This window comes from Neisseria sp., from assembly GCF_030523955.1.
Taxonomy (GTDB): Bacteria; Pseudomonadota; Gammaproteobacteria; order Burkholderiales; family Neisseriaceae; genus Neisseria.
Genome location: NZ_JAUNHL010000005.1, coordinates 1 through 57,671, shown reverse-complemented (window position 1 = coordinate 57,671; position 57,671 = coordinate 1). Strand labels below are relative to the sequence as shown.

Below are 57,671 nucleotides of genomic sequence, written 5' to 3'. Positions count from 1 at the left end.
CGCAAAGGCTGGTGCTTGGGCAGGCGGGCGAAGGTGGTAACGGGTTTTCAGACAGGCATGATTGGTGAGGCCTTTGCAATATTTCTTTCGGCGCCTTCAAACTTCTGCGCTATGCCTGCGGACAAACCCGAATAGGATGTGGGTGTTTTGTAAGTTGATAGACCGAGACCTTTGCAAAATTCTTGTCGATACCTGAAAACACGTGCGTCATGCTCGGGCTTGACCCGAGCATCTGTTTGTTTGAGAAGAAAAAGCAGATACTCGGGTCAAGCCCGAGTATGACGAGATATCAATAAATTCAGGATTAAAAAGTTTTTTGCAAAGGTATCCAGACCATATCGCACGAACTTTTTCCGATGCTTATGCTTGGTAAATGCCTGTCTGAAACCTTTCAGACAGGCATTTACCAATTTTCTTAATGTTTGTTTTTTAAAGGCAGTTTGATATGCGGTTTCACGCTTGGCGCCGGCACAATCGGGATGATGCCGGCTTCGCGCATTTGCGCTTCGGTTAAGAGGTTGCTCCAGTCGCCGTTGCGGTACCATTCGTCGCCGTCCATTTCGCAGGGGTGTTGGATGCGCTCGCTGCCGTTGCCGCATAATAAGTCTTCGGCGCTGCAATATTTGTCGCAGCCCCAGCAAATGCGCTCGGGGTGTTTGGGGTGCAGGGGGAATTTTTTAGCCATGGCGGTGCTCCGTGATTGCCGATGTTGCCGGTATTTTGGAAACGGATCCAAGCCGTTGGCGGGTATCGGCTTTTATTTATTGTACGCCTGTTGTCGGATGTAAGGGATGATATGGCAGATTAACTTAACTTTCGCTACGGCGTTGCTGCGCCTTGCCGTACTACTTGTACTGTCTGCGGCTTGCTGCCTTGTATCGAAGTAATTAAATCTGCTATAAAAAACGCCGCCCGGATAAAAGATGGGGCGGCGTTTGGCAGGTAAACCTTGTTTTACCGGCTTTGGCGTTCGTGGAAATAGGCGATCAAGCCGTTGGTGGAGCTGTCGTGGGCAGGCTGTGCTTCGCCGGCCAGCTCGGGTTCGATGGTTTTGGCCAGCACTTTGCCGTATTCCACGCCCCATTGGTCGAAGGAGTTGATGTCCCACACCGCGCCTTGGGTAACCACTTTGTGTTCATACATCGCAATCAGCATGCCCAAAGTATAGGGGGTGATGTCGTCCACCAAAATGGTGTTGCTCGGGCGGTTGCCGTGGAACACGTTTTGGCGTGCCAATTCGGCGCGTTCGGCTTCAGGGGTGGCGCCAAGCGAGGCATAGGCTTCGTCAAAGGTTTTGCCGCGCATCAGCGCTTCGGCTTGGGCAAAGGCGTTGGCGACGAGGAAACGGTGCTGGCGGCCGATGCCGTAAGGAGTGGACATCGGTACGATAAAGTCCACCGGAATCAGGCGCGTGCCTTGGTGGATCAGTTGGAAAAAGGCGTGCTGGCAGTTAACGCCTTCTTCGCCCCAGATAATCGGGCCGGTTTGCCAATCGACTTCTTCTCCGGCGATCGCGGTAGTGTGTTTGCCGTTGCTTTCCATATCCAGTTGTTGCAAATGGGCGGCAAAACGGCGCAGCGGGTGGCTGTACGGAATCACCGCATGGCTCTCGGCGCCGTAAAAGTTGCTGTACCAAATGCCCAGGAGCGCCAGCAATACCGGGATGTTGTGGCGGAAGGGGGTGTTGAAGAAATGTTCGTCCATCGCGTGCGCGCCGGCGAGAAACTCGCGGAAACGCTCGGCGCCTACCGCCACCATCAGCGGAAAACCGATGGCCGACCACACGGAATAGCGGCCGCCTACCCAGTCGAACATGGCGAAAGTGCGCTCCGGTGCAATGCCGAAGGCTTGTACGGCTTGATGATTGGTGGAAATGGCGATGAAATGTTGGCGGATATCGGTCTCTTTCATGCCCTGCTGTAAAAACCAATTGCGTGCGGCATGGGCGTTGAGCAAGGTTTCCGGCGTACCGAAGGATTTGCTGGCGATGCTAAATAAGGTGGTTTCGGCTTTGACTTGCGCCAGCACATTGGCAATCGCCGCATCATCGGCGTTGGCGACAAAATGGACGCGCACGTTGCGCCAGAAACGTTGCAAGGCCAATGCCGCCATCTGCGGGCCGAGATCGGAACCGCCGATGCCGATGTGAACCAAATCGGTGATGCGCTCGCCGGTAGCGCCTTTGTGCTCGCCGCTCAATACCTGTTCTGCAAACGAGAGCGCTGCATCCAATGCCTGATGCAGCAGAGGCACCACGTTTTCTCCGCGCACATACACCGGTGCGGCATTGGCGGGTAGGCGCAAGGCGGTGTGCAGTGCGGCGCGCTGTTCGCTGTAATTCACCAACTCACCTTCGCGCATGGCTTGCAGCTTCTCTTTGATGCCGGTTTGTTCGGCCAGTTGGCACAATAAATCCAGTGTTTCTTCGGAAATGCGGTTTTTGCTGAAATCAACCAGCATGCCGGGTAGGCGTTCGTGCATGCGCTCGAAACGGTCGGGTTCGGCGGCGAACTGCTCGCGCATGTGAACGGATTCGGTAGCGGCCTGATGAGCGGCCAATTGTTGCCAAGCGGGGGTGAGGGTGGGGTTCATGGTTTCTTCTCTTAGGTGAACAGGGTTTTTTATCATCATACAGGTTTTCTGTAGGGCGGCTTTTCAGTTTTTAGTATTTTTTATGGAGGTTTGCAGGCCGGTAAAAACTTTAAATAACAAAACCGCCACCATTTTTCGCTCCGGCGGGCGGTTTATTGTAAATCGGCACGCCGGCAAGCTACCTGATGATGGTGCGAGCGGTGCCAATCGGGGCGAAGTCGGTTAAGCTTGCCATAAGTAATGATGCCTGTCTGAAACATTAACTTTGTTGGGCGGCGGGCAATTTTAAAAAATGTTCGCGGTAATAACGCATTTCCTCAATACTCTCCAGAATATCGTCCAACGCTTGATGCGAACCGCGTTTTACCACGCCTTTGGCTACCGCCGGATGCCAGCGGCGCGCCAATTCTTTCAGGGTGGAAACGTCCAGATTGCGGTAGTGGAAATATGCCTCGAGCTTGGGCATGTAGCGCACCATAAAGCGGCGGTCTTGATGAATGGTGTTGCCGCACATCGGCGAGGCTTTCTCGGGAATCCAGGCAGACATAAAATCCAGCAGTTTTTGCTCCGCTTCGGCTTCCGTTAAACGGGAATCGCGTACCCGTTGGGTAAGGCCGGTACGGCCGTGGGTGGCGGTATTCCATTCGTCCATGCCGTTTAAAACCTCATCACTTTGATGAATAACATATACTTCCGATTGCGCCAATACATTCAAATCGGCATCTGTGATGATCATTGCCACCTCGATAATCTTATTCTGCTCTGGGTTTAATCCGGTCATTTCCATATCGAGCCAGCATAAGTTGTTTGCATTTTGCATATATTGTTCTTTCAGACAGGCATATTAATTTGATATTAAACGCATGCCATTATAACGGATAAAATCCCGCCCGATTTGCCCGTATGACTTTTCATTTTAAACTTCTTCAGAAAAATGCTTGACGCAGCGAGAACAGGATAGTATAGTTTCATTTCTTCGGGTCGTTAGCTCAGTCGGTAGAGCAGCGGACTTTTAATCCGTTGGTCGAAGGTTCGAATCCTTCACGACCCACCAAATTACACAAGCCTAAACAATCATTGTTTAGGCTTGTTTGCTTTTCAGATTCCAAAACGCGGTGATTTGTGTTTAAAAAAAATTGCATGGTTATCGCTTGCTGCCACAAGTAAAGCCGCATATAGATGCACATGCTCGAATGACAAGTAAGCGTCCGCCGACCCTCTCTATCCTCTACCCGCCGTAAACCGCCACAAATCTCAGGCGCACGTAGTCGGCGATGGTTTGGCCGTTTTCGTGCGGCAGCAGGGTTTCGGCGGCGGCGGCGGCTTCGGCCAGCACGGCGGCGTGTTCGGCGTTGCTCATGGCGGGCAGCATCGGCTCGGCGAAGGTGTCCAGCCAGCCGGCGGCGCCGGTGGGCAGCGGCGTGGGGCGGGGGAACAGGGTGATATGGGGCACGCTGAAGCCGTGTTGTTCGAGCAGGGCGCGGTAGGTTTCGGCGGTGGGAAAATACCAGCATTCGCGCGCTTGCAGGCCGCGTGCGTGCAGGGCTTGCCGCAAGGCCGTCTGAAAGGCGGCGATGTTGCCGCTGCCGCCGAATTCGCCCACGAAGCGCCCGCCCGGTTTCAGGGCTTGCGCCACGCCGGCCACCACGGCTTCGGCGTCGGTCATCCAATGCAGGGCGGCGTTGGAGAATACGGCATCGAATTCGTGTTTGAACGCCAGTTTTTGGCCGTCGCCCTGCACGGCGTTGAGGCCGAGGGTGCGGGCGGCGGCCACCAGTTCGGCGCTGCCGTCGAGGCCGACGGTGTCGCAGCCGGTATCGGCGATTTTTTGGGTGAGCACGCCGTCGCCGCAGCCCAAATCCAAGATGCGTTCGTGCGGCTGCGGAGCAAGCAGGTCGATTAACGGTGTGCCGTAGTCGGCTACGAAACGGGCGTTGCGGGCATAGGCGTCGGCCTGCCAGTGTTGGCTGGGGGTGTTGTTTGGCATGGGTTTCCTAATATCGTGCTAATTTTCGGATGTTAGAGTGAATGCCGCAGCATAGGTGTTTTTTCAGACGGCCTTTAGCCCGATTGGCTCAATTTTGCAATTCGGAAGGCAGAAAACCGAAATGCTGTTTGAACGCGGCGGCGAAGCGGCCGGGGGAACGGTAGCCGCAGGCGGCGGCTGCGTTGCCGACGCTAATCGGTTGGCCCATCAGCAGAAACAGGGCGTTTTCCATGCGCAGTTGGCGCAGCAGCACGGCAAAGCTGGTGTGTTCGGCGTGCAGACGGCGTTTGAGGGTGCTGGTGCTCAGGCCGAGCGCGGCGGCGGCTTGGGTTTGCGTCCACGGCAGGTGCAGTTGGGCGGCGAGCAGGCGCTCGAGTTTTTCGGTGGCAGAGAGGGTTTCGCCTTGCGAAAACCGCCAGCCTTGCGCATCAAGCAGGGCGAGCAGGTGCAGCACGTCGGCGCGCTCGGGTTCGGCCGCCTGCGCCAGTTTCTGCCAAGCGGCGGCCATCGCGGCATCGGGGCGGGTGTGGAACGCGAAGGTGCGGGGCGCGGGGCTTTGCGCGGCGAAGGCGTCGATGTCGCTTTGGCCAATCAGCAGCAGTTCGGCCGCATAGGGCTTGCCCAGCGCGGCCTGCTGGATAATCTGCCATTCGCTGCGCCGCTCGAAACAGAATATTTCGCCCGCGGCGATGCGGATGTCGCGTTGGGGCTGCGGCAGGATTTTGCTGCCCGACACGATGCGCCCGGCCATGCTCTGCCGCATCATGATGCGGCGTATGGTTACGGTGTTGCGGGCGCTTACGCGGATAACGCGGCTTTTCATGTTCGGACGGCCTGTGAGTGAATCCGGATAACCATTGGGAGACCTTTGCAAAACCCCCATCTGCGGCGCATTTCTGCGTTGTGTGCTGCTCGCTCGCTTGCCTAACTCTATGTTATGTCTGCGCTCGCTGCGCTGCTACGCCTTGAACTGCATCCACATATGTGGGTTTTGCAAAGGTCTCATTGGATTTAGACTGCAAAACAGTTTGCGCGGCAAGGTTCCGAAAAACGGTTTATCCGGCAAACGGCGCAATCGCCACCTCTTCGCCGGACGCCGCGCTCAGTGCGGTGCTCAATACCGAGAAAAATTCGCTGCCGTCGCGGGTAGCGAGCCATTGCCCGCCTTGTTCGGCAAAATGATAGCCGCCGCTTTTGGCCGCTATCCACAATTCCTGATTCGGCGTATGCCGGTTAACGATAATCTGGCTACCGTCATCCGCTTCCAAGGTCAGCACGTTGCCGCTGAACTGGCAGTCGAAATCCCAGCCGCCTTCGTCGATTTGATCTTCAATATAAGCGAACAGCGCATCCGAGTGCTGCAAAAATTCACTTTCCGTCATCATGTTTGAATCCCAGCGTGTTTTTGTTTAAGATACCGAATCTTGCCATATAAAAGACCGCAACACCATGAAAAAACTCCTGCCGCTTGCCGCTGCGCTGCTGTTTACCCTTACCGCCTGCGGCTACAAAGGCGATCTCTACCTGCCGCGCGAAGACGACAAAGCCAAATTCGGCCCCTTACAAACCGGCCTGCCGCTGCCCGCCCCCGAACCCACCACCCAACCGGAACGCTAAAGCATGACCCTCTATTGCGAAGAACTCGCCCTGAGCGGGTTGGCCGAACAATTCGGCACGCCCCTCTATGTTTACAGCCAACAAGCCCTCACCGATGCCTACCGCGCTTATACCGACGCTTTCGGCAGCGACACCTTGCTGTGTTACGCCGTCAAAGCCAACGGCAACCTCAGCATCCTGCGCCATTTCGCCTCGCTCGGCAGCGGTTTCGACATCGTTTCCGGCGGCGAGCTTGAGCGTGTGCTGGCGGCCGGCGGGGATGCCGGTAAAACCATTTTTTCCGGCGTAGGCAAAAGCGAAGCCGAAATCGAATATGCGCTTGAGGCAGGCATCAAATGCTTCAACGTCGAATCCTTGCCCGAACTTGACCGCATCAACAGCATCGCCGCGCGGCTCGGCCGCCGCGCGCCGATTTCGTTGCGCATCAATCCCGATGTCGACGCGCAAACCCATCCTTATATCTCCACCGGTTTGAAAGCCAACAAATTCGGCATTGCGATGGACGATGCCGAACAGGCTTACCGGTACGCCGCCGGCCTGCCGCATCTGCACATCAGAGGCATCGACTGCCACATCGGCTCCCAGCTCACCCAGTCCGAGCCGCTGATCGAAGCTTGCGAGCGGCTGCTGGCGTTAATCGACCGCCTTTCCGAACAAGGCATTGCGCTCGAGCATCTCGATTTGGGCGGCGGCGTCGGCATTGTTTACCAAGACGAAACCACGCTGGATCTGGCCGCCTACGCCGATACGGTTAAACGGCTGCTCGGCGGCCGGGCGCTCAAATTGATTTTGGAACCGGGCCGCAGCTTGGTCGGCAACGCCGGCGTATTGCTCACCCGCGTCGAGTTTGTGAAAAGCAATGGCGACAAACAATTTGTTATCGTCGATGCAGCCATGAACGATTTGATGCGTCCCGCGCTTTATCAGGCTTATCATCACATCGAAAACGCCGAAGCCGTCGATACCGCCCCCTTTACCGCCGACATCGTCGGCCCGGTTTGCGAAACCGGCGACTTCTTCGCCCGCGACCGCGAAATCGCCGCCCAAGCGGGCGATCTGCTGGTGATCCGCAGCGCCGGCGCTTACGCCGCTAGCATGGGCAGCAACTATAACGCCCGCCTCAAACCCGCCGAAGTGCTGGTAAACGGCCGCGAAGCCAAACTGGTCCGCCGCCGCGAAACGCAGCAGCAATTGATGCAAAACGAGCTGGATTGTTTGTAATCCCGCTTTGATGTGCCGATTGAAACCGAATGCCTGTCTGAAAAAGTTTTTCAGACAGGCATTCCATTTTAGGCGGTATAACGGCGGCAATGGTATTTTCGTTTTCGAGTCGTGAGGCAGGCGCGGGAAAAAGCGGATGGGTTTTAATATAGCGGATTTAATTAACTTTCGATACAAGGCAGCAAGCCGCAGACAGTACAAGTAGTACGGCAAGGCGAGGCAACGCTGTAGCGAAAGTTAAGTTAATTCGCTATAAAGGGGGCAAATATCCGCTATAAACTGCGCGCAAGGTGTTCAACCTTGCTGTGCTTTTTGCCTTGCATCTGCGGATTTTTCCTCAAAAAACCGCTTCGCAAGCCTTCTGGCTACACTTCCTTGTATGTTGAAACCAATGTACCATAGCAGCCAAACAGCCTATCTGCCTCTGTACACTAAGGAAAAGCGGCGGAAGAATATGCCGCCCTTGGCAGAAAAGAATATAAAAAAGCAAACTATTTATTTGCTCTTAATGTTTTGTTAATGTTGCACTGTTTTAATACAGGTGAATATTATTTATCAGGATACAACCATGAATCATCTTTCCTTTTTTTCACCGCAGACACCTTTTAGCGTTGTGATCATCACCCTCAATGAAGAGAAAAATATAGGTAATTTACTCAATGATTTAGTGGCGCAGCGTTACCGCAATTTCGAAGTGGTGGTGGCCGACAGTTGCAGCGACGACGATACGGTGGCCATTGCCGAGAGCTATAAAGACAGGCTTGATTTGCGTACGGTGGTGATGGAGGGGCGCGGCGCCAGTTTGGGAAGAAATACGGGTGCGGAACAGGCCAAATACGAACGCATCGTGTTTTTGGATGCCGATGTGCGCATTTCGCCGGATTTCCTTGAAAAATCCCTCGCCCAGCTGAATAAAAAACGCTTATTGATATCGGCCGGCAGAATGACCTGTACCGAGCCGAAACTGTTGAACCGCATCGGCGTGAGGCTGTTCGACTGGGGCATGCTGGCAACGCAATACAGCTTCCCCACCTGCACGGGCGCCTGTATTTTCTCTACCAAAACCGTCCACCGCTTTATCGGCGGTTTCGATACCGACATTCACCTTTGCGAAGACTGCGACTATGTCAATCGTGCCGCCGGCAGCTTCAGATTCCGCATGCTGCCCGTTTTCTTTGAATTCAACACCCGCCGCTTGGACAAAGAAGGTATTTTCAAAATGGGCGGAGTTTATCTGAAAGCCAATATCCTCCGACTTTTCCGCGGTGAGTTGCGTAACAACGAAATCGAATATCCGTTCGGTCATTACGATAGATAAACCGCATGCCTAACTGGCTTACCCCTTTTATCCATTCCGCCTGGCTGCCTGCAATTCTGTTTGCAGGCGCATTTGGCGACGCATTCATCGGTACCAGCCTGTTTGTGTTGGGCGAAATTTTCTTTGTCGCAGGCGGCTACGCTTTCGCTGTTACCCACGACTGGACGGTTATTCCCCTAATCTGGCTGGGCGCCCTTTCCGGCGACCTGATCAGCTACGCCGTCGGCACCCGTTACGGCGAAACCATCATCCGCCGCTTTGTAGGCAAAGGCAGAAAACGCCGCCTCCACTACCACAAGGCCAGGCTGATTATGCTCAAAAAAGGCGGTGCCGCCATCCTGACTGCCCGGCTAACGGGGCCTGCCGCCAAACTCATGCCCCTGCTGGCTGGCTCGATGCGGGTGCCGTTCAACACGGTGTTGGTTGCCAGCACGCTTGGCGTGGTGTTCGGCACACTTCAGTTTCTGCTTATCGGCTATTTCCTTGCCCACGGAATAAATTACTGGGATGAAATTTGGCTGTTTCTCAAAGGGCTGTTGCCGTAACCTTAAAATTTACTCTGTAGCGGATAAATTTCCTTCGTTGCGGTTTGCTGCCTGGTATCGAAGTCATTAAATCCGCTATATGAATCAATTCAAAATTAAAACGGTCGAATGCGGCAGGATAATCGATCAATTTAAGAACAATGCCTGTCTGAAAACACTTTTATGTTTTCAGACAGGCATTGATACGGCAAGGTGCAGCAACTCCGCAGCGAAAATCAAGTTTATCCGCTCTCAAGCGGCAACAGAATCGGTTGCATACTCTTTGGTACTGTATGCGGTTTGCCGTTTTGTATAGCAGATTAACTTAACTTTCGCTACGGCGTTGCTGCGCCTTGCCGTACTACTTGTACTGTCTGCGGCTTGCTGCCTTGTATCGAAAATTAATTAAATCTGCTATATCGAAGTCATCGACTCGGCCGCTATAACCAGCTGCCCCCGTCGTCTTTTTCCGCTCCTCCTGTTATCAGTGCCAACACCTCTTGGCCGTAGCGTTCGGCTTTATCATTGTCTATGCCGTGGATATCACGCAAAGCTTCTTGCGATTGCGGCGCTTTGGCGGCAATGGCGCGCAAAGTGATTTTGCTGAAGATTTTGTGCTCCGGCTCACCTTCTGCTTGGGCGGTGGCGGCGCGCCAGTTCAGCAGCGTACGCATCCGTTCGCGCTGCTGTTTGGCCGCGTCGCTCAGGCTGTCGGCGAACGGGCGGCAAACGGTGAGGATGTCGTTGCCGTATTGACCGGCACGAACTTCGCCCAAGCCGTAAATGGCGGATAAATCGATGGGTTCGGCCGGCGTGAGGTGTACCAGATCCAGCAGGCTGTCGTTGGCGCAGATTTTATGCGGCGTCGTGTTTTCGCTGGCCGCCTGCTGTTGCCGCCAGTCGTACAAAGCTTGCCACAGGCGGCGGTCGCGTTCGTCGGCGAAGGGGTTCTCATCAGGTTCTTTTACGGTTTCGGTAAGGCTGGCCGGGCTGCCGGCCGTATCGTGGCGGGCGAAGCTTTGGCAGAGCGCTAGCAACTCTTCGCCGAATTTATCGATTTTGGCTTCGCCCAAGCCGTAAATATCGTGCAGGTCGGCTAGATTCTCGGGCAGTTTTTCCACCAGTTCGCGCAGGGTTTTATCTCCGAAAATCACATAAGCGGGCACTTCTTCGTCTTGCGCACGCGCCATCCGCCAGCTGCGCAGCGCCTGCCAGATACGCTCTTCGCGTTCGGTACGCAGCCATTGGCCGGTATTGCCGCCGGCGGCAGCGGTTTTCTCGCGCTTGAGCGGGCGCAACCATACTTGCCGGCCGCCGGTGAGCACGCTTTTGGCGGCGGCGGTAAGCCGTAATGCATGGTGGTTGGCAGCATCGGCTTCGATCAGACCCAACCCCAGGCATTGGCGGGTAACGGCGCGCCAGTCTTTGTCAGATTGTTCGGCGCCGATGCCGAAGGTGGAGAGTTGGTGGTGGCCGTTTTGCCGTATCCAGTCTTCGTTTTTGCCGCGCAATACGTTAATCACATAGCCGGCGGCAAAACGCTGGCCGACACGATAGATGCAGCTCAATAATTTTTGCACGAGTACGGTGCCGTCGAAACGTACCGGCGGATTGAGGCAGTTATCGCAGTTGCCGCAGGGAGCGCTCTCTTCGCCGAAGTGGCGCAACAGCAATACGCGGCGGCATTCGGCGGTTTCGCAAACGGCGAACATCGCGTTGAGTTTGGCCAGTTCGATCTGCTTTTGAAAGTCGTCGCTGCCGCCTTCCATGATACGTTCTTTTAGCAGCATGAAATTGTTCATGCCGTAACACAGCCAGCTGGCGGCGGGCAAACCGTCGCGACCGGCGCGGCCGGATTCCTGATAAAAATGCTCGATGCTTTGCGGCATGTCGAGATGGGCAACAAAGCGCACATCGGGTTTGTCTATGCCCATGCCGAAGGCCACGGTGGCCACCACGATGACGTTGTCTTCGCGGGTGAAGCGCTGCTGGTTGCGTTCGCGTATTTCCATGCTTAAACCGGCATGGTAGGGAATGGCGTTCAGGCCGTTGTCGCTTAAAAAACGGGCGACATCTTCCACGCTTTTGCGGCTTAGGCAGTACACAATGCCGCTTTCGCCCGGCATTTCTTTGCGGATAAAGTCGAGCAGCTGCTTTTTGCCGTTGTTTTTTTCGATGACTTGGTAACGGATGTTCGGGCGGTCGAAGCTGGCGATAAATTCGGGCGCTTGTTCGAGCTTGAGATAATGGCGGATATCGGCGCGGGTTTCGGCGTCGGCGGTGGCGGTCAGCGCGATGCGCGGTACTTGCGGATAGCGTTCGGCCAAGAGACCGAGCTGTTGGTATTCGGGGCGGAAATCGTGCCCCCACTGGCTCACGCAGTGCGCTTCGTCTATGGCAAACAGGCTCACCCGGGTGTGGTCGAGAAAGCGCAGGAAACGCTCGCTTACCAGCCGCTCCGGCGCAACATACAACAGCTTCAGGCTGCCGTTGGCGATGTCTTCGGCAATTTGGCGCACTTCGTCGGGCGGCGTGCCGCTGTGCACGCTGGCCGAATGTACGCCGGCAGCGCGCAGTGCGGCGACTTGGTCGTTCATCAGCGCAATCAGCGGCGACACCACCACCGCCACGCCTTCGCGCATCAAGGCCGGAATCTGATAGCAGAGCGATTTGCCGCCGCCGGTGGGCATCAGCACGGTGAGGCTGCCGCCGCCGGCCAGCGTGTCGACGATATCGGCCTGCCGCCCGCGAAAATCGGGATAGCCGAATACATCGTGCAGAATGCGCCGTGCATCGTCGCGCTGCTTGGTCATGGAAAGAATTCCGTTATAATGGGGCGGTTATTTTAATGGTTTTGCAGGTGTGCCGCCAGCGTATGCCTGTCTGAAAGGAATAGATTTATGCAGAAGATTGTAAACGGCCGATCGCTTGCCGCCGCCGCACTGGTTTCCCTTTTGGCTGCGTGTTCCACCACCGGCGGGCCGGGTACCGGCGGCAACTGGAGCAGCATCGGCGAAACCAGCAACGGCAATGTGCGCGCCTATATCGATAAAAGCAGCATCGTGCGCAGCGGCAATCTGGTGACTTTCCGCGACCGCAAAACTGTGGTGAAGCCCGATGAAGAACGCTATGTGAACACCCCTGTTTATAAAACCGCCATCGGTACCTGGGAGATGGATTGCCGCAATAAAACCTACCGCTTAACCCAATTGCTGCTGGTCGATAAGAGCGGCAAAGAGTTGGTGAACCAAAAATACAGCGCCGCCGAGCTGCGCCCGATGCAGGTAATGAACGGCTCGATTACCGAGAAGCAATATCAGGCCGTTTGCGGCGACAAGTGATGTGTCGCAAGCAGTAAATTTTCATAAGGAAAAATCATGATGATGAAACGCTTAGGATGTGCCGCGCTGCTGGCCGCGGTTTCCCTGCCCGCTTTGGCGGATGCATCGAGTGAGTTGCTCAGCGCACAAGCGGCTTACCGCCAGGCGTTGCAAGCCCAAAACAAAGGCGACAACAAAATCGCCGATTTGCAATATAAATTAAAAAACGCCGAAGAGCGCCGCCAAGCGGCCGAAAACGACATTTCCCGCTATCGCGCCGAATTGCAGCAGGCCAGCGAAGCCAAAGTCAATCACGACAGTACGCTCAAAGCCGCCGGCGAGCGCCTGGATGCCGCTTGGCGTGCCGCCCAACAAAGCGGCGTGTTGCCGCAGCAGCAATAATCCGTGATACCCGCCCGTGCAACTGCGCGGGCGTGTTATAATTTTAGGGTACGCAGGCAGGACAGACAGCCGCTGCGCCCGTCGCTAAGGCGGGCGGAGAGGAAAGTCCGGGCTACGCAGAGCAGGATGCCGGCTAACGGCCGGGCGTGGAAACACGACGGAAAGTGGAACAGAGAGCAGAACCGCCGATGGTTCCAATATACTGTCGCCAGCCTTTTGCGTTATGCAAGGCGGCGTGCCGCAGACAGTACACATAGTACGACAAGGCAGGCCAACACCGCAGAGCGCAAAAGGCTGGCGACAGGGAGCACAGGCAAGGGTGAAAAGGTGCGGTAAGAGCGCACCGTGCACTTGGCAACAAGGCGCAGCAGGCTAAACCCCATCCGTAGCAAGACCAAACAGAACGCATTGACGCTGCTCGCCGAGCGTTCGGGTAGGTTGCTGGAGCGCATCAGCAATGGTGCGCCTAGAGGAATGGCTGTCCGACGACAGAACCCGGCTTACCGCCCCGCCCCCGCGTACCCCGATTTCAATGCCTGTCTGAAAACTTTTTCAGACAGGCCTGTATAAAACCTTTGTAGTCAGCATCCCGAAACTTTGTATTCATTTTTGAAAACACGATTGGAGCAAGCACATGGAATTAGTATTTATCCGCCACGGCCAAAGCGAATGGAACGCCAAAAACCTGTTTACCGGCTGGCGTGATGTGAAACTGAGCGAGCAAGGCCTGGCCGAAGCGGCCGCCGCCGGCAAAAAACTGAAAGAAAAAGGCTATGAATTCGACATCGCCTTCACCTCCGTGCTGACCCGCGCCATCAAAACCTGCAACATCGTGCTGGAAGAGAGCGACCAATTGTGGGTGCCGCAAGTGAAAAGCTGGCGCCTGAACGAGCGCCATTACGGCCAGCTGCAAGGCATGGACAAAAAGCAAACCGCCGAAAAATACGGCGACGAGCAAGTGCACATCTGGCGCCGCAGCTACGACACTCTGCCGCCTCTGTTGGATGCGAGCGACGAATTTTCCGCCCATAACGACCGCCGCTACGCCAACCTGCCGGCCGACGTGGTGCCCGACGGCGAAAACCTGAAAGTCACCCTCGAGCGCGTACTGCCGTTCTGGGAAGACCAAATCGCCCCCGCCATTTTGAGCGGCAAACGCGTATTGGTGGCTGCCCACGGCAACAGCCTGCGCGCGCTGGCCAAACACATCGAAGGCATTTCCGACGAAGACATCATGGGCTTGGAAATTCCTACCGGCCAACCGCTGGTGTACAAACTCGACGACAATTTGAAAGTAATCGAGAAATTCTATCTGTAACTTTACAGATCAGTTAAAGCACAAATGCCTGTCTGAAAGCATACTCTGCTTTCAGACAGGCATTTATTTATATAAAGCAATATCTTTTGCCCCTTAAAAATTGGCGGTGGCTATAGCAGATTAACTTAACTTTCGCTACGAAAAAGTTGGTATCCCGTCATACTCGGGCTGAGGCCTTTGCAAAATTCCTTTCGATACCTGAAAACACGTGCGTCATGCTCGGGCTTGACCCGAGCATCTTTTTGTTTTGAAAGAAAAAGCAGATACTCGGGTCAAGCCCGAGTATGACGAGGATATCAATAAATTCAGGATTAAAAAGTTTTTTGCAAAGGTCTCGGGCTTTGAAGATGACCACAGTAATTTTGCAAAGGTATCTGCCTGTCTGAAATATTATGTTTCCGGATAGGCTCCCTTTTTCATTATGTAAATCTACAGCCTTAAATTCGAATATGTTTGCTTGTGGGAATGCTTGCCGAATTGCGGAGAATTCTTAAATTTCTCCGAAAGATGCCTTGCGGGTTTCGGAGATGTAATCTGCCTCGATTTGAGGCAATCTCACTTCACTATAAAAGCTGCCGTTAATCTGGGTAACGTTGATGTGATACATACGGTAAGCATGAAAAAGCTTTTCATCCGGCGCAGTAGGATGTTTCCAGAATTCGGCCAAACTGTCTTGAAAGGTAATACCCGGGATATCATAGCTGGCACGGCCGAGGACTTTTACCGGCATTTTATGGATTAAGGCAGAAAGGCCGCTGGTGCTGTTGAGCGTGACCATGCCCAAACCGTAACGCAAAAAAACGGGCAGCGGCGCATCGTGCACATAAAATATACGCCCTTTAAGCTTAGGGTGTTTTTTGATAAAACGGTTGATTTGTTGGCGATAATCGGTAAATCCCCTGTCCATCGGGTGATGTTTGACGATTAGATTAATGTCATCGGGAGCGTGGGTGGCAAATGATGTGAGCACGTGCAGTAAAAAATTACTAACCGATGAAAAATCGCTGTGTACCCGTACTTGGCTGTCGTTAAAAACTTGTAGCGGCAAAATATAGAATTTTCCATATTTCCCATCGGCTACCTCGCGGCCGAACTTGTGGTCTTGCAGCATATATGCGGTGCGCTTAATGCCGGAAAGTATCCAAGCACCGATATAATGGTTCAGCCCTAAGATGCGGTGGTGGATATAGTGCGGGTAGGATTTGCGACGAAGGTTGGCCAACAGGTAATAAGGTATTGCACACGACGCCATCGGCATGAAGCCGCCGCGCACGGGGGGCGGCTCATGATAGGTTTGCTGGGGCAGATCGGGAAATATTTTTTGAAAGAAAGCTGCATCACGCGGTAAGGTTGAATAGGCGTTTACCCCGCTGTGTTCCAAGGTAATGTAAAACGGGCGGAAATAACCTTCTTCAAAAGCCCAAAAGTCCAGCCCCTTCTCTTCTGCCAATTGTTTGGCCGCAATATGGTAGGGGCGTGTATCGCCAAAGCAGACGATTCCGTCGATTTGGTGCTCGCTGATAAAAGCAGCTAAAAAAGCCGGGAAATTCTGATAAGTATCGCGGTAAGGAAAAGTATGGGGGATGTGGTTTGGATAGAAAAACTCATCACCGCTGTTGAAATTCAGCTTAAAAACGGTTTTCCGGTGCTGCTCCCGGAGCCAATGCGAAAATCGGGCAAAAAAAGGCCCGATCGGCCCTTGGAGCAAAAGGATGCGTTGGTTATGTGTAAGTAATACTTCGAATGTGCTGGAAGAGGAGTGTTTCATTATAGGTTTTAATTTGTGTTTCTGTTGTTTTTAATATCTTTATTTTTCCCAAAACATAGCCAGCTTGTTAATGGCTATCTGTATGACGAACTAATAATTATACGATATCCCCTATTTAATGAGTATACAAAGCTGTTTCAATTTGCTCCATTGCTTGGAAATAAAACTATTACGCAACAAATCAGTATGCTGCTGCTCTGCTTTTTGTTTTTTTAAAATCTCGATTGCGGTGTCGGCATTAATGATGCGGCGGTTTTCCGGGCAAATATAATCAGGATAATAGATTAGCGTGCCGGCAATTAATTCCTGCAAAGAGAGCCGGCGCGCCCGGCGGGGGATATTCAGATAATCCTGCGTTAATCCCCAGCCGGCATAAAAAGGTAAGCCATAACAATGTACGGTTTTGCCGCGCAACAAGGCTTCGAAGCCGGAGAGCGAAGTCATCGTGTGCACTTCATCTGCCTCTTTCAGACAGGCAATGATGTCGTATCCGTCTGCCACCTGATCGGCATAACGCGCACTGTCTTCCGCAGAAATCGTTCCGACGCGGTTGCCGCTGACCACATCGGGATGCGGTTTGTAGATGATATAAGCATCAGGGTTCAGCTCCCGTACCTTTTTCAATAAATCCAGATTTTTGTAGATTTCGGGCGAGCCGTAGCGGATAGAGGCATCGTCTTCCACTTGTCCGGGTACCAGTAATACTTTTCGGCCGTCGCGCGGCAGATTGAGAACGCCGCGGCCGACGTTGTATTTGCTGATTTCCGCTTGGGTAAGCGCGGTTTGCAGGGTAGAGGCCGTTTGCAAATCTGCTTCGCTAAAGATTTGGTTTTGCAGAATATCCTCCAGGCGGGAGGGTGTTTGCGAGTTGAAATAGATGCCCATATCGTCGCAGACCAGCGAGAGCGGCGGCACCAAATTCGAGCCCAAACCCACGGAACGGATAAAACCGTCTTCCATTCGCAGCACCGGGATTTGGCGCTCGGCGGCAAATTCGAGCAAAGTATCGCTGCCACGCCCCCATACCAATAATCGGGCATCTTCGGGAAGAGTAGTCTGGCGCAATTTTTTTAAAGAAGGAAAACAATGCAGCCGGCAGGAAGGCGCATTGAAAAACGGCTTCATCACCGCCCGTTTCCATAAAGAAAGCCCTACGCAATAAAGGTTGCCGCGCAGTTTTTCATTCCAGCGTCGGGCAGCGGCCAGATAATCGATCACATCAAACAGCGTACCCGGCTCGCCTGTGTTGGGGTTGATATAGCGGCTGTATTGCAGATAGGCGGCGGCAAAAAGCTGCGGCAAACTGCGCGGTGCACGGCAGCCTTGTTGCTGCATCAGCGGGATATCGGGATGGCGGTCATCGGTTTGTCCCCAGCCGGCGTACCAAGGGCGGCCAAACACGCTTACCGGTTTGCCGCACAACAAGGCTTCGAAGCCCATATGCGAGGTAACGCAATAAACTTTGCTTACCTGCTGCAGTAGCGAAATCGGGTTGATGTCTTCCGCCAGCAGACGTACATTGGCGGCGGTGGCCAGCTCGGTGAGATAACCTTTTTTCTTACCGCTCAGTACATCGGGGTGGGTTTTCACCCAGATTCTGGCATCGGGATTTTCGTTAACGGCCGCTTCGAACATTTGCCGAAACGCATCGCCGTCGGCACCACCGTATTGAATCGCCATATCGCCGAAAGTCTGATCAATCACCAGTACAATTTCTTTTTCAGACAGGCATTCCTGTTGATGCCTGTCTGAAAACAAAGGCGCGTGATTATATTTGGATAATTGGTGTTCAACGATTTGCACGATCGCTTGTTCGGCTTGGGCCAGGGTGTGTTGATCCGATTGGCTTGAATCCAATACCAACTGCTCCAGGCGCGAAGAGCGGCTGGTGTCGTAATAGATACCCAAATCATCCGCTACCATCGCAAACGGTGGCCAACCTGCTACCCCCAAACCGAGTGAGCGCAGAAAGCCGTCTTCGAGTGCAACAAACGGAATGCCATGTTTTGCGGCGTATGAGCGGGCGCGGCGGGTAGTAGGGCGCAATCCCCAACCAAATACGCAATCGGCTTTTCCTTTCGATATGTTTAAATCATATTCAGGAAAAAATCCCGCTAAGTTCGGGATTTTTCGTATGCCTTTAGAAAAGATTTTGGCAGATTTCATGACATCAACACCATTTTCCTATTTATTCAAAGCCGTTGGGATTTCGGCTTTGCCATCTCCACGCATCAATCATCATCTGGTTCAAATCGCGTTGCGCCTGCCAGCGAATCTGGCTTGAGGTAAAAGTTACATCGGCAAAACAAACCGGAATATCGCCCGAACGGCGGGGCTTAATTTGATAGGGAACATGCAATCCGGAAACTCTTTCAAACGCACGCACAACTTCCAGAACGGAATAACCGTTACCCGTCCCCAAATTGTAGATGAAAACACCGGATTGATGGCTATTGGCTTCCATAGCTCTCACATGGCCTTCCGCCAAGTCTACTACATGGATATAGTCGCGCACACCCGTACCGTCTTCCGTATCATAATCATCTCCGAAAATAGATAAGTACGGCAGTTTACCCGCAGCCACTTGGCAGACATAAGGCAGCAAATTATTAGGGATCCCATTGGGCTGCTCACCAATTAAACCGCTTTCGTGGGCACCGATCGGATTAAAGTATCGCAGCAAAATAACGCTCCAACGGGCATCCGATGCTTGTATATCTTGTAGAATCCGTTCGGCCATATATTTTGATGTGCCATAAGGGTTGGTAGTGCTGCCAACAGGCATATCCTCGGTAATGGGTGTTTGGCTGGGGTTGCCATAAACAGTTGCCGACGAGCTGAACACGATGCTGAAGATACCGGCTGCAGCCATTTCTTCGGCTAAAACCAGTGTACCGATAACATTATTTTCATAATATTTGATCGGGTTTAATACACTTTCTCCAACGGATTTCAAGCCGGCAAAATGCATGACACTGGTGATATTGTGCTGAGAAAAAATGGTACGGAGCATTTTTCGGTCGGAAATATCTGCCTTATAAAAAGGTATAACTTTTCCGGTAATTTTTTCCAGCCTAGATAAAACTTTCGAAGATGAGTTACATAGATTATCAATAATAACAACTTCATAACCTGACTGGATAAGTGAAACAACAGCATGGGAGCCGATAAAGCCGGTTCCGCCGGTAATAAGAATTGCCATGGTGATTACCCGTAATATTTATTAAGGTTATTTTGTAAGTACAAGATATTGGATAACGTAACCGCAGAACATAATTGATTGCTAAAAACAGGACTGATTTTAATAGCCAATTATATAAATGGTTACCGTTAATTTCTTTCTTAACTGATTAGATACTCAACTATATAAAATATTTATATTTATCGATCAAATGCTGCAATATGGAGTTATTTACTTTTTTACCCTGCTGATACAAATCGGTTTTTCTAAAAGTATTATTCCAAACGTGCATCGCATACATATTATTGGATAAATTACGCTCATCGAAGTTTTGATCTAGAAGCATTCTTCTCGTCTGTATGGCGTTTAAGCCATAAAAGTAATAATAAGGTTTGGCAAACTTATCCAAGTTGAAATAAAGCAAGGCTTTCGTTAAACCTGTGGGGCCGCTTGATTCACCCCAAAGCGTATGTTCGCGGCCCAAACCTTTTTCAATGCGTTTCTGTTTTCGTTCAATATCCTGCACCGTATCCCAAGGTAAAATCTGATTGGGGTTTTGGCTCATGAACTCCATCAGCTCCACCAAATGATGATGGGCGGGGAATTTCAATACCGCATTCGCTACGGCATGGCCTTCATAGCCGAATACATAATCTTCTTTCGTGAAATCAAACGGTTTTAAGCAGATTTCATCCATATCCACCCAATAGCCGCTCTTCATGGCAATCATTTTCCATCTGAACCAATCCGAGAAGTGGGCGGGCGAGCCGTGCGAATAGAAAATATCTTTTTCGGGCAAAATTTCATTGCCGTCTTTAACAATCACGCCTTTGGGGATATTTTTCAAATCTTGGTAAGTATATAAATGCACTTCGTGGCCGTGATACAGGTAGGATGCCAAACACAGTTGTTGGATGATGCCCAAGTTCTTGCCAATCCATAAAGACTGAATAGTGTCTTTTACGATGGGTGAACTATTTTCTGTATCAGATTGTTTTTTATCTAAATAATCAAACCAAGAAGAGAATCTGAGCGCGTCAATCTCTGCCAGTTGTGAGCGGCCGGACACAAACAAATCTTTGGCTTCTTCATTCAGATTTTGCGACAGCTTTTCATGAATTAAGATATTCAAAGGTTTATTGTCGGCTGTGCTGTTTCTTAATGCCGCTGTTACGGTATTTTCGGATTTAATCCATTTTTCTCTATATAAATCCCAATACTTAATTGTTTCGTCATAGTTGTTCAGGCATTGGCTGATTTTTGCCAATTGCGCCAATGAAGCATACGGCGAGTTGCTGCTTGGGTTGGGCAGGTTCTGTTTATGATAGGCCAAAACATCTTCGTATAAGCCCAAACTTTGTTTTAAATAAATAACATGATGTTCATTGTTTTTATCCTTGCCAAATCTGCTGCAGTAGGTTTCGTAATAGGGATAAGCCGTATCAAAATCAAAATTTTGACACATCGTAACTGCCAAATATCTATGCGCTAGCTCAAGATCCGGGAATTTAGCGACAAACTGTTGGGCATACTGAATGGCTTTATCTATCTGATTATCTCCCTTTAAACTGGTAATTTGCAGGGCATAAGATACCGGCAGGTTTGGGAATGACTGAAACAGTTTTTCTGCAAATATGGCTGCTGATTTCCAATCCTGCTCGTATTGATAGACATTAACCAATCCCTCCAATCCTCGATGGCTTTTGGGGGATAATTTTTGCAGCAGTTTAAATTCATTTCTTGCTTCTTCGTAGAGAGACAGATTTTTATAAGCATGACCAGCCCACCAATAGCTGTGCCATAAATCTGGAAAACGCTCTCTGAATTTATAGGATCTTGAAATTACCTCTTCCCAGCGGCCTTGTTGTTGGGCGACATTAACCATACCTTCCAAACCGTGGTGCAGATTAGGCAGCTTTTCAGTCATTAATTGAAATTGTGCTTCTGCTTTATCATATTGTTTTAGATTTTTATAAGCCTGCCCTGCCCACCAGTACCCTTGCCACATATCGGGCTTCATTTTTTGCAATTGAATGGAATATGCAGCGGCCTTTTCCCAATTCTTTTGCTGGTTAGCGAGTTCTGCCAAATGTTGCACTTCTTTGGGATCGTTAGGAGAATTTTCTGCGATGGCTTGATCCCAGTTCTGTTGCTGGCTGGCAAGCTCTGCCAAACGCTGTATTTCTCTAGGGTTATTCGAGAAATTTTCTGTCAGTGATTGAATTGGTTTTCCAGTATTTATCAGTATGCAAGCATTGAGGTTTTCTACCTTTAATTGCTTATCCAGCTTGGCAGTAAAGATTTTGTTGCCGTATGCCAGCGAGACATACAGATCATATATACCTAGCTCGAATTGGTAGGTTTCAATGCCTTTTAGCCCCAGTGTGGCAAAATAACTGGCATTATAATCACTTGTCGGGTTGCCGATTTTGAATCCGAGATTGTTTTTGCGCACTTGGCCTAGCTCAAACACATATTGGCGTTGGGTGATCAGTTTTTGGGCAATCAGATAATACTTGCCTTGTTTAAAGTTGCTTAATGGTGCATCAGGAACGACAAACTCGCCTTCAACATGGAAAACCGTACCGTTGGTCCAAGAGTTTTCCACGCTGATATGACTGTTTGCCGGGACATTGCTGCCGAAAATATCTTTTTTTGCAAGGTAAACTTTGCCGCCGTCTTCAAATAGGCGGTATTCGGAAAAATCATCCGCCGAGTGTTTGTCCAAGTTCACATCTGCCATTGCCAAGCTGGTGTAGTTGCGGACATTTTTATCGGCAGAAACGGAAATTTGGATTTCATAAATGCCGTCTTTTAAAAAAACGACATCAATGCCTTTAAAGCCTACGGTTGCCGTGCCGGCTGCAGTATAGTTGTAATTCTTGCCATTGTAGGGTTGACTTGCCAATTCACGTTTGGGTACTGTTCCCAGCTCAAATTCCGCTTCATAGCCATTGATCAAATTCCTGAATTTGATATGTTTGTGCAGATAGCGGTAATCAGGGGCATCATAGCCTTGCAGATAGGCAAGTCCTTCGATAAAAAAGGTAGTTTTACCTATCCAGATTTTTTCAATTTCATTGACCGGAATGTGTTTGGTTTGGGTATTCATAGTAAAGCCTTAATATTTTTGAAAGAGAGAAAAACGATTGTGTTGATAACAGAACGTAATGGAGGTCCTTGGTTTTCAGATAGGCCTTAAACACGCTGTTTGATCTTTAACTCATCTTGGAATGTTTGAGACAAAATCTGAGCGGTATACATAAATTTGGTTTTGTCGCCTGCGACTAATGCGTCCAAACAAGCCCGGTTCAGGCTATTTGTTACTAAACGTGTGTAAACATATTTCTTATGTTTTTGAATAAAGTCTAAGGCCGTCTGAAAAATTTCTTCTTTTTCATCTTCGTTATAAAACACAAATTCACGCAGATAAATCAGCAAATCGTGGTTCATATAAAACGCGATTTGGTAGGCTTTGCGCAGTTCTGGAATGTATTGCCACAAGCTATTGATGGCAGCCATGCGACCTTGGAAATTGCTTACGGACTTAGTTGTGGTAATAGTAGTTTGGCTGCCGTAAATCAGCCAAACATACACGCGGGTGTCAATCAGTCCGATGCGGTCGAGCTTGGAATAAAGTTTGGCGGTGAAAAGTTTGTCTTCGTATAAGCCCGGCTCAAAATAGAGAACCAAGTCTTTGAGAATTTGCACTTTATAGAGTTTGTTGGTGGATAAGGTGTCGTCAAACTGGGAAAGGCGGTTGGCGAATGTGCTGATTTTTGGCGCTTTATACAAACTGCGAAACCATTCGCTTTCTATACCGCTTTCAAAATCTTTGCGTACGGTTACGCCCGACACACAATCGAGCTGGTGCTTTTCGGCATAGGCCAATAATTTGCCTAGTGCGTCGGGGTAGATCAGGTCGTCTGAATCCAAAAAGAAAATATATTCGCCTTTGGCATGGCGGATACCAAAATTTCGCGTCAGCCCCAAGCCTTCGTTGTCTTTATAAAAATAACGGAAGCGCGGGTCGTTGAATTCTTTTACGATGTCTTCCACCGTTACGGTGTGGCCGTCATCAACAATCATTACGTCGAGATTGGTGTATTGCGACGCTTGAATAGACTTTAGTGTTGCCGGCAGGGTGGCACGCGAGTTGTAGCAAGGCACGAGTATGGAAATGGTGGGAGATTTGCCGGTTTTTTTGGTTTTTCTTAAGAATTTATCGAGAAAGCTCATGTTGTTTTCCGTTATGTGTTTGTTTCGGCATCAAGCTGGCTAATCAATGTATTCCATTGGGCGAATACGTTGGCGTTAGAGAAGGATTCAAAAGTGGCTTGAATAGCGCTTGCCGATAAAGTGTCGGTTTGGTTGAGTGCATCCACAACGGCGGGATAATCGCCATAAGCCGTAAGAAAACCTGTTTCGCCGTGTTTGATAATTTCTTTGGCGGCGGTAAACGAATCAAAGGCAATCACGGGGCGGCCGTGTGCATAGGCTTCCAATACCACAAGCGGAAAGCCTTCCGATTTGCTCATCAAAAGCAAAGAATCGTTATCGCCAAAGATTTTTTCTTTGTTGCTTTCAAAACCGTGCAGTTTGAGCACATTTTGCAGACCGTTATTTTTCAAGGCCGTCTGAAACTCATCTTTTAATGCGCCATCGCCATAAATATTGATAACGATACCGGCATTTTGTTTGATGATTTCTTTGCCCAAATCAATCATACTGAAAATATTTTTGTCTTCGTCGAGCCGGCTGATAACGGCGGTGTGCAATGGGTTTTGCGGAGCAAGCGGGCGATATTGCGCATCGATGGAGTTGTGTATGTAATCAAGTTTGTTTTGTACTTCTTCCGCCAAATACGGGTGCAGCAAATCCACCGACGATTGGGTTAGCAACAGCAAACGGCGGTAGTTGTAGAGTTTGCCTTCGTTGAGCCAGCCTAAGTGCGGGCCGTACAGCTCACGGGAGATAACGTCTTTCACGTCGCCGTGGAACATTAATACGGATTTGGCGTTTTCCAGATATTTTTGAAAATGCAAATGGGCGGAAAATTGAAGGGAAATCACAATGCCGTCTGTATTCTGCAAAATATTGGCGCACGCACCGTTGAGATATTGTGCCGATAATTTGAAATCAATGTAGGGGCTTTGCAGTTGGTGGAATTCGCTATTGGTTTCGGCGAACTCGCGAATGGCGATAACAAAAATACGGGCGTTGTATTTTTGTTTGTAGTGTTTCGCCATGTTTTGCAAAAAGGTATGTACGCCGCCGATTTGGTTTAACTCGTTCACCAAGAAAATGATGTCTTTGCTGTGGCGGGGCGTCGGGTCAAATGCCAACGCTTCTACAATGCGTTGGGTGGATTGCCCGTTTTCCAAAGGATAGAACGTGTTGGTAATTTTGTGGTTATCGCCGCTTAAGCCTTGCCAATCAAGCTGATACAGTGCTTCTTCGCTTTTGATGATTTGTTCGGGCGGCAAATAATCACCGAAATCAAAATACACGCCGCGCTGTTTCATGTAATCTTCATAATCATATTGAAACAAAATAATCGGTTTGTTAAGCAGGGCAAAGTCCAGCACTAATGATGAGTAATCGCTGATCAGAATATCGGCAATTTTCATTAAATCGGCAATATCGGAATAGGCGGTGCAGTCGATTACATCATCGTATTTTTTGTTCAGATGATTCAGATAGTGCAGTTTGGTGATGATAACGTATTCGTTATTCAGGCTTTCAAGCAGGGTCTGCGGGTTAAACGGCAACTGCATGACGCCGGCCTTACGGAAAGTCGGTGCGTAGAAAATGATTTTTTTGTCGTGCGGGATGCCCAGCGATGTTTTTAAGAATGCTGAGCCGATATTTTCGTGCAAGGCGAAATCTAGGCTGTATTGCTTGAGCTTTGCCCAATCCAGAGCGCACAAAGCATCTTCGTTATCAGCGATAAACGGACGGCGGTGCAAAATCTGCAATTCTTGATAACGTTGTGTGTGGTTTGCTATAAATGTTTCATGATCGTAATGGATCAAGGCCACCGGGCGGTTATATTGATCGAAAGTGTAAATCAACGGGTTGTAGTCGCTGATGAGAATATCGGTAAGCAACAAAGCGTCGCTGTTATTTAAATCGGCGGTGTAATACACACCGGCCGGCAGATTGTCGGGGATGGTATTGGTTTGGGAAGCCAATAAAACCAGCAGGCAATAATCGCTGCCAAAGGTAGCCAGCAGGCGCGCGGCGTCAAATGGCAACACCATTTCGCCGGCATGGCGGAATTCGGGCGCATAGAGAATGATTTTGGCCTGTTCGGGCAGGCCGATGCGTTGGCGCAAGCGTTTCAGACGGCCTTGATTGTCTTCTTGGCGGAATAATTTGTCGGTTTTTGCGCAGCCCAATTGCAGAATTTTTCCATCGTAGCGCATGGCGCCGCGCAAGAACACATCAGTATAAAAATCCGACATGGAAATCATGCAGTCATAGGCGAGATTGTAGCGGATGGCTGTTGCCAGATGTTTGATATCCAAATCGACAAACATTTTTTTGTAGGGAATACCGTGCCACACCGAAACCCAAGTGTTGGTGTCGGTAATGCGGTAGCCGTAATTCATCGTGCCTGCATCAATCACATAATCGGCAGTAAATTTCAAAAACTCGCCGAACGATGAGCCGTTTTTAACTAACGTGTGAGTGCTGTGGTAAACAATATCCTCATTCAAATGGCGGATGATAATGTAGATGTTGAAATTGTTTTTGTAATATTCGATAAACGAATCAATATCCGCCATCACACGATCGTTGTAATCAGACGGGATGAGTAATAAATTTTTCTTGAGGGATACACCCAGCGAACGGGTTTCGCCGTTTTGATGAATGCGCGGCACAACAATAGGTTGGGAAACGGTAGATGATGTACTGTGCGTTTTGTAGTTCAGTTGGCGGTTGCATTGCTCAAGCTGGATTTCCCATTGCTTATTGTACGGAGCAAGTTTAAGTGCGGTTTCTATGTATTCGTGTGCTTCGGGAAGATTACCAAGCTTCATATGGCATAAGCCGAGTTTGAAGTTGCTTTGGGGATGCTTCGGATTGTTTTTCACCGCCTCTTGAAAAAGGGTTAACGCTTGCAGCCATTGCTTGTTACCGTAAAAGCGAAGCCCTTGCTGATAAGAGCGGGGAGCAAAAATGTTATGCAGAAGATTCTTAAGTGTAGACATGAGAGTAAAATCACTGAGAAACGGTTTCGTAATGATTTAGTGCCTGCTCCAAACGAGAGCTGAGATTGGGGCTGACGGTATTTTTGTGACTTAATTTCTTGTATAAATAAATTAGCATTGCTTTATTATCAATGACTTCCATGTTCGGGGTGTCTAGTGCGCTGTCAAAGTCTATTTTAGGTGTGCGCCAATCGCCATAATTTTCAGTTAGATACTGGTCGTATGATGATGGAATTAAATAAGACCCTCCTAAAAACGGATGTGGAATTAATTTAAAGGGGGTATTGTGCCATTTGCTTTTACCACCAGCATGCCAGTAATCATCAGGAGTGCGATGATGAATGAATATATCGATGGTAATACCGTTAACATGCCTTACCACCAGTATTTCATGGCTATGATGGGGTAGTACATAAAAGCAACCACTATTTCTGAAGATATGAGAGAGCTGTTCTATGTTGTGGTTTTCCCATACTCCTATGTCGATGTCTTTGTCGTGACCCAAGAGTTTTCCTTCACGAATGCAGCCTAATAGGGTTCCGCTAATGAGAAAAAATATTATATTTGCTTTATCCAAACAATTTTTTAGATCACGTAAGGCTTGTTCTGCTAATAAGTCGGTATACTTTTTGGTTGATACTGGTGTTTGGATTATAGTTTTAGGGAGTTCATCCTTAAGTTTTTTGTAATAGTGGTTTTTCCACAAACTTAATGAAAAATCTATAAGGCCTGCTCGCTGAGCTGCATTTGTTATATGGGATACCAAATCATAAGGTAGAGGGCCCTCCTTCCATTCGGGGTAATGAAAAGTTAGCAAATCCTGATATCGGTCAAAAGAGTTTTTATCATTTACCAAATTGGATAAATGTTGCCATGTTTTCCTGCGATTCGTATATGTTAAAAGTTTTTCTAAGGTTTCCCATGCATCATCTGTTCTGTCGCTTCGGGCCAAAGTTTCAGCATATAAGTATGTAGCATCGGTATGCTTCGGATATGTCTGAAAAAAATTATGTAATGTTTGCATTGCATTCGGCAGATCATTTCGAAGCAATTGACTTTTGGCAAGAAATAATAAAAAAAAGGGTAAAGAATAGGCTTTTTCGCAACGAACTTTATGCTCAATAAGAGAATGCTCGGCATTTTGTAAATGTTTTGTTAGGATAAATGCTGAACGATATGCTGAAAATTTACCCCGTAAATCAGGCGGCAATTCGCGGAAAATGATGCCGAATTGATGTATAAAAATGGAGCGTGTGATTGCTTGATTAAGCGCCATCCATGCTTTTTTCATAATCCACTCAGACTAGTTTTAATTTGTGTCGTAGAAATACCAGCTGTCCGAGGAAGATAGACTACTTCACAATATTCTTTTAAGAAGTCAAATTTACCTTTCCAGTCATCACCGATAACGAATACATCAATTTCTCTTTCTTTTACATCGATGATTTTTTGTTCCCAATTGGTTTCTGGAATGACCTCATCTACATAGCGGATCGCTTCAAGAATATGCGCCCTTTCGCTATATGTATAAGTGCAGACTTTACCTTTGCCTAAATTAAACTCATCGGTAGAAACGGCAACGGTTAAATGATCACCCAATGCACGAGCGCGCTCTAACAAGCGAATATGACCATGATGTAATAAATCAAATGTTCCGTAAGTGATAACTTTTTTCATATAAGTCAATAGTTTAATTGTTAAAATAAATTGGCAAGTCTATATTTTTGTATAAATTAGTTATCAATACAACGACTTTAATAACTTTAGAAATATGAAATTATTAATTTGATAGAGTCAAAAACATTAGTCACTACACACAAGTGAAAGAATATATTCATGAATGGTGAATATCTGATAACAATTAATATATTTTTAAAGTAATGCCCGAATTCTTATCCTAAAGAACTTACCAAGTATAGATGTCGAGTATTTAAGAGAATAACTATCTACTACTAAATTTAGACCAGCCTGCTTAAGCTATGGGAATAGCATCAAAGGAAGCTTACTTTGATGCTAGGTTCTGAATATGTTTATTTCAAAACATCAAAGCAATTATTCAACGCGTGCGGTATTTGCTCTTGTTACTGGTTGCTAAGATGCTTTTTATTAAAATAATCTCGCAGAAAAATCCCCAATTGTGTTTGTTTTATGAATTTTTCCAAATCTTAATCAATTAGCAATTGTTATGTAAAAAGCGTATTTCTTTAAGAGTGTTGGTTCACTGAGGTGATAAATTTGCTTTTTACAAGCTTTGATAAATCATTTAAAATTCATTTGTTTATTATAACGAAATAATTCTATTTATGAAAGATAAATTTCCATTGGGCAGATTGGGCTTACTGGCTACATGTATGCTCAGTGCATGCAATATAGTGCCTTCTTCGGGTCCCAATACCAGTAAAGTAATCAGCTTGCAGAACCAACTGGCATCTGCGAAGGTTCCGGAGGTGTCTGTAGTGGAGGTGGATGAATTGGTCACTTCTGCTTTATATAAACAAAAAGTAGAACAATCTTTGTCGCAGCTCGGTGACGGGACGGGAGCTTTAGGGGCAGTTAATATTGGAGACATATTAGATATTACTATTTGGGAGGCTCCTCCCGCTTTGTTATTTGGAGGCCCTTTATCAGCAGCCGGCTCGGGTAGTGCCCAATTAACCAAGCTTCCGGAGCAGGTGGTAAATTCTCATGGCATGATCTCGGTTCCATTTGTCGGTGATGTTGCTGTGGCGGGGAAAACGCCATTTCAGATTCAGGAAAATATTGGTAGCCGTTTGAAAAAAATGGCTAATCAGCCCCAGGTAATAGTGCGCTTGTCACAAAATAATGCGGCTAATGTGTCGGTTATCCGTGCCGGTAATAGTGTACGCCTTCCAATAACACCTGCCGGAGAGAGAGTATTGGATGCAGTAGCGGCAGTAGGCGGGTCAACTGCTAATGTACAAGATACCAATGTTCAACTTACTCGAGGCAATCAGGTAAAAACGGTTGCACTTGAAGACTTGGTAGCCAATCCGCGTCAAAATGTGATGCTGCAAAAAGGTGATATAGTTACTTTAATTACTAACCCCTATACGTTTACTTCAATGGGTGCCGTGGGAAGAACCCAAGAGATCGGTTTTTCTGCAAAAGGTTTGTCTTTGGCTGAAGCCGTCGGCCGAATGGGAGGATTGCAGGATCGCCGTGCTGATGCGCGAGGTGTTTTTGTTTTCCGCTATACGCCTTTATTTGAATTGCCTGCGGATAAACAAGTAGTTTGGCAGGCAAAAGGTTATGCCTTGGATGCTGAGATCCCAGTTGTTTATCGGTTGAATTTAAGAGATGCGAATGCTTTATTCTGGATGCAACGGTTCCCGATTAAAAATAAAGATGTAGTGTATGTATCCAATGCGCCAATGGCAGAAGTGCAGAAATTCTTGCAGTTTGTATTCTCGCCTGTAGTTAACGGTGTAAACAGTATTGATGATTTGGGTAATTAATAAGGTAGCAGGGAAATGGCTGAACAAAAAATAGATACGGAAAATACCCAGGAATCGGAAAAAGAGGCAAAAGCAGAAGCGGCTAAACAAGCATATTCGGTAGATACACCCAAGAAATCGAGAAAAAACAAAAAATTTAAATTCAGTAAACTCTTTTGGGTTACCGTGATCATTCCTACAGCATGTTCATTAGTTTATTTCTCGGTTTGGGCGTCTGATCGCTACACTTCTGAATCAAGTTTTGTCGTACGTTCCCCTCATAATCAGGGTTCTGCAAGTGGATTGGGTGCCTTATTGCAGAATGCCGGATTTTCACGGGCGCAAGATGATACCTATACGGTACGCGAGTATATGAGTTCTCGTTCTGCGCTTGCGACTTTGGAAAAGTCGATGCCTATCCGCTCTTTTTATGAGAGCAAGGGCGATATTTTTAGCCGCTTCAATGGTTTTGGCTTGTTTGATAGTAATGAAGCGTTTTATCAATACTATAAAAACAAAGTCAATATCGCTTTTGATGCGGTCTCCGGTATTTCGACTTTAAGCGTGGAATCATTTGATGCAGGGGAATCGCAGCAGATTAATGCTGCACTATTGAGCCGTGGTGAGGAGCTTATCAATAAACTTAATGCGCGTGCGCGTAAGGACACCATTTCACAAGCAGAGCATAATGTGGCGGTGGCCGAAGAGCGAGTGAAGGCGGCTGCCGAAGATATGGCGGTTTATCGTACGCAAAATGGTATTTTTGATTTGAAAGCCCAATCGGAAGCACAGATGAGCTTGGTATCAAAACTCCAAGATGAGCTGATTGCTATTCAAACTCAATTGGATCAGGTTAAAGCGATTACCCCGGAAAACCCGCAAATTTCCGGTTTGCAGGCGCGTGAAAAAAGTTTGAAGCATGAAATCCGGCAGCAGATGCAAAGAATTTCGGGTGGCAGTAATAATTCGATTACGGCTCAAGCGGCGGCTTACCAGCGTTTATTCTTAGAAAATGAATTGGCGGAAAAACAATTGGCTGCAGCCATCGCTTCATTGGAAAGTGCCAAATCAGAAGCTGACCGGCAACAGCTTTATTTGGAAGTGGTATCACAGCCGAGCAAGCCGGATTTGGCTTTGAAGCCGCAGCGCTTCTATAACATCATTGCTACTTTGGTAATCGGACTAATGCTATATGGCATTATCAGCTTGCTGACGGCCAGTGTAAGAGAGCATAAGAACTGATGAAGGCTTTACACGAAACTTCGTTTAAAGAATCGTTGATGATTCAGATGAGGGTCATCGGCGCCTTACTGATGCGTGAAATCATCACTCGCTACGGAAGGAACAATATCGGCTTTTTGTGGCTGTTTATTGAACCGTTGATGATGACGATGTTTATTGTGATGATGTGGAAGTTTGCTCGTGCCGACCAGATTTCATCATTAAATATTGTTGCTTTTGTGCTCACCGGTTATCCGATGGCAATGATGTGGCGTAATGCTTCCAATCGGGCCATCGGCGCGATTTCGGGCAATATGAGCTTGCTTTATCACCGCAATGTTCGGGTTTTGGATACTATTTTTGCACGAGTGTTATTGGAGATAGCAGGCGCAACCATTGCGCAGATTGCCATCATGGCAGTATTGCTGGCTATGCGCTGGATCGAGTGGCCGGCAGATATTTTTTATATGTTACTGGCTTGGTTGCTGATGGCCTTATTTGCGTTGGGCTTGGGTTTGGTGATTTGCTCCATTGCTTTTAAATTTGATGCTTTCGGCAAGCTTTGGGGTACTTTTAGTTTTGTTATGCTGCCGCTTTCCGGTGCTTTCTTTTTTGTTTCCACCTTGCCGCAGCAGGCTCAGGAATATGTGTTGTGGATCCCGATGGTTCACGGTACGGAAATGTTCCGCCAAGGTTATTTCGGCAGCTCTATGCTGACCATGGAAAATCCATGGTATCTGCTGTTATGTGATTTGGTGTTGCTGTTTATCGGATTGGCGATGGTGGCCAAGTTTAGTAAAGGAGTGGAGCCGCAATGATTTCCGTTGAACAGGTATCTAAGCAATATCACACCCGCAACGGGTTGCGTACCGTTCTCAATAATATTAGCTTTGAACTCAAAAAAGGAGAGAAAGTAGGCATACTGGGTCGTAATGGTGCCGGTAAATCCACCTTAATCCGTTTGATGAGCGGTGTAGAGCCGCCCACTTCCGGTGAGATCAAACGCAGTATGAGTATCTCTTGGCCCTTGGCATTTAGCGGAGCGTTCCAAGGCAGTTTAACCGGTATGGATAATCTGCGTTTTATCTGTCGCATTTATAATGTGGATATAGACTACGTGAAAGCTTTTACGGAAGATTTTTCTGAGCTTGGACAATATCTATATGAACCGGTAAAACGTTATTCTTCCGGTATGAAAGCGCGCTTGGCTTTTGCTTTATCGCTGGCGGTGGAGTTTGATTGCTATTTGATTGATGAAGTCATCGCAGTGGGTGATGCGCGTTTTTCAGATAAATGCCGTTATGAATTGTTTGAGAAGCGCAAAGACCGTTCGATTATATTGGTATCACACAGCCCGAGCGCGATGAAACAGTATTGCGATAATGCCATGGTATTGGAAGCGGGGCATCTGTATCAGTTTGATAATATGGATGAAGCATATAAATACTATAACGCACAAATATAGATGATCGATGAACTGGCGATGTCTTGAGATTTTTGTTCCTCAATCATCGTTTTGGACAGCAATGTTTGAACAATTAAAAGTAAGGCGCTTGATTTGGTATCAAGCGCCTTTCCTTTTAGGCCGATTATTTTAAGTTTGTCGAAATCAGTTTCTTAGCTATAGTGGATTTAATTAACTTTCGATACAAGGCAGCAAGCCGTAGATAGTACAAGTAGTAAAGCAAGGCGTAGCAAGGCTGTAGCGAAAGTTAAGTTAATCCGCTATATATCTAATTTTCAGACAGGCATATTCCTCCTCTATGCCTGTCTGAAAACGCTCCGTATCTTTTTTATTTCTCCGCTCTAATGTCACTCAAATAAAACAGTATCTTCATTACTCCGGCCGATAGCGTTCATCGTAATTCCTGAATCCATATCATTTTTAATACCGTAAATCCGGAAAATAGTGTAAAACCAGCAAATTTCCTTCCAGGAATTGACGCATACCGGCAACGGTTTGCTGACCAATGAAAAACGACAGATTTCGATAACAACAGCGATCTTCCTCAAACGGAATAGTTCGCCCATACTCAGAAAGGAGCGCTATGCTGACCCTCTCAACCGAGCATATCCGTATGCGGCAGCAAGCAGCAAATAAAGAAGAAGCTTTGCAAATACTGGCTGATATTCTGGTGGCCGACGGCCTGACCATTCCCGAATATCTCAACGGCCTCAAAGCGCGCGAAGCGCAAACCAGCACTTATTTGGGGCAGGGCATCGCCATTCCGCACGGTACGCCCGAGTCGCGCAGTTCCATTCTCAATACCGGCGTGCGGCTGGTGCATTTCCCCGACGGCGTGTTGTGGGACGGCGAAAATCAAGCCTATCTGGCGGTGGTGATTGCGGCCAAGTCCGACGAACACCTGCAAATCCTGCAACTGTTAACCCGTGCCCTGTCTGAAAATGTCGGGCAGGCTTTGCGCAACGCGCAAACACCCGAACAGATTCTGAGCCTGCTCAATGCCGAACCCGACAGCCTGCTGCTGCACGAAAACCTGATGAGCGCCGGCGCCGATGCCGCCGACATCGATGATGTGCTGTATCAGGCTGCTGTTTTGTTGAAGAAGCAAAAAGTGGTGGCGCCGGGCTTTCTCAGCGCCCTGAAACCGCAAGATGCGGTGCAGCTGCAAGACGGCTTATGGTGTTTGACTGCGGAAGACGCGGTGTTACAGCCGGCGGTGGCGATTGTTAAGCTGAAAGAGCCGATACCGTTTCGCGACGGCAGTTTGTCGGCGCTGATATGTGTTGCCGCCAACGATAAGCTTGATTTGCAACGCCTCTCGCATTTGATGGATATGCTGTTTCAGCCCGAAGCGCTGCAAAACAGCGAATCACGCCGCGAATTGGCGCTGGCGGTGGGCGCGGAAACCGTGCCCGATTGGCAGTCGGCCGGCGTGGTATTGGCCAACGCCCACGGCCTGCACGCCCGCCCGGCCACGGCGCTTGCCAATGTGTGTAAAGAGTTTGACGGCGAAGTGAAAGTATCGCTGGACGGCGGCAGCTATGTTTCGGCTAAAAGCCTGACCAAATTATTGTCGCTGGGTGCCGAGCGCGGCCAAACCCTAACCTTTATCGCCGAGCCGGGCAGCGAGGCTGAAGCCGGTTTGCCGCAAATCATCCAAGCGGTGCGCAGCGGCTTGGGCGAAGAAGTGGAAGCCGTTGGAGAAGCCGCCCATGCCGCACCGGAAGCAGGCGGCAACGATGCCTTCGCCGTAGAAGTGGCCGCCCTGCAAGACGATGTGCGTAACCAAGGCGTGGCCGCATCGCCCGGATTGGCCGCCGGCAAAGCTTATCTGATGAAAGAGGTGGATTTCCACTATCCGCATACCGCCGAAGACAGCGAAGCCGAACGCGGCAAACTGCAACAAGCGGTAGCCGATGTGAAAGCGGAGTTGGCGCAAATGGTGGCTCAGGCCAAGTCGAAAGATATCCGCCAGATTTTCACCGCCCATGCCGCCTTGTTGGATGATCCCGATTTGCTGCAACAAGTCGATGCCGGCATCCGCCGGCAACTGAGTGCCGCCGCCGCTTGGCACAGCCACATCGAAGCGTTGGCCAAAGAGCAGGAAGCGTTGAACAACCCGCTGCTGGCCGGGCGTGCGGCCGATTTGCGCGATGTGGGCAATAAAGTGATGGCGCTGTTGTGTGGCGTAAAAGCGGCGGAAGAGCCGCAAGAGCCGTATATTCTGGTGATGGAAGACGTGGTACCCAGCGTGGTGGCGCGTTTGGATCAGCAAAAAGTGGCGGGTATTCTCACCGCTGCCGGCGGCGCCAGCTCGCACAGCGCGATTGTGGCGCGTGCGCTGGGTATTGCTGCCGTGGTCGGAGCCGGCGAAGCGGTATTGTCGTTGCCAGAAGGCAGCACGCTGCTGATTAACGGCGAAGACGGTGCGTTTTATCTGAATCCGGCGCAAAGCCGTATCGACGAAGCCATGCAGCAGCGCGCATTGATGCAGGAACAACGCAAACTGGCCGAGGCGCACTGTATGGAAGCGGCGGTAACGACCGACGGCCACAGGGTGGAAGTAGCAGCCAACCTCGGCAAGGTGGCCGATGCGGCCGGTGCGGTGCAGCGCGGTGCCGAAGCAGTCGGCCTGCTGCGTACCGAGTTGGTGTTTATGTCGCACACCAGCGCGCCCGATGAGGCACAGCAGGAAAAAGACTACCGCGTGGTATTCGATGCGATGGGAAGCCGCCCGGTGGTGGTGCGCACTTTGGATGTCGGCGGCGACAAACCGCTGCCTTATCTGCCGCTGCCGAAAGAGGATAACCCGTTTCTCGGCGAGCGCGGTTTGCGGATGACGCTGCGCCGCCCGCAATTGCTGCGCCAACAACTCTCTGCGCTGCTGAAAGCTGCCGACGGCCGCCCGCTGCGCATTATGTTCCCGATGGTTGGCCGCCTGGAAGAGTGGCACGCGGCCAAAGCGATACTCGATGATGCGCTGGCCGAAACGCCCTGCCCGAATTTGCAGGTAGGCATTATGGTGGAAGTGCCCTCTGTTGCGCTGATTGCCGAGCATCTGGCCAAAGAGGTCGATTTCTTCAGCATCGGTACCAACGACCTTACCCAATACGTTCTGGCCATCGACCGCGGCCACCCGATTCTTTCCGCCGAAGCCGACGGCCTGCACCCGAGCATTTTGCAGCTGATCAGTCAAACCGTTACTGCCGCACACCGCCACGGCAAATGGGTGGGCGTGTGCGGCGAATTGGCGGCAGACAGCAAAGCGGTGCCGATTCTGCTGGGTTTGGGTGTGGACGAATTAAGCGTTTCCGCCGGCAGCATTCCCTTGGTTAAAGCCCAAGTACGCCGTCTGAACACACGGGAATGCAAAGAATTGGCTGCCGAGGCACTCACTTGCGCCACGGCCGCCGAAGTACGTTCTTTGAGCAGCAGAAACGGATAAATCATGGCTAAATTTTTATGCGTTACGCTTAATCCGGCGATTGATTTCACCGTTTCGCTTGATATTCTGCAAATAGGTGCGGTCAACCGCCAGCAGGCGGCAGAGCAGCACGCCGCCGGCAAAGGCTTGAATGTGGCACAGATTCTGCGCGACTTGGGCCACAAAGTAACCGTATCCGGCTTTCTCGGCAACGGTAATGCCGGGCTGTTCCGGCAACATTTCGAGAGCCAAGGCTTTCGCGACGAATTTGTTTATGTAAGCGGCGAAACCCGTCTCAACGTCAAAATCGCCGAAGAAAGCGGCCGTATGACCGACATCAACGGCAAAGGCTTTATTGTTGGCGATGCCGATAAAGCAGCCTTGTCAGCCAAAATCGCGCCCTTGGCGGCAGAAGCGGACTACGTAGCGGTGTGCGGCAGCCTGCCGCAACAGTTTTCTCCTGAAGACTTGCAAGACTTATTGGCCTGTCTGAAAAAAGCCAATCCTAAGTTGGCTATCGATACCAGCGGCGCGGCATTGGCGGCGGCAGTGGCGTGTTCGCCGTTTTTAATCAAACCCAACAGCGAAGAGTTGCAAGAGAGCTTCGGGCTTGCGGCCGGCACCACCGAAGAGCAGGCGCAAGCCTTGGCCAACTTGCCGCAGCCGGTAGAGCATCTGGTGCTCTCGATGGGTGAAAACGGCGTGAATTGGTGGCATCAAGGCCGCTGCCTGCACGCCGGTGCCGCACCGGTTGAGGTAAAAAGCACGGTCGGCGCCGGCGATACGCTGCTGGCCGGTATATTGCACGGCCTCGCTTCGGGCCACAGCCCCGAAGAAACCCTGCAAACCGCCGCCGCGCTGGCTGCCCATGCGGTTAGCCAAATCGGTTTCGGCATACCTGATCAAGAGCGTTTATTGGCATTAAAACAACATATTTCTATTCAAAAATAGTGGATTCAATTAATTTTCGATACAAGGCAGCAAGCCGCAGACAGTACAGGTAGTACGGCAAGGCGCAGCAACGCCGTAGCGAAAGTTAAGGGAATCCACTCAAGAGAAGGATTTCGCATCATGAGCACCTCAGTTTTATTCATTCCCAACCACCCGGCCAAGGCTGCCAACGCGTTGATTCTGGCGCGCAAACTGGCTTCACTGGCGCAGGAAAAAGGCTTGCGCGCCGAAGTGGCGGCTTTGTCTGACGCCGCCGCCGGTGATTTTTCCCGCATCGTATTTGTCGGCCAACTGCCGGAACAGATAGGCGCATTTCCGGCCGACCGCATCGCCGTGGCCGGTTTGCAGGAAGTCAGTGAGAACACCGCCGCCGCATTGCAGCGCGTGTTGGACGAAAGCGGTAGCGCTGCCCAATCTTCCGCCGCCGCACCTGCCGCAGCCCCTGCTGCCGGCGCTACCGCAGTTTCCGCTGCCGGTAAGCCGCTGCATTTTGTTGCCATCACCGCCTGCCCCACCGGTGTGGCGCATACCTTTATGGCCGCAGACGCGCTCAAACAAGGTGCGGCCAAATTGGGCTACACCATCGATGTGGAAACCCAAGGTTCCGTCGGTGCCAAAAGCATTTTGAGCGAGGAATCGATTGCGCGTGCCGATTATGTGATTCTGGCTACCGATATCGAAGTGGATACCTCGCGTTTTGCCGGCAAAAAAGTCTACCGCTGCCCCACCGGTTTTGCCTTGAAGCAAACCGACAAAGCGTTTGCCGAAGCCGTTGCCAACGCCCGTATTCAAGGCGGAGCCGCAGCGTCCGGCCAAACGGCCGCCGCTCCGGCCAAAGAAAAATCCGGATTCTACAAACACCTGCTCACCGGCGTATCGTTTATGCTGCCACTGGTGGTGGCCGGCGGTTTGCTGATTGCCATGTCGTTTATCTTCGGCATCAACGCCTTTGAAGAAAAAGGCTCGCTGGCCGCCGTGTTGATGGAAACCGGCAAAGCCGCCTTCGGCCTGATGGTGCCGATTCTGGCGGGTTATATCGCCTATTCGATTGCCGACCGCCCGGGCCTTGCGCCCGGCTTAATCGGCGGTGCGCTGGCGGTGCAACTGCAATCGGGCTTTTTGGGCGGCATCGTTGCCGGTTTCCTTGCCGGTTATCTGGCGCTGCTGTTGGTCAAACACATCAAGCTGCCCGTAACCATGGAAGCCTTGAAGCCGATTCTGATTGTTCCCCTAATCAGCTCGTTGGCAGTCGGCCTGATTATGTTCTATATCGTCGGAGAGCCGGTGGCGCAACTGTTTGCCGCCATGAATAACTTCCTCACCAGCATGGGCACGGCCAACGCGGTTCTGCTCGGTGTGATTATCGGTGCGATGATGTGCGTAGACTTGGGCGGCCCCATCAACAAAGCGGCCTACACTTTCTCGGTAGGCCTCTTGACCACGCAAAACTACTTCCCGATGGCCGCCGCCATGGCCGGCGGCATGGTGCCCGCCATCGGCATCGCGATTGCCACCATGCTGGCCAAACGCAAGTTCACCGAAAGCGAAGTGAGCGCCGGCAAAGCCTCTTTTGTGCTCGGCTTGTGCTTTATTTCGGAAGGTGCGATTCCGTTTGCCGCCCGCGACCCGATGCGCGTGATTCCCTGCTGTATCGCCGGCGGCGCACTCACCGGCGCACTGGTGGCACTATTTCAAAACGAATTGCATGCACCGCACGGCGGCATCTTCGTGTTGCTGATTCCGAACGCCATCAACAAACCCATTATGTATCTGCTCGCCATCGCCGCCGGCAGCCTGCTCACGGGCGTATTGTATGCGGTATTGAAGCGCAAAGACCAAGCCGCAGCAGTAGCGCCCGCTGCCGAAACGGTAGCCGGTTAATCTTTTGTTTCTACATAATATTTAGGCCGGGTGCTATACCCGGCTTTTTGTATCTATAAGCGGATTAACTTAACTTCCGCTACGGCGTTGCTGCGCCTTGTCGTACTACTTGTACTGTCTGCGGCTTGCTGACTTGTATCGAAAGTTAATTTAATCCGCTATACTTTTTCTTCAGCTTATTGATTATGACGATATGGGCAGGCGAGATGGTTTTCGCAACAAAATGCCTGTCTGAAAACATTTTTTCAGACAGGCATTTTGTTTGCAAATCGCTTTACAACTTAGGATCCACCAACATCACCCGCGCGTTTTGGTTGGACCACAGCAGTTTGGCGGTTTGCCGCAAGCGGGTTTGGATAACGGTGCGGTGCAGCTCGGGCAGGCGGCTGAGGTAGCGGGCGTCGCCGTAGCGGCGGTGGCTGGCGGCCAGCCGTTCCAACCAGATTTCGGGATCCTGCTGCCGCTTGGCTTCCTGTTCGATAAACAGGCGTTGCAGATTATCGGCCTCGGCCTTGCTGATGTTTTCCGGCAGACGGGAGAGCACTTCCTGCGCGGTTTGCCAGGCTTCGGCGGCTTTTTCGGGCGCGGTGCTGAAATAGAGGTTGCTTTCCACACGGTTGTAAACCGGCTGCGGCAGCGCGGTAAAACGGGCACCGTAAGCGCTTTGGTGGCGGCTGCGCAATTCGTCTTTCAGACGGGCATTGGCAAGGTTGACCAACAGCGGAATCTGTTCGGAAGTGTCGGGCGTCCAATCGTAAAACGGCTGCCATGACCAGGCGTTGACATCGGTGCCGTCGGTATCGTTGATGTTGACGCGACGCAGGGTGGCACCTTCCAGCAGCGGCAGGGTACGGCCGGCGGTTTGCCGGCGCGGAATGTCGGCCAGATACTGGGTGAGCAGCGGTTTGAGTTTTTCCGGCGGCAGGTTGCTGACAAGGTAATAGGTAACCGGCGTTGCGGCCAGTTGCCGCCATTGTTGCAGCAAATCGTTTTGGTTGAGTGCGCGGATTTCGTTGCTGTTGTAGGCGCGTGTTTCGGTTTGGCCGTAGCGCAGGATTTCCAGTTCCTGCTCGAGGCGGCCGGGCAGCGATTGCAGAAACACCGGCTGGCGCACCGCGGCGGTTTCCAGCGCGGCCTGCCAGTTGTCGGCGGTGGGCGCGGTTTGGCGGCTGCGATAGAGTTGCAACAGGGCTTCCAGCCGGTTTTGCGGCGCGCGGGCATCGGTGCTTTGGCGGTTGTTGTCCAGCTGGTAGTTGAGGCGGATGCCTTCTTGCTGCTGCCATTGTCTGAAAGATGTTTCGCTGAAGCCGGCGGGTGCCGAGCGGTTGATGATGTCTGCCGCCAGCTGCGCCTGCCATGCGCCGGCACCGCTTTGCAGGTAGCCTGTATCGGCTATGGCTTTGAAGTAAATGTACGGCCCGGCCACGGCTTTTTGCAGCAGTACTGCTTTGTCGCCGTTACCGAAATTTAAATAAGTGACTTTGTTTTCCGGGTCGAAACCTTCTGATAACAGCGTACCTTGCCCTTTGTGTACGGCAAAGGTGGCCGCGGCGGCGGGCGGTTTTTCCGGCATGGGGCGGGTAGGCGTGGATTTTTTAGTTGTAGTGTGTGGCGCACGCGCTGGCTGTTCGGCGGCTAATAGACTCTGCGGAGCTTGAATCAGCGTGAGTTGGTCGGGAGCATCCAGCCATTCGGCGATGCGGCGGTTCACCGCCTCGGCGCTGACTTGGTAGAGCCGGCTGCGTTCCTGTGTCCGCCGCTCGGCCGACGGGGCGGGTTTGCCTGCCAATACGGTTTCATCGGCCAGCTCGATGATTTTCAGCATGTCGTCGGGCAAGGGCTCGCTTTGCAGATGACGGTGCAAGACTTTGCGGTAGGCGGCGATTTCTTCCACGCCGGCGGGTTGTTGCCGGATTTGCCCGACGAGCTGCTTCAGTTTAGCCAAGCTGTCTTGATGTTGGCCGGCTTCGGAATCGGCGTAAAAACCAAGCGAACCGGTTTGATTGCCGATGTCGCCGAGTTTGAGGCTGACTGCCGCGCCGGATTGTTGCAGGCGCTTGTGAATGATGTGGGCGGCGAAATTGTCGAGCAGACGCGGATAATCGCCGGAAGCGTCGGGCGCTTGCGAAGCGGCGTTGCCGAAGCGGAAAATCAGCGCGACTTTGCTCTCGCTGTTGTCGGGGTCTTGCAGATAGCCGGTGTGCGGCGCTTGTGAGAGCTTGGGTTCGTATTCTGCGGCCTTACGCACCGGCAGTTGCACGGTATTCAGGCTGCCCAAGTTGGCGCGGATTTGGGCGGCGGTTTTTTGAGGATCGAGTTTGCCGATAACCACCAAAACCGCGTTGTTGCTGGCGTACCATTTTCGGTGGAAACGGGAGGCGGTGTCGGCACTCGCGCTTTCGATGGCGGTTTTGCTGCCGATGGGCGCATAGCGGGCGCTGCGCGAACCGCTGTAAAGCAGCGCATGATGCTGCTGGTTGAGCCGGTTGGATACGGTTTGCTGTTGCCGCCATTCACCCAATACCACTTGCCGTTCGCGCGTCCAGTCGGCAGGGGAAAACTGCTGGGCACTTAATATCTGGCGGTATACGGCCAGCGCGTCGTCCAGCTGACGCACGCCTTGCGGCGGAATCAGCATATAACGGGTGTTGCGGTAGCCGGTGAGCGCGTTGTAATGGCGGCCCATCTGCCAGCCTTTTTCGTTCAGATGGGCGCTCAAACCTTTGGGATAGGTGGGGGAAGTTTGAAACACCAAGTGTTCGGTAATGTGGGCGATGCCTTCTTCGCCGGCGTTTTCGTCGGCGGTGCCGGCACCGATTTGCAGGCGCAGCGCCAGCCGCTGGCCGGCGGCGGGAACGTTGAAAATATGGTAAACCAAGCCGTTATCGAGCTTGCCTTCGATATGCTGGGTTTGGGCCGCGCGAACGGTAACGGCGGCCGATAGGGCTGTGCAAAGCAGCAGGAGGCGGATAAGCGGCATGGTAATGTGTCTGGATTAAGGCGCATCTGCTGAAGCAGCGGCGTTTTTTATCGGAGGCTGCGGTTGTGTTTTATTGTGATAATCAACCGCTTGCATATTATAGTTATGCAACAGGGAGATAGAGAAGCGAAGATGGGTAGATTTACATCGGCCCAACGAAATTTTATACAGGAATGTAACGGAAAATGCCTGTCTGAAAGTTTTCAGACAGGCATTCGCCATATATTGCGGCTTAGGGAACGGCCAATACCGCGCAATTACACAAATCGTCGCTTTCGAAGCGGGTGGTTTCGCCGGCCTTCAATCCGGGTACCGGAAACAGGCGTACGGTGAGAGGTTTGTTTAGGCGGAAGGCCATGGTGCCGGTATCGCGCACGATGTCGGCGATTTTTTCCGGCGGGGTGTCTCCTTCGATGGGTACGGTATCCAAGCCGATACCGCAGACGCTGCTGTAGGTGAGCAGGGCGCGGATGTCGAACTGTTGTTTACGGGTGGCCTCTGCCAAGCCGCTATCTTCGGTAACGGCCAGCATCAGGCCGGAAAAGCCGACAGCATTGACACGGTGGAGTGATTTGAACACGCGGGTCAGCAGGGCGGAGGCTTCGACGGTGCCGGCAGCTCCGAAATAGGGTACGCGCAACAAACGGTAGATTTCTACCATGGAGGTGCAGTTTTTCGACGGTGCGGCGGAAGTGTCCATACCGGCATAATGCCAGCCGTTGGCCAGCGGAGTGGCGGCGATGCAGGCTTGGATGTGGTCGACGTGATATTGCAAGGCTTCGCTCATGGCCTCAAAGGCGGCTTGGTAGTAAGCGGCGTGTTCCGCCGGCTGGTTGTTTAGCTTATGCAGTGCAGCGACAAGCAGGTCGGGTGTTTCAAGACCGACGACCAAGGCTTTGCCCGCTTCGGAGCGATGATAGCCGGCGGGGAAGTAGGGAATCAGCGGCGCGCAGTTGAAGTTGACGGTGAAGTTGAAATTACCTTCGCCGCGCGGGGTGATGCGGGCGATTTGCCTGATGGCATCGGTGCAGTGCCGGATAAGGGTATTGTTGAGAAAGCCGTGTTCGTCGGTTTCGATGTTTACACAGGCGTTGCACAGATCGCCGTAGTTTTTGATCAGTTCGGGCAGCAGGGCGATTTCTTGTGCGTTTCGGGCTTCGCCGACGGCAAAACGGATGCGCAGGCCGTTTCGGTTGATGCGGGTGAGGATTTCCTGAATTTTGGCCAGCCCTTGGGCGGCCGTTTCGATGCTGCCGGTATCCAGATATTCGCCGAACGGGTTGGATACGATGCGGACGGATTGCACGGTGTAACCTTGTTGGTCGAACGCGGCGGCCAAGCGGTCGCATTGCTCTTTGGCTTCGGTCAGAACTGCTTCCCAAGCGGAACTGTCGGGCGTGAGGGTAGTGAAGGCAGTAACGGCGCGTACGCGACATAATTCGTTATTGTGTAGGTTCATTTTGGTTTTTTTCCTTGCTTGCGGATGGGAAAAGGAAAATGCCTGTCTGAAAAAGGTTTTCAGACAGACATCAATATGTTTAATAACGGTAAGCGGCCAGTTTGCGTTTGATTTCCGGCAGGGCGGCGCGTGCGGCCTGTTCGCCCAGTTTGATTGCTTGCGCTTTCTGGTCGAAGCCGCCGACCGACCCCAGTTGCTGTACCGCCGGTTTGATGACGACGTTGGCCTGGCGCAGTTGGTATTCCAGCGCGGGGGCGCTCATGATGTTGAGGCTCTGATCGAGATAGGAAAAGAAGCCGGAGTCGCCGGCCAGTTTGGCGGGACGGGCGGAGATGTCGACCGCGATGACGAAGTTGGCACCCTGCGCGCGCGCGGAGGTTACCGGCACCGGCTCGGACAGGCCGCCGTCGACATATTTGTGTTTGCCGATAACGGTGGGTTGGAACACGTTGGGAATGCTGGCCGAGGCGCGTACGGCGACGCCGGTGTTGCCGCGGTTGAAGGCCACGGCTTTGCCGGTGTTGAAATCGGTGGCGACGGCGGCGAATTTAAGCGGCAGCTGTTGCAGTTGGCGGTTGCCGACTTTTTGGTTGATATAGCTTTGCAGTTTTTCGCCTTTGATAAAGCCGCTGGTGGAGAGGGTAAGGTCGACCAGATCGGCTTTGCCGAGAATTTCGGCTTCCAGTTCCAGACGGTCGGGCGACATGCCGGAGGCGTACAGGCTGCCGACGATGGCGCCGGCGCTGGTGCCGGTAACCACTTTCACCGGAATGCCGGCTTCGCGCAATACTTTAATCACGCCGATGTGGGCGAAACCTTTGGATGCGCCGCCGCCCAGTGCCAAGCCGATGGTGGCGGCCGGTTTGGTTTGGGTTTGCACCGGCGGTTGTTTGGGGGTGCCGGTGGCGGAGCAGGCGGCCAAGAAGAGGGTGGCTGCGGCGGCTAACAAGTTGCGGCGGGAAAGAGTGGGGCGCATGGCTGGTTTCCTTTGTGCTTATATTTTGCCAAGAATAAAGGGCTAGCTGTCGGCTGGATTCGGCCTTTTGGGGAAAAACTGTACCGGGCTTTCGCCTGCGGGCAGTTGCCGTTTTTTCACGGCATGGCCGAATACGGTTTCCAATACGATGCCCGGCAAGCGCTGTTGGGCAAACAGGGTGTCGACCGCTTTGCGGGCGGCGGCTTCGTCGTGAAAACGCAGCGAAGCCCATAAGCCCAGCGTTTCCATGTCTTGCCAGAAGGTTTCGGCGCTGCGGTAGTTTAATTCCAGTTTGGCGGTATCCATCACCGGGTCGTAAAAGCCGTGATGGAACAGCATATCGCCCAAGTCGTGCATATCGAAGAGGCGCGGCGCTTCGCTCGCTATGCCTTGTTGGGCGAGCAGGCGGCGCAAGTCTTGCAGGCTGTCGATGCCGAAATGGGTGAAGAACAGCAGGCCGTCGGTTTTCAGGGCATGCGCCCAGTTGTCGAATACCCGGGTAGGCTCTTCGGCCATAATCAGGCTGAGGTTGGCCCACAGCATGTCGCAGCAGGCTTCCGGTAGCGGGGCTTCCAGCGCTTGCTGATGTTGGGCGACGGTTTTGCCGGCGAGTTTGGCCAAGAGGCCGCTTTTGCGGCCTGCGGCGGCGGCTTGCAGAAAATCGGCGCGCGGGTCGTATTCGCTGAAAACGGCTTTCGGGTAGCGCGCGGCCAGCAGGCGGCGGCTTTCGTCGGCGTCGGCGCCAATCAGCAAAATCTGCTGCGGCGTGCGGGTAACGATGGCCAGCCGCTCGTCGGTTTGGCGGGCCAGATGGCGGTGGATCTGCCAGCGGTCGGATGGATGATTCATGGTCAGTAGGTTTTTTCAGACAGGCATATTTTCAGACAGGCATACCGGATACAAAGCTTGATAAGTATGCCTGTCTGAACGGTTAGGATGCGAAAAACGGATGCAATAATGCGCTAAATTGTGCCCGGTGGCTTAAAAACGGTGCGTGCGCCGCTTGGGGAATGATGTGCAGGGCGGCATCGGGCAGTTGCCGCGCCAGATAGTCGCCCATGCGCGGCGGGGTAATGGTGTCTTTGTCGCCATAAACCAGCAGCACCGGCTGTCGGATGTCGGGCAGGAAAGGCCGGGCATCGGCGGCGCTCAAGGCTGCAAGCGCGGTTTCCAGCGCGGCCGGGGTGCCGTGTTTCACGATGTCGGGCAATATGGCGTGCATCAGCGGTCGCGCTTCTTTGGCATAGAGAAACTGCAATTCGAGAAACTGGCGCATATATTTCTGGTAATCCTGGCGGAACAGTGTAATCATTTTGCCCAGCGCCGGATTGCTTAAGCCTTCGGGATAATCGGGCGCGGCCAGGAATTTGGCGAAGCTGGCGGTTAAGCACAGTTTGCGTACTTTTTGCGGATGGCGGTGCGCCAAGTGGAGCGCTACTAAGCCGCCGAGCGACCAGCCGAGCAAATCTGCCGGTTCGCCATCGTCTATTTCTGCGGCCAATGCATCGGCGGTGGCGGTGATGTCGAAGGCACCGTTATCAGGCGATGCGCCGTGGCCGGGCAAATCGGGCGTGCGGATGCGCCAGTTTTCAGGCAGGCTTTCGCGCAAAGGGTCGAACACGCGGCCGTTGGCGGCCCAGCCGTGGATCATCATAATATTTTTTGCGGGGATACTCATGAAAATGCTTTCGTTTCGGCGGCTGCCGGCCACACCGGCCAGCTGCTTATTATGCCATGCTTTGTGCCCGCCTTCGACCGCAGAGGGGTTATGCGGCGGCTGTTTGCGCGATTTGCAGCAGTTGGCGGTGCGCACTGAAGACGTTTGCCCGCGTTGCGCCGGTGTGAGCAGCGGCGGGGCGTTGTGCGGACAATGCCAGCAAAAAGCGCCGCCGTTTGATGCGTTGTGGACTTCGGTTTATTATCAGCCGCCGGTGAGCGGCGTGCTGCACAGCTTCAAACACCTGCGCGATATTTCACTGGCCGCGCCGCTGGCCGTGCTGATGAAAAGCCTGCCGCCGCCTTGGTTGGCCGAACAAGATTTCGATTGGGTGCTGGCCATGCCTTTGAGCCGCGAGCGGAGGCTGTTCCGCGGATTCAACCAATGTGAGGAATTGCTGCGGCTGTTGGCTGCGGATTTTGCTTGGCGGCCGGTGCCGCAAAGTGCGGTTTACCGCCGGTTTGCTCCGCCGCAGAGTACCTTGGCGGCCGAAGAGCGGCGGCGAAATGTACGCGGGATATTTGAGACGGTCGGGAACTTTAATAATTGTAAAGTGTTGTTAATCGATGACGTGACCACCAGCGGCGAGACGCTGGGCGAATTATCCCGAACGCTAAAAAAGGCGGGGGCTTGCAGCGTTTTTGCCTGGACGCTGGCCAGCGCTAAAATGAAAAAGTTTTGATTAACTAAGAACTTATCTATATAGTTCTGGTCTGAGGTTTGCTAAAGATATGTTTACCGTAGTGTTATACCAGCCCGAAATTCCCCCGAATACGGGCAATATTATCCGCCTCTGCGCCAATACCGGCGCAGATTTGCATCTGGTAAAACCGCTGGGTTTTCCGCTCGATTCCGCCAAAATGCGGCGGGCGGGTTTGGATTACCACGAATTTGCCAAAGTAGTGGTACACGAAAATTTTGACGGTTGCCTAACCGCCTTGGCCGGCCGCCGTATTTTTGCGCTGACCACCAAAGGCAGCAGCCGTTACGATTGTGCAGAATTCCGGCACGGCGACGTATTTTTATTCGGCCCCGAAACCCGCGGCCTGCCCGCCGAGATTCTGGAGAGCCTTCCCGCAAGCCAAAAACTGCGCCTACCGATGACCGAAGGCAGCAGAAGCATGAATTTATCGAATACCGTTGCGGTGATGCTGTTTGAAGCATGGCGGCAAAACGGTTTTGCACAAGGCGCATAAATGCCTGTCTGAAAAGAAGGTTGATAAACCGATTCCTATTCGACAGGTGAAATTTTGCTGGTTTGCAGCAGAATTTCAAAAAGAATATTTTAAACTCAAGAATAGGAATTGGTTTTGACTAAAGCGAAAAAGACTTTATTTATCGGAATGGTAGCTGCCGCCGCAGCCCTGACTTCAACCTCAGCCTTTGCCGACGCCGTGGTGCGTACCGAGCCCTTGAATCGCTCGGCCAATATGACTTACAAAGTCGCCGGCAAACGTTATTATCCCGCTAAACAAGTAGAAGCTTTCAGCCAAACAGGTCAAGCATCTTGGTACGGCCCCGGATTCCACGGCCGTAAAACCGCCAGCGGCGAGCGTTTCGATATGCACGCTTATACCGCCGCCCACAAAACCCTGCCCATCCCCAGCTATGCGAAAGTTACCAATCTTTCCAACGGCAAAAGCGTGATTGTACGCATCAACGACCGCGGCCCGTTCCATGGCGACCGTGTAATCGATTTGTCTAAGGGTGCGGCCAAAAAAATCGGTTTCTCCGGCGTGGCCAATGTGCGCGTCGAGCAGATTATTCCGAACCAAACCCAGATTTAAGTTTTCCGGCAAAACGGCCTGTGCTGAAAAGTACAGGCCGTTTTTTTGATTTTGGTAACAGTTGTTATTCAGGTCTGTCTGAAAATATTTTCAGACAGGCCATGTACGGTGTTACCAGTTAAACAATACCAAACTCAGAGCGATTACCGCCATACCCGAGGTGAGGCCGTATACCGTTTCATGCCCTTTGGCGTAACGCTTGGCTGCCGGTAGCAGCTCGTCCAGTGCCAGAAACACCATTGCGCCGGCAATCAGGCCGAATACCGCGCCGAATACCGGCGGCGAGAGAAAAGGTTTGAGCAGAAAATAGCCCAATACCGCACCCAACGGTTCGGCCAGCCCCGAAATACAGCAGGCGATGACCGTCCACCATTTTTTGCGGGTGGCAAAATACACCGGCGCGGCGATCGAAATACCTTCGGGGATATTATGAATGGCGATTGCCAGTGCCAACGGCGCCCCGACCGCCGGATTCTCCAGAGTGGCAAAAAAAGTAGCCAGTCCTTCGGGAAAATTGTGGGCGGTAATCGCCAGTGCCGACATCAGCCCGATGCGGGCAATATGCTGGCGGGAGTGTTCGGCAAACTGTGGATCTTGGGGATCGAGCGAACCATGCGGATTGGGCACCAAGCGGTCGATTAAAGCCACCAGTGCCAAACCGGCCAGAAAAGCCAGTGTGGCCGCTGCCATCCCCATACTTTGGCCGTAGGCTTCGCTAAACGCGTCTTGAGCTTTGGTGAAAATCTCGGTGAGTGATACGTAAACCATTGCGCCGCCGGCAAAGGCCAGCCCGAAAGAGAGCATGCGCGGATTGGGTGTTTTGGAAAAAAATATCAATATGCTGCCCAATACGGTAGCCAGCCCGGCGGCCAAGGTAATGCCGAAGGCGACGGTTAGGTTGTATAAGCTGACAGTCATGGTTATCTGCTCTGAAGAAAAAAGTAGATTGAGACCTTTGCAAAACCCCCATCTGCGGCGCATTTCTGCGTTGTGTGCTGCTCGCTCGCTTGCCTAACTCTATGTTATGTCTGCGCTCGCTGCGCTGCTACGCCTTGAACTGCATCCACATCTGTGGGTTTTGCAAAGGTCTCAGATTAGCATATTTTTAATAAAAGAGAATTATTATCAATAATAAAAGTTATTAAAGAAGCGGCAGGGAGCAAACCGCAGATGAGCTATTTTTCAGACAGGCATTTTTTCATCCGGGGTTGGGACGTATCTTCAGAAGATTTATCCTAACTTGATCGAAAATTATTTTTATCATCAGGGAGTGATTCATAGCTATCCGCTAAATGACGGGACACCACTTGCGCGGATGACACGTGATAGCCGATTTGTTATAGTCGCAGCATTTTTCCCACCCTTTTGCAAGGATCAGCATGATTAGCAGACTCAGCGGACGGCTCGTTGAAAAACATCCGCCGCAAATCGTGATAGACGTTAACGGCGTGGGCTATGAAGTGGACGTTTCCATGCAGACTTTCTATTCATTGCCGGCGCTGAACGAGGCGGTGCAGCTATATACCCAGTTGGTGGTGCGGGAAGACGCCCATTTGCTGTTTGGTTTTGCCACTGCCGCCGAACGCGCCACTTTCCGGCAATTGGTGAAGGTAAGCGGCATCGGTGCCAAAACCGCGCTGGGAATATTGAGCGCGATGAATGCGGATGAGTTGGCAGAGGCGGTGGCGCAAGAGGATGTGAAACGGCTCTCTTCTGCACCGGGTATCGGTAAGAAAACCGCCGAACGCATGATTTTGGAATTACGCGGCAAGTTGGTGGCGGAAAGCAGCGGCAGCGGCCTGTTTGCGCCGGCAGCGGCGGCTGATGAAAGTGAAGATATTGTGCATACCTTGCTGGCGCTGGGTTATAACGAGCGTGAGGCGAAGACGGCGGTAAAAGGTATTCCGGCCGGTACCGATGTGAGCGAAGGGGTGCGGTTGGCGTTGAAAAATCTGTTGAAATAACGGGGATGCCTTGTCTCAAACGAAATACGGCCGCCGCCGCTTTACCTCGCCGGATTCAACGCAGGATGCAGCCGTTTTTTCGGTCTGTCGCCCATTTCGGATAGGCGGGCTTGTTATAGTGAAAGAAGCTATATTTGGGATAATGAGGTTGGCTTCGAACAGCCAATGCCTGTCTGAAAGATCTTGAGAGCCAATGTTTCGGATGAGATAAAGGCAGAAAATCACATTCCTGCAAAATAAGGAGTCTTTTGCGTTGATATTTTTCTCTCGTGCTTTCCTTGTGTGAAACAGAGTATCCCTCCCCTTTCCCTTCTTCTGAGTTGCTTTTCCCTGTAAAATCCGACTATTCCCACTACTACCCTGCAGCCTGCGCACTGATTGTGGCAGACTGTTATGGATATTTAAAGAAGAATAAAGATGCTCAACAAAATCTTTTCTTGGTTCGAATCGCGTATCGAACCCTATCCCGACACCGCACCGAAAACGCCGGAAAAAGGCCTGTGGCGCTTTATCTGGAGCAGTATAGAAGGTATGCGCCGTTGGATTGTGGTGCTGGCGGTCTTCTCAGCCGGCATCGGCATCATGGAAGCCTTGCTGTTTCAATTTATGGGCAAAGTGGTCGACTGGCTGACCCATTACACGCCGCAGGCGCTGATGGGCGAAAAGGGCTGGGCATTGGCCGGAATGGCGCTGATGCTGGTGTTTTTCATCGTTTGGCGCTTCTTTACCGATACCGTGCGCTTGCAGACGCTGCAAGGTGTGTTTCCGATGCGCTTGCGCTGGAACTTCCACCGCCTGATGCTGGGGCAGAGCCTGAGCTTTTATCAGGACGAATTTGCCGGACGGGTATCGGCCAAGGTGATGCAAACCGCTTTGGCGGTGCGCGAAGTGGTGATGACGGTGGCCGACATGGTGGTGTATGTGTTGGTGTATTTCATTACCACCGGCGTGATTCTGGCGGCGTTGGATGGTTGGCTGCTGCTGCCGTTTGTCGGTTGGGCGGTGTTGTTCGGCCTGACCATGCGCCTGCTTATTCCCAGATTGGCAAAAACGGCGCAACGCCAAGCGGATGCCCGTTCGCTGATGACCGGCCGCATTACCGATGCGTATTCCAATATCACCACGGTGAAGCTGTTTTCCCACGGCGCGCGCGAAGCGCGTTATGCGCGCGAATCGATGCAGGAATTTATGCAGACGGTGCATGCGCAAATGCGTCTGGCCAGCCTGCTGGATTTTTGCACTTTTGCGGTCAATGCCTTGCTGATTTTGAGTACGACCGCGCTGGGTATTGGCTTGTGGCTCAACGGCCAAGTCGGTGTCGGCGCGGTGGCGGTGGCCACTACTATGGCGCTGCGCTTAAACGGTTTGTCGCAATACATTATGTGGCAGTCGGCCATGCTGTTTGAAAATATCGGTACGGTAAACGACGGTATGGCGACGTTGTCCAAATCGCAAACCATTCTGGACAAACCCGGCGCATTACCATTGAAAGTGGAAAAAGGCGAAATCAATTTCGAGCATGTCGATTTCTCTTACGAATCGGGCAAGCCGCTGCTCAACGGCTTTAATCTGACCATCAAGCCCGGCGAGAAAGTCGGCTTGATCGGCCGCAGCGGGGCGGGCAAGTCCACCATCGTGAATCTGCTGTTGCGTTTTTATGAACCGCAAAGCGGCAAAATCTGCATAGACGGCCAGAATATCAATGAGATCACCCAAGAGAGCCTGCGTGCACAAATCGGTTTGGTCACTCAAGATACCAGCCTGTTGCACCGCTCCGTGCGCGATAATATCGTTTACGGCCGGCCGGATGCCGGCGAGGAAGAAATGATCCAAGCCGCCCAGCGTGCCGAAGCCGCCGATTTTATTCCGCAACTTTCCGATGCCAAAGGGCGCACCGGCTATGATGCCCATGTCGGCGAGCGCGGCGTGAAACTTTCCGGCGGCCAGCGCCAGCGTATCGCCATTGCTCGCGTGATGCTGAAAGATGCGCCGATCCTGTTGCTCGATGAAGCCACCAGCGCGCTCGATTCCGAAGTGGAAGCCGCGATTCAGGAGAGTTTGGATAAGATGATGGAAAACAAAACCGTGATTGCGATTGCCCACCGCTTGTCCACCATCGCGGCGATGGATAGACTGATTGTGCTCGACAAAGGCCGTATCGTCGAAGAAGGCAGCCACGCCGAATTGCTGACGAAAAATGGTTTGTATGCCAAATTATGGGCACATCAAAGCGGCGGTTTCTTAGCCAGTCACCACGATTAATTATTGAGACCTTTGCAAAACCCTCAGATGTGGATGCAGTTCAAGGCGTAGCAGTACAGCGAGCGCAGACATAACATAGAGTTAGGCAAGCGAGCGAGCAGCACACAACGCAGAAATGCGCCGCAGATGGGGGTTTTGCAAAGGTCTCTATTGGCTTGGTTGATCATAAAAATGCCTGTCTGAAAAGTTTTCAGACAGGCATTTTATCGTGAAACCACTTGTTTAATCTGGCAAATCAATTCAATCAATTTAACAATAAAGCACACCCGGGTATGACGGGGTTGTTATTCACTATACAGGATATAGGGTTTATACGCGGCCGCGGTTGGCTTCGGCCAATTGTTCCAGCAAGGCTTCGGTATCCGCCCAGCCGATGCAGGCGTCGGTAATGCTTTGGCCGTAGGTTTCCGGTTTGTCTTGGCGGCCTTCCACCAGATGGCTTTCCACCATCACGCCCATGATGTGGTTTTCGCCGTTGCGCAATTGGCCGGCAACGTCGGCGGCCACTTCCATTTGGCGTTTGAACTCTTTGCGGCTGTTGGCGTGGCTGAAATCCACCATCAGTTTGGAGGTGACGCCGGCTTTGTCGCAGGCTTCGGCGGCGGCGGTAACGTGGCTGTGGTCGTAGTTGGGTTCTTTACCGCCGCGCAGGATAACGTGGCAATCACGGTTGCCGGTGGTGCGCACGATGGCGGAGTGGCCGGTTTTGGTTACCGATAGGAAATTGTGCGGATGCGAAGCGGCACCGATGGCGTCGATGGCGATTTTCAGGTTGCCGTCGGTACCGTTTTTGAAGCCCACCGGGCAGGAGAGGCCGGAGGAGAGCTCGCGGTGTACCTGGCTTTCGGTGGTACGCGCACCGATGGCGCCCCAGCTGATGAGGTCGGCGTAGTATTGCGGCGTAATCATGTCGAGAAACTCGGTGGAAGCGGGCATGCCCATTTCGTTGAGGCTGAGCAACAATTTGCGTGCCTGGCGCAGGCCGAAGTTGATGTCGAAGGTGCCGTCCAGATGCGGGTCGTTGATTAAGCCTTTCCAGCCGACGGTGGTACGCGGTTTTTCGAAATACACGCGCATCACGATGAGCAATTCTTTCTCGTATTTTTTACGTAAAGGCAGTAGGCGCTCGGCATATTCGAGCGCAGCTTTGGGGTCATGGATGGAGCAGGGGCCGATAATCACCAGCAGGCGGTTGTCTTTGCCGTGTACCAGGTCGGAGATTTCCTGACGGGTTTGTACCACCAACTCGGCAGCGCTTTCGCTGATGGGCAATTCGTAGAGGTGGGCGATGGGAGGAAGCAATTCGGTTACGGCATCGATACGTACGTCGTCGGTTTTTTGCAGTCTGTTCATGGTGTCTCTGAATAACTAATGGTTTTAAATAAGATAATAATGATTTGTCGGCTAGGTTAGCCCGAATCGTGCCGTTTGGCAAGGCTTTCTTTTGGTTTTTGGTTATTTAATTGCGTATATTTTCTTATTTAATATTTTTATGCTATTTAATGGTGTAGGTATAGCGATTGTTTGAAATTAAATGCCTGTCTGAAAGCTTTCAGACAGGCATTTTCTTTTGCGGGGTTGCTTTAATCTTTGGCCAGTTCGCTGTCTATGGTTTGGTAGAGTGCTTGGAAATCGGGCTCGCCGACGAAGGTTTTCAGCACTTCGCCTTTTTTGTTGATCAATACCGAAGTCGGGTAAACACTGGTGTTGAAGGCTTTGCTGACTACGTTGCCGGTATCGAACATCACCGGAAAATACATTTGGCGGGTTTCGGCATAAGCGCGCACGCTTTCGATCGGATCCACCGGTACGGCGATGCCGAGCACCTGAAACGGTTTGCCTTGATAGTCGTTGGACATTTTGATGACTTTGGGCATCTCGCTCACGCAGCCGGGGCAGGAGGGGAACCAGAAATTAATGAAGGTAACCTTGCCGTTTAGCGAGGAGTTGTCGATGGTTTTGCCGTTTAAGTCTTGCAGGCTGAAGGCGGGAGCCGCTTGGTTTTTCGGTATCAGCAGGTAGGCAATCAGGCCGCCGATTAGCAGAACGGCCAGTAGGGATAGCAGTTTTTTCATGGTTGGTATAACAGGGTGAGTGGTAGTTGCAATTTAGGTAGAACCATACGGATTTTGCCGCAGGTTTGTAGTATCAAGCAACTGGGATGACACAACACAACCGGCCGGATTCTGGTTAGCCGACCGGCTTGCATAATACTCTTATGCTTTTTCTAATACTTGTGCAGGATTTCCTACAACGGTTGTACTGTCTGGAATATTTTTGACGACCACGGCACCGGCACCTATCATGCATTGGCTGCCAATGTCGATTCCATGACGTGTACAACTACCGATTCCAATCCAGGAATAATCGCCGACGTTGGTGTTCCCGCCCAGATTGGCGCCTGGGCTGATGTGGACAAAATCGCCCAGAAGGCAATCGTGATCTACCGATGCGCTGGTGTTGACAATGGTACATTTGCCTATTTTTGACCCTGCATTAACCACTGTTTGGGCAAAAAACACGGAGCCTTCCTCTATCTCGGTAAACCGGCTGATGGAAGCGGAGGGGTGATAGATGCAAGGTAAATGGAAACCGAGCTTTTTCGCTTGGTCATATAGTTTGGCTCGGATATGGTTGTTGCCGACTGCGATAACAACATCATATTCCTTAGGTAAAACCGTTTGGCCCAACTGCCGGATACCGCCTATCAGCGGATAAGACATAAATTCTTTATTGCCATTGTGAGAGTCGTCAAGAAAAATAATTTCATCCCATTGTTTCATGAGCAAGGCTGCATCTAAAATGACTTTAGCGTGGCCGCCAGCACCAAGAATAGCAAGTTTTTTATTCATCTTTTTTGTACCTGGATAACTTTTGCATAAGGGCTCCTCTTTCACTGCTGCGATGTCTTCTTTTACCAAATGTTAATTTCAGCAGTAGCGGGCCAAACATTAAATTAGAACTTTTTTGCCATGAAGGGTGTTCCGGTTCGTTATATGGCGGAATTAATAACGACAGCACGCCGCAAGCCGCACACACGTACGGAACCGATTCTGTTGTCGCTTAGCGGCTTACAAAACTGTTCTCTTTGAGCTAGGGTCTGCCGACACAACGCAACGGCGGTGTTTGTGGTCAAAAGTTCCCTTCTGCGGCGTTAGGTAGCGTAGCGGACTTGCGAAGCTAAAATGCTTGGAAGGTGTCCAACCTTACTGCGCTTTTTGCCTTGCATACGCGGTTTTTACCTCAAAAAACTGCTTCGCCGGTTAATTGTCAACAGACCCTAAGGCGCAGCAACGCTGTAATGAAAGTTACGTTAATCCGCTTTTTTATACAGCAGGCCAATTCCCATGGGAGGTATCTTTCTCATCGTGATATTTAAATATGCCATTGATTAAAAAGAGTTTGTTGAATTACTTCGCCTTTTATAATATTTCATTATTCGGATGGTTGGTTTGAAGGGATTTGCGAAAAGAGTTGGCCTTCATTTATCAGAAAAGGAGAGACTTTTGCCATTTTATACTTATGGTTTTTTCGTTAGGCGAAATTTAATCAATTTAGGTGATAGTCCCCATCTTTTCTATGATTTCCCGAACAGAAAAACGTTGGTTTTTGCTTGCAGTGCCGAAGTCAATATAATAAGCCTCACAAAAGAGAGGGTAATGCAGAGGTGCCAAACGGTCGCCTTCGGAGTCGCTCGGCAAGAGCAGAGGCAAATTAAGAGAAACGCGCCGGTTTAGTTGAAGCGCCTGTTAAAATAGCGACGGCAGGCCAGCAGCTTCAAACCATGCCCGGCGGGTGTTGGGAATTTTTTGAGATAGAGCGTGCTTGTCAGCATGCTACTAACTATTAGGATGATAGCTGCGCATACAGACGGATTTCACGTTAGTTCAAATTAAATGGCTGGAAAGCTTCGCGTGCCAGCGGCTCGGCGGAGAGGTCAGTTAATACGGTAGAGAGCTGGATGTCGAACCACTCGTTGAAAATATCGGGATGCAAATCCGGCCATTCGCTCTCGTCTTCGCACCAATCGGCCAGCTCGGCGGCAAAAATTTCCTCAAAACGCGATTCGATCTCGTCCCATACCTCGTCGGCATTGTCGCAAGGGTTGACCAGATAGGCATTGGCATCGGCCTGCAAGTCTTCCAAGCTGTATTCGGAAAGATCGATGCCCAGCGATTGCAGCCAGTTCCAAAACGGATCCAGCGGAATCAGCAGAAAAACACTGCGGTTCACTTCATACATGGTCGTACTCCTTTTGCAATCATTGGTGGTAAAACGTAGGGGAATGATAATCCGAAAAGCCGCTGCCGTCATCTTTAGCTAGATGAAATCGGGTAAAGCTTGGCGGCACAAACAGAGGATAACTGTGGTGCATAGCAAAAACCACGCAGATACAGTACAATATCCGGCTAAAATTTTTATAGAAAAGAAGACCATGGAAGCCGAACTGATCAATCAGCTGAACAACACTTTAAACGACCTCGAAGAGCGCAGCGGCGACATTCGCGTTTATATGGATTACCAGGGCAAAAAAGAGCGGCTGGAGGAAGTGGTAGGCCTGTCTGAAGACCCGGATTTGTGGAACGATCCGAAAAAAGCGCAGGAAATTGGCAAGGAGCGCAAAATCCTCGAAGGCATCGTACTGACCTTGGACAACATCGCAACGGGCATCGAAGACAACCGCATGTTGATTGAGATGACGGTAGAAGAAAACGACGAAGAAGGCTTTGCAGCAGTGCAGGCCGATGTGGCGGCGCTGGAAGCACAAATGGCCGAGTTGGAATTCAAGCGGATGTTTAACCAGCCGGCCGATGCCAACAACTGCTTTATCGACATCACTGCCGGTGCCGGCGGTACCGAAGCGGAAGACTGGGCAGGCATGTTGTTGCGCATGTATATGCGTTATGCCGAGCGCAAAGGCTTTAAAGTGGAAGTGCTGGAAGAGGACGACGGCGAAATCGCCGGCATCAACCGCGCCACCATCCGCTTGGAAGGCGAATATGCCTACGGCCTGCTGCGCACGGAAACCGGTGTGCACCGCTTGGTGCGCTATTCGCCGTTTGACTCGAATAACAAACGCCATACTTCGTTTTCTTCGGTATTTGTTTATCCTGAAGTGGACGACAGCATCGAAGTGGAAATCAACCCGGCCGATTTGCGCATCGACACTTACCGCGCATCAGGTGCCGGCGGCCAGCACATCAACAAAACCGATTCCGCCGTGCGCATCACCCACGAACCGACCGGCATCGTGGTGCAGTGCCAGAACGACCGTTCGCAACACGCCAACAAAGCCGCGGCGATGGAAATGCTGCGCTCCAAACTGTTTGAACTGGAAATGCGCAAGCGCAACGAGGAAAAACAGGCGCTGGAAGACGGCAAGAGCGATGTGGGCTGGGGCAGCCAAATCCGTTCTTATGTACTCGATTCATCACGCATCAAAGACTTGCGCACCGGTTATGAAGTCGGCAACACCAAAGCGGTGTTGGATGGCGATTTAGACGGCTTTATTGAGGCCAGTTTGAAGCAGGGTGTTTGATTGATGGGAGTGGAAATACTTTTAGAGCCGACCTAGTTATCTAGAACAGTCCTAAAAGTATTGCCGAATTAGCCTGAGACCTTTGCGAAATACCAGCTACCCCATCCAAACGGTTACCTGAACAA

44 protein-coding genes, 1 tRNA gene, 1 other RNA gene and 4 pseudogenes are annotated in these 57,671 nt (G+C 51.3%); 24 read left to right on the top strand and 26 right to left on the bottom strand.

Annotated features, from left to right (window positions below; all coding sequences use genetic code 11):
- Positions 1-415: 415 nt before the first annotated feature.
- The 3 genes from Q4C79_RS02130 to orn all read right to left on the bottom strand — a co-directional run bounded on the left by Q4C79_RS02130 (position 416) and on the right by orn (position 3,412).
- Positions 416-685 carry a DUF3079 domain-containing protein gene (locus tag Q4C79_RS02130; RefSeq protein ID WP_303089385.1) on the bottom strand — a complete coding sequence of 90 codons (270 nt, stop codon included), beginning with the start codon at positions 683-685 and terminating at the stop codon, positions 416-418.
- A gap of 269 nt (positions 686-954) precedes the next feature.
- Positions 955-2,592 (bottom strand): glucose-6-phosphate isomerase, encoded by a 1,638-nt coding sequence (gene pgi, locus Q4C79_RS02125; RefSeq protein ID WP_303089391.1) that lies wholly within the window; start codon positions 2,590-2,592, stop codon positions 955-957.
- Positions 2,593-2,851: 259 nt separating this feature from the next.
- A complete protein-coding gene (gene orn, locus Q4C79_RS02120) occupies positions 2,852-3,412 on the bottom strand; it encodes an oligoribonuclease (protein ID WP_303089384.1) in 561 nt (186 codons plus the stop codon).
- A gap of 158 nt (positions 3,413-3,570) precedes the next feature.
- Between orn and Q4C79_RS02115 the strand changes: the two genes are divergently transcribed.
- A tRNA-Lys gene (locus tag Q4C79_RS02115) sits at positions 3,571-3,646 on the top strand.
- Positions 3,647-3,820: 174 nt separating this feature from the next.
- Here the strand turns inward: Q4C79_RS02115 and Q4C79_RS02110 are convergent.
- Positions 3,821-4,579, bottom strand: coding sequence for a trans-aconitate 2-methyltransferase (locus Q4C79_RS02110; protein ID WP_303089383.1), 759 nt, complete (start codon positions 4,577-4,579; stop codon positions 3,821-3,823).
- 88 nt (positions 4,580-4,667) lie between these two features.
- Positions 4,668-5,402, bottom strand: coding sequence for a helix-turn-helix transcriptional regulator (locus Q4C79_RS02105; RefSeq protein WP_303089382.1), 735 nt, complete (start codon positions 5,400-5,402; stop codon positions 4,668-4,670).
- Positions 5,403-5,447: 45 nt separating this feature from the next.
- Here Q4C79_RS02105 and Q4C79_RS02100 point away from each other — a divergent pair.
- A pseudogene (locus Q4C79_RS02100) lies at positions 5,448-5,594 on the top strand (lipoprotein signal peptidase).
- Positions 5,595-5,634: 40 nt separating this feature from the next.
- Here the strand turns inward: Q4C79_RS02100 and cyaY are convergent.
- Entirely contained in the window at positions 5,635-5,964 is a 330-nt protein-coding gene (gene cyaY / locus Q4C79_RS02095; RefSeq protein ID WP_303089381.1) for an iron donor protein CyaY, read from the bottom strand.
- Between the two features lie 64 nt (positions 5,965-6,028).
- On the opposite strand from cyaY, the gene Q4C79_RS02090 reads away from it, so the two are divergent.
- The 4 genes from Q4C79_RS02090 (at position 6,029) to Q4C79_RS02075 (ending at position 9,280) form a co-directional block, all read left to right on the top strand.
- On the top strand, positions 6,029-6,196 hold the full coding sequence (locus tag Q4C79_RS02090; protein WP_303089380.1) for a lipoprotein: 168 nt from the start codon (positions 6,029-6,031) through the stop codon (positions 6,194-6,196).
- 3 nt (positions 6,197-6,199) lie between these two features.
- Positions 6,200-7,417 (top strand): diaminopimelate decarboxylase, encoded by a 1,218-nt coding sequence (gene lysA, locus Q4C79_RS02085; RefSeq protein WP_303089379.1) that lies wholly within the window; start codon positions 6,200-6,202, stop codon positions 7,415-7,417.
- Positions 7,418-7,985: 568 nt separating this feature from the next.
- The gene (locus Q4C79_RS02080) at positions 7,986-8,735 is read left to right on the top strand and encodes a glycosyltransferase family 2 protein (RefSeq protein ID WP_303089378.1); all 750 of its coding nucleotides are present in this window, start codon (positions 7,986-7,988) and stop codon (positions 8,733-8,735) included.
- 5 nt (positions 8,736-8,740) lie between these two features.
- Positions 8,741-9,280 (top strand): DedA family protein, encoded by a 540-nt coding sequence (locus Q4C79_RS02075; RefSeq protein ID WP_303089377.1) that lies wholly within the window; start codon positions 8,741-8,743, stop codon positions 9,278-9,280.
- A 419-nt stretch (positions 9,281-9,699) separates the two neighbouring features.
- On the opposite strand, the gene recQ is transcribed toward Q4C79_RS02075, so the two are convergent.
- Positions 9,700-12,072 carry a DNA helicase RecQ gene (gene recQ / locus Q4C79_RS02070; RefSeq protein ID WP_303089376.1) on the bottom strand — a complete coding sequence of 791 codons (2,373 nt, stop codon included), beginning with the start codon at positions 12,070-12,072 and terminating at the stop codon, positions 9,700-9,702.
- Positions 12,073-12,159: 87 nt separating this feature from the next.
- Here recQ and Q4C79_RS02065 point away from each other — a divergent pair, with 87 nt between their 5' ends.
- The 4 genes from Q4C79_RS02065 (at position 12,160) to Q4C79_RS02050 (ending at position 14,299) form a co-directional block, all read left to right on the top strand.
- Positions 12,160-12,600: a surface-adhesin E family protein gene (locus Q4C79_RS02065; RefSeq protein ID WP_303089375.1), complete on the top strand. Its 441-nt coding sequence runs from the start codon at positions 12,160-12,162 to the stop codon at positions 12,598-12,600.
- Positions 12,601-12,636: 36 nt separating this feature from the next.
- Complete coding sequence (locus Q4C79_RS02060; RefSeq protein ID WP_303089374.1) at positions 12,637-12,981, top strand: hypothetical protein; 345 nt, start codon at positions 12,637-12,639, stop codon at positions 12,979-12,981.
- A 53-nt stretch (positions 12,982-13,034) separates the two neighbouring features.
- Positions 13,035-13,500: RNase P RNA component class A (gene rnpB, locus Q4C79_RS02055), an RNA gene on the top strand.
- Positions 13,501-13,615: 115 nt separating this feature from the next.
- Positions 13,616-14,299: a 2,3-diphosphoglycerate-dependent phosphoglycerate mutase gene (locus tag Q4C79_RS02050; protein ID WP_303089373.1), complete on the top strand. Its 684-nt coding sequence runs from the start codon at positions 13,616-13,618 to the stop codon at positions 14,297-14,299.
- Positions 14,300-14,789: 490 nt separating this feature from the next.
- On the opposite strand, the gene Q4C79_RS02045 is transcribed toward Q4C79_RS02050, so the two are convergent.
- The 8 genes from Q4C79_RS02045 to tagD all read right to left on the bottom strand — a co-directional run bounded on the left by Q4C79_RS02045 (position 14,790) and on the right by tagD (position 28,142).
- Positions 14,790-16,067 (bottom strand): capsule biosynthesis protein, encoded by a 1,278-nt coding sequence (locus Q4C79_RS02045; RefSeq protein WP_303089372.1) that lies wholly within the window; start codon positions 16,065-16,067, stop codon positions 14,790-14,792.
- Positions 16,068-16,178: 111 nt separating this feature from the next.
- Positions 16,179-18,233: a capsular polysaccharide biosynthesis protein gene (locus tag Q4C79_RS02040; RefSeq protein ID WP_303089371.1), complete on the bottom strand. Its 2,055-nt coding sequence runs from the start codon at positions 18,231-18,233 to the stop codon at positions 16,179-16,181.
- Between the two features lie 22 nt (positions 18,234-18,255).
- On the bottom strand, positions 18,256-19,269 hold the full coding sequence (galE, locus tag Q4C79_RS02035; protein ID WP_303089370.1) for a UDP-glucose 4-epimerase GalE: 1,014 nt from the start codon (positions 19,267-19,269) through the stop codon (positions 18,256-18,258).
- 160 nt (positions 19,270-19,429) lie between these two features.
- On the bottom strand, positions 19,430-22,360 hold the full coding sequence (locus tag Q4C79_RS02030) for a tetratricopeptide repeat protein (protein ID WP_303089369.1): 2,931 nt from the start codon (positions 22,358-22,360) through the stop codon (positions 19,430-19,432).
- A gap of 86 nt (positions 22,361-22,446) precedes the next feature.
- Complete coding sequence (locus Q4C79_RS02025) at positions 22,447-23,487, bottom strand: glycosyltransferase family 2 protein (protein ID WP_303089368.1); 1,041 nt, start codon at positions 23,485-23,487, stop codon at positions 22,447-22,449.
- A gap of 11 nt (positions 23,488-23,498) precedes the next feature.
- Positions 23,499-26,465 (bottom strand): CDP-glycerol glycerophosphotransferase family protein, encoded by a 2,967-nt coding sequence (locus tag Q4C79_RS02020; RefSeq protein ID WP_303089367.1) that lies wholly within the window; start codon positions 26,463-26,465, stop codon positions 23,499-23,501.
- A 10-nt stretch (positions 26,466-26,475) separates the two neighbouring features.
- Entirely contained in the window at positions 26,476-27,756 is a 1,281-nt protein-coding gene (locus tag Q4C79_RS02015) for a tetratricopeptide repeat protein (RefSeq protein WP_303089366.1), read from the bottom strand.
- Entirely contained in the window at positions 27,753-28,142 is a 390-nt protein-coding gene (tagD, locus tag Q4C79_RS02010; protein ID WP_303089365.1) for a glycerol-3-phosphate cytidylyltransferase, read from the bottom strand. Before tagD ends, Q4C79_RS02015 begins: the two co-directional genes overlap by 4 nt.
- Positions 28,143-28,768: 626 nt before the next feature.
- Between tagD and Q4C79_RS02005 the strand changes: the two genes are divergently transcribed.
- The 7 genes from Q4C79_RS02005 to Q4C79_RS01975 all read left to right on the top strand — a co-directional run bounded on the left by Q4C79_RS02005 (position 28,769) and on the right by Q4C79_RS01975 (position 38,862).
- Positions 28,769-29,941, top strand: coding sequence for a polysaccharide biosynthesis/export family protein (locus Q4C79_RS02005; protein WP_303089364.1), 1,173 nt, complete (start codon positions 28,769-28,771; stop codon positions 29,939-29,941).
- Between the two features lie 15 nt (positions 29,942-29,956).
- Positions 29,957-31,162: a capsule biosynthesis protein gene (locus tag Q4C79_RS02000; RefSeq protein ID WP_303089363.1), complete on the top strand. Its 1,206-nt coding sequence runs from the start codon at positions 29,957-29,959 to the stop codon at positions 31,160-31,162.
- A complete protein-coding gene (locus Q4C79_RS01995) occupies positions 31,162-31,959 on the top strand; it encodes an ABC transporter permease (RefSeq protein WP_303089362.1) in 798 nt (265 codons plus the stop codon). Before Q4C79_RS02000 ends, Q4C79_RS01995 begins: the two co-directional genes overlap by 1 nt.
- On the top strand, positions 31,956-32,606 hold the full coding sequence (locus Q4C79_RS01990; protein WP_303089361.1) for an ABC transporter ATP-binding protein: 651 nt from the start codon (positions 31,956-31,958) through the stop codon (positions 32,604-32,606). The genes Q4C79_RS01995 and Q4C79_RS01990 overlap by 4 nt, the downstream gene beginning before the upstream one ends.
- A 583-nt stretch (positions 32,607-33,189) precedes the next feature.
- On the top strand, positions 33,190-36,051 hold the full coding sequence (ptsP, locus tag Q4C79_RS01985) for a phosphoenolpyruvate--protein phosphotransferase (RefSeq protein WP_303089360.1): 2,862 nt from the start codon (positions 33,190-33,192) through the stop codon (positions 36,049-36,051).
- A gap of 3 nt (positions 36,052-36,054) precedes the next feature.
- A complete protein-coding gene (pfkB, locus tag Q4C79_RS01980; protein WP_303089359.1) occupies positions 36,055-36,981 on the top strand; it encodes a 1-phosphofructokinase in 927 nt (308 codons plus the stop codon).
- 120 nt (positions 36,982-37,101) lie between these two features.
- On the top strand, positions 37,102-38,862 hold the full coding sequence (locus Q4C79_RS01975) for a fructose-specific PTS transporter subunit EIIC (RefSeq protein ID WP_303089358.1): 1,761 nt from the start codon (positions 37,102-37,104) through the stop codon (positions 38,860-38,862).
- 274 nt (positions 38,863-39,136) lie between these two features.
- Here Q4C79_RS01975 and Q4C79_RS01970 read toward each other — a convergent pair whose 3' ends face one another.
- From Q4C79_RS01970 to bioH, 5 genes are all read right to left on the bottom strand, one after another.
- Positions 39,137-41,842 carry a M16 family metallopeptidase gene (locus tag Q4C79_RS01970; protein WP_303089357.1) on the bottom strand — a complete coding sequence of 902 codons (2,706 nt, stop codon included), beginning with the start codon at positions 41,840-41,842 and terminating at the stop codon, positions 39,137-39,139.
- 232 nt (positions 41,843-42,074) lie between these two features.
- Positions 42,075-43,301: a DUF711 family protein gene (locus tag Q4C79_RS01965; RefSeq protein ID WP_303089356.1), complete on the bottom strand. Its 1,227-nt coding sequence runs from the start codon at positions 43,299-43,301 to the stop codon at positions 42,075-42,077.
- 79 nt (positions 43,302-43,380) lie between these two features.
- The gene (locus Q4C79_RS01960) at positions 43,381-44,277 is read right to left on the bottom strand and encodes a patatin-like phospholipase family protein (protein WP_303089355.1); all 897 of its coding nucleotides are present in this window, start codon (positions 44,275-44,277) and stop codon (positions 43,381-43,383) included.
- Positions 44,278-44,319: 42 nt separating this feature from the next.
- A complete protein-coding gene (locus tag Q4C79_RS01955) occupies positions 44,320-45,126 on the bottom strand; it encodes a class I SAM-dependent methyltransferase (protein WP_303089354.1) in 807 nt (268 codons plus the stop codon).
- An 82-nt stretch (positions 45,127-45,208) separates the two neighbouring features.
- A complete protein-coding gene (gene bioH / locus Q4C79_RS01950; RefSeq protein WP_303089353.1) occupies positions 45,209-45,955 on the bottom strand; it encodes a pimeloyl-ACP methyl ester esterase BioH in 747 nt (248 codons plus the stop codon).
- Here bioH and Q4C79_RS01945 point away from each other — a divergent pair.
- The 3 genes and pseudogenes from Q4C79_RS01945 to Q4C79_RS01935 form a co-directional block, all read left to right on the top strand.
- Positions 45,954-46,676: a ComF family protein gene (locus Q4C79_RS01945; RefSeq protein WP_303089352.1), complete on the top strand. Its 723-nt coding sequence runs from the start codon at positions 45,954-45,956 to the stop codon at positions 46,674-46,676. The two genes, bioH and Q4C79_RS01945, sit on opposite strands and share 2 nt — an antisense overlap.
- A gap of 49 nt (positions 46,677-46,725) precedes the next feature.
- Positions 46,726-47,190: a tRNA (uridine(34)/cytosine(34)/5-carboxymethylaminomethyluridine(34)-2'-O)-methyltransferase TrmL gene (gene trmL / locus Q4C79_RS01940; protein ID WP_303089351.1), complete on the top strand. Its 465-nt coding sequence runs from the start codon at positions 46,726-46,728 to the stop codon at positions 47,188-47,190.
- Between the two features lie 114 nt (positions 47,191-47,304).
- Positions 47,305-47,772, top strand: a pseudogene (locus Q4C79_RS01935) (septal ring lytic transglycosylase RlpA family protein); the annotation flags it as partial.
- Positions 47,773-47,892: 120 nt separating this feature from the next.
- On the opposite strand, the gene zupT reads toward Q4C79_RS01935, so the two are convergent.
- Positions 47,893-48,699, bottom strand: coding sequence for a zinc transporter ZupT (zupT, locus tag Q4C79_RS01930; protein ID WP_303089350.1), 807 nt, complete (start codon positions 48,697-48,699; stop codon positions 47,893-47,895).
- A gap of 37 nt (positions 48,700-48,736) precedes the next feature.
- Here zupT and Q4C79_RS01925 point away from each other — a divergent pair.
- The 3 genes and pseudogenes from Q4C79_RS01925 to Q4C79_RS01915 all read left to right on the top strand — a co-directional run bounded on the left by Q4C79_RS01925 (position 48,737) and on the right by Q4C79_RS01915 (position 52,007).
- Positions 48,737-48,913, top strand: a pseudogene (locus Q4C79_RS01925) (lipoprotein signal peptidase).
- A gap of 247 nt (positions 48,914-49,160) precedes the next feature.
- Positions 49,161-49,745: a Holliday junction branch migration protein RuvA gene (ruvA, locus tag Q4C79_RS01920; protein ID WP_303089349.1), complete on the top strand. Its 585-nt coding sequence runs from the start codon at positions 49,161-49,163 to the stop codon at positions 49,743-49,745.
- 417 nt (positions 49,746-50,162) lie between these two features.
- Positions 50,163-52,007 carry an ABC transporter ATP-binding protein gene (locus tag Q4C79_RS01915; RefSeq protein WP_303089348.1) on the top strand — a complete coding sequence of 615 codons (1,845 nt, stop codon included), beginning with the start codon at positions 50,163-50,165 and terminating at the stop codon, positions 52,005-52,007.
- On the opposite strand, the pseudogene Q4C79_RS01910 reads toward Q4C79_RS01915, so the two are convergent.
- From Q4C79_RS01910 to Q4C79_RS01890, 5 genes and pseudogenes are all read right to left on the bottom strand, one after another.
- A pseudogene (locus tag Q4C79_RS01910) lies at positions 52,008-52,148 on the bottom strand (lipoprotein signal peptidase). It lies immediately after the preceding gene.
- A gap of 168 nt (positions 52,149-52,316) precedes the next feature.
- Positions 52,317-53,360: a 3-deoxy-7-phosphoheptulonate synthase AroG gene (gene aroG, locus Q4C79_RS01905; protein ID WP_303089347.1), complete on the bottom strand. Its 1,044-nt coding sequence runs from the start codon at positions 53,358-53,360 to the stop codon at positions 52,317-52,319.
- 230 nt (positions 53,361-53,590) lie between these two features.
- Positions 53,591-54,082, bottom strand: coding sequence for a TlpA disulfide reductase family protein (locus tag Q4C79_RS01900; RefSeq protein ID WP_303089346.1), 492 nt, complete (start codon positions 54,080-54,082; stop codon positions 53,591-53,593).
- Positions 54,083-54,223: 141 nt separating this feature from the next.
- Positions 54,224-54,928, bottom strand: a complete 705-nt coding sequence (locus Q4C79_RS01895) for an acetyltransferase (protein ID WP_303089345.1) — start codon at positions 54,926-54,928, stop codon at positions 54,224-54,226.
- A gap of 961 nt (positions 54,929-55,889) precedes the next feature.
- Positions 55,890-56,249 (bottom strand): VacJ, encoded by a 360-nt coding sequence (locus tag Q4C79_RS01890; protein WP_303089344.1) that lies wholly within the window; start codon positions 56,247-56,249, stop codon positions 55,890-55,892.
- A gap of 193 nt (positions 56,250-56,442) precedes the next feature.
- Here Q4C79_RS01890 and prfB point away from each other — a divergent pair, with 193 nt between their 5' ends.
- Entirely contained in the window at positions 56,443-57,546 is a 1,104-nt protein-coding gene (gene prfB, locus Q4C79_RS01885; RefSeq protein ID WP_303089343.1) for a peptide chain release factor 2, read from the top strand.
- Positions 57,547-57,671: the final 125 nt, after the last annotated feature.

Excerpts from the sequence above, each read along its gene's own strand:
- Q4C79_RS02130 (WP_303089385.1), bottom strand. The coding sequence starts at position 685 with ATGGCTAAAAAATTCCCCCTGCACCCCAAACACCCCGAGCGCATTTGC.
- pgi (WP_303089391.1), bottom strand. The coding sequence starts at position 2,592 with ATGAACCCCACCCTCACCCCCGCTTGGCAACAATTGGCCGCTCATCAG.
- orn (WP_303089384.1), bottom strand. The coding sequence starts at position 3,412 with ATGCAAAATGCAAACAACTTATGCTGGCTCGATATGGAAATGACCGGA.
- Q4C79_RS02110 (WP_303089383.1), bottom strand. The coding sequence starts at position 4,579 with ATGCCAAACAACACCCCCAGCCAACACTGGCAGGCCGACGCCTATGCC.
- Q4C79_RS02105 (WP_303089382.1), bottom strand. The coding sequence starts at position 5,402 with ATGAAAAGCCGCGTTATCCGCGTAAGCGCCCGCAACACCGTAACCATA.
- cyaY (WP_303089381.1), bottom strand. The coding sequence starts at position 5,964 with ATGATGACGGAAAGTGAATTTTTGCAGCACTCGGATGCGCTGTTCGCT.
- Q4C79_RS02090 (WP_303089380.1), top strand. The coding sequence starts at position 6,029 with ATGAAAAAACTCCTGCCGCTTGCCGCTGCGCTGCTGTTTACCCTTACC.
- lysA (WP_303089379.1), top strand. The coding sequence starts at position 6,200 with ATGACCCTCTATTGCGAAGAACTCGCCCTGAGCGGGTTGGCCGAACAA.
- Q4C79_RS02080 (WP_303089378.1), top strand. The coding sequence starts at position 7,986 with ATGAATCATCTTTCCTTTTTTTCACCGCAGACACCTTTTAGCGTTGTG.
- Q4C79_RS02075 (WP_303089377.1), top strand. The coding sequence starts at position 8,741 with ATGCCTAACTGGCTTACCCCTTTTATCCATTCCGCCTGGCTGCCTGCA.
- recQ (WP_303089376.1), bottom strand. The coding sequence starts at position 12,072 with ATGACCAAGCAGCGCGACGATGCACGGCGCATTCTGCACGATGTATTC.
- Q4C79_RS02065 (WP_303089375.1), top strand. The coding sequence starts at position 12,160 with ATGCAGAAGATTGTAAACGGCCGATCGCTTGCCGCCGCCGCACTGGTT.
- Q4C79_RS02060 (WP_303089374.1), top strand. The coding sequence starts at position 12,637 with ATGATGATGAAACGCTTAGGATGTGCCGCGCTGCTGGCCGCGGTTTCC.
- Q4C79_RS02050 (WP_303089373.1), top strand. The coding sequence starts at position 13,616 with ATGGAATTAGTATTTATCCGCCACGGCCAAAGCGAATGGAACGCCAAA.
- Q4C79_RS02045 (WP_303089372.1), bottom strand. The coding sequence starts at position 16,067 with ATGAAACACTCCTCTTCCAGCACATTCGAAGTATTACTTACACATAAC.
- Q4C79_RS02040 (WP_303089371.1), bottom strand. The coding sequence starts at position 18,233 with ATGAAATCTGCCAAAATCTTTTCTAAAGGCATACGAAAAATCCCGAAC.
- galE (WP_303089370.1), bottom strand. The coding sequence starts at position 19,269 with ATGGCAATTCTTATTACCGGCGGAACCGGCTTTATCGGCTCCCATGCT.
- Q4C79_RS02030 (WP_303089369.1), bottom strand. The coding sequence starts at position 22,360 with ATGAATACCCAAACCAAACACATTCCGGTCAATGAAATTGAAAAAATC.
- Q4C79_RS02025 (WP_303089368.1), bottom strand. The coding sequence starts at position 23,487 with ATGAGCTTTCTCGATAAATTCTTAAGAAAAACCAAAAAAACCGGCAAA.
- Q4C79_RS02020 (WP_303089367.1), bottom strand. The coding sequence starts at position 26,465 with ATGTCTACACTTAAGAATCTTCTGCATAACATTTTTGCTCCCCGCTCT.
- Q4C79_RS02015 (WP_303089366.1), bottom strand. The coding sequence starts at position 27,756 with ATGAAAAAAGCATGGATGGCGCTTAATCAAGCAATCACACGCTCCATT.
- tagD (WP_303089365.1), bottom strand. The coding sequence starts at position 28,142 with ATGAAAAAAGTTATCACTTACGGAACATTTGATTTATTACATCATGGT.
- Q4C79_RS02005 (WP_303089364.1), top strand. The coding sequence starts at position 28,769 with ATGAAAGATAAATTTCCATTGGGCAGATTGGGCTTACTGGCTACATGT.
- Q4C79_RS02000 (WP_303089363.1), top strand. The coding sequence starts at position 29,957 with ATGGCTGAACAAAAAATAGATACGGAAAATACCCAGGAATCGGAAAAA.
- Q4C79_RS01995 (WP_303089362.1), top strand. The coding sequence starts at position 31,162 with ATGAAGGCTTTACACGAAACTTCGTTTAAAGAATCGTTGATGATTCAG.
- Q4C79_RS01990 (WP_303089361.1), top strand. The coding sequence starts at position 31,956 with ATGATTTCCGTTGAACAGGTATCTAAGCAATATCACACCCGCAACGGG.
- ptsP (WP_303089360.1), top strand. The coding sequence starts at position 33,190 with ATGCTGACCCTCTCAACCGAGCATATCCGTATGCGGCAGCAAGCAGCA.
- pfkB (WP_303089359.1), top strand. The coding sequence starts at position 36,055 with ATGGCTAAATTTTTATGCGTTACGCTTAATCCGGCGATTGATTTCACC.
- Q4C79_RS01975 (WP_303089358.1), top strand. The coding sequence starts at position 37,102 with ATGAGCACCTCAGTTTTATTCATTCCCAACCACCCGGCCAAGGCTGCC.
- Q4C79_RS01970 (WP_303089357.1), bottom strand. The coding sequence starts at position 41,842 with ATGCCGCTTATCCGCCTCCTGCTGCTTTGCACAGCCCTATCGGCCGCC.
- Q4C79_RS01965 (WP_303089356.1), bottom strand. The coding sequence starts at position 43,301 with ATGAACCTACACAATAACGAATTATGTCGCGTACGCGCCGTTACTGCC.
- Q4C79_RS01960 (WP_303089355.1), bottom strand. The coding sequence starts at position 44,277 with ATGCGCCCCACTCTTTCCCGCCGCAACTTGTTAGCCGCCGCAGCCACC.
- Q4C79_RS01955 (WP_303089354.1), bottom strand. The coding sequence starts at position 45,126 with ATGAATCATCCATCCGACCGCTGGCAGATCCACCGCCATCTGGCCCGC.
- Q4C79_RS01945 (WP_303089352.1), top strand. The coding sequence starts at position 45,954 with ATGAAAATGCTTTCGTTTCGGCGGCTGCCGGCCACACCGGCCAGCTGC.
- bioH (WP_303089353.1), bottom strand. The coding sequence starts at position 45,955 with ATGAGTATCCCCGCAAAAAATATTATGATGATCCACGGCTGGGCCGCC.
- trmL (WP_303089351.1), top strand. The coding sequence starts at position 46,726 with ATGTTTACCGTAGTGTTATACCAGCCCGAAATTCCCCCGAATACGGGC.
- zupT (WP_303089350.1), bottom strand. The coding sequence starts at position 48,699 with ATGACTGTCAGCTTATACAACCTAACCGTCGCCTTCGGCATTACCTTG.
- ruvA (WP_303089349.1), top strand. The coding sequence starts at position 49,161 with ATGATTAGCAGACTCAGCGGACGGCTCGTTGAAAAACATCCGCCGCAA.
- Q4C79_RS01915 (WP_303089348.1), top strand. The coding sequence starts at position 50,163 with ATGCTCAACAAAATCTTTTCTTGGTTCGAATCGCGTATCGAACCCTAT.
- aroG (WP_303089347.1), bottom strand. The coding sequence starts at position 53,360 with ATGAACAGACTGCAAAAAACCGACGACGTACGTATCGATGCCGTAACC.
- Q4C79_RS01900 (WP_303089346.1), bottom strand. The coding sequence starts at position 54,082 with ATGAAAAAACTGCTATCCCTACTGGCCGTTCTGCTAATCGGCGGCCTG.
- Q4C79_RS01890 (WP_303089344.1), bottom strand. The coding sequence starts at position 56,249 with ATGTATGAAGTGAACCGCAGTGTTTTTCTGCTGATTCCGCTGGATCCG.
- prfB (WP_303089343.1), top strand. The coding sequence starts at position 56,443 with ATGGAAGCCGAACTGATCAATCAGCTGAACAACACTTTAAACGACCTC.